At 69.1% G+C, this 56,588-nt stretch carries 50 protein-coding genes (1 of these 50 only partly in view); 13 read left to right on the top strand and 37 right to left on the bottom strand.

The features are described 5' to 3' along the window. Nucleotides 1-238, bottom strand: partial view of a GH12 family glycosyl hydrolase domain-containing protein gene (locus ABD255_RS36350; protein WP_344221328.1) — the 5' portion only. It extends 965 nt beyond the left edge of the window; the window shows 238 of its 1,203 coding nt (coding positions 1-238); its start codon is at nt 236-238; the stop codon falls past the left edge of the window. A 279-nt stretch (nt 239-517) separates the two neighbouring features. Between ABD255_RS36350 and ABD255_RS36345 the strand changes: the two genes are divergently transcribed. After that, on the top strand, nt 518-1,291 hold the full coding sequence (locus tag ABD255_RS36345; protein ID WP_344221327.1) for an META domain-containing protein: 774 nt from the start codon (nt 518-520) through the stop codon (nt 1,289-1,291). A gap of 3 nt (nt 1,292-1,294) precedes the next feature. Here ABD255_RS36345 and ABD255_RS36340 read toward each other — a convergent pair whose 3' ends face one another. Genes ABD255_RS36340 through ABD255_RS36320 form a run of 5 tightly spaced genes read right to left on the bottom strand, consistent with a single transcriptional unit; the run spans nt 1,295 to nt 8,532 of the window. Then, on the bottom strand, nt 1,295-4,336 hold the full coding sequence (locus ABD255_RS36340; RefSeq protein ID WP_344221326.1) for a sugar-binding protein: 3,042 nt from the start codon (nt 4,334-4,336) through the stop codon (nt 1,295-1,297). A gap of 36 nt (nt 4,337-4,372) precedes the next feature. Beyond that, entirely contained in the window at nt 4,373-5,173 is an 801-nt protein-coding gene (locus ABD255_RS36335; protein WP_344221325.1) for a carbohydrate ABC transporter permease, read from the bottom strand. Beyond that, complete coding sequence (locus ABD255_RS36330; protein ID WP_344221324.1) at nt 5,170-6,069, bottom strand: carbohydrate ABC transporter permease; 900 nt, start codon at nt 6,067-6,069, stop codon at nt 5,170-5,172. The genes ABD255_RS36335 and ABD255_RS36330 overlap by 4 nt, the downstream gene beginning before the upstream one ends. Next, the gene (locus tag ABD255_RS36325; RefSeq protein ID WP_344221322.1) at nt 6,044-7,402 is read right to left on the bottom strand and encodes an extracellular solute-binding protein; all 1,359 of its coding nucleotides are present in this window, start codon (nt 7,400-7,402) and stop codon (nt 6,044-6,046) included. Before ABD255_RS36325 ends, ABD255_RS36330 begins: the two co-directional genes overlap by 26 nt. Continuing rightward, the gene (locus ABD255_RS36320; RefSeq protein ID WP_344221321.1) at nt 7,399-8,532 is read right to left on the bottom strand and encodes a carbohydrate kinase family protein; all 1,134 of its coding nucleotides are present in this window, start codon (nt 8,530-8,532) and stop codon (nt 7,399-7,401) included. The genes ABD255_RS36325 and ABD255_RS36320 overlap by 4 nt, the downstream gene beginning before the upstream one ends. A gap of 103 nt (nt 8,533-8,635) precedes the next feature. Here ABD255_RS36320 and ABD255_RS36315 point away from each other — a divergent pair, with 103 nt between their 5' ends. The 4 genes from ABD255_RS36315 to ABD255_RS36300 all read left to right on the top strand — a co-directional run bounded on the left by ABD255_RS36315 (nt 8,636) and on the right by ABD255_RS36300 (nt 14,235). Next, nucleotides 8,636-9,403: a DeoR/GlpR family DNA-binding transcription regulator gene (locus ABD255_RS36315; protein WP_344221320.1), complete on the top strand. Its 768-nt coding sequence runs from the start codon at nt 8,636-8,638 to the stop codon at nt 9,401-9,403. Continuing rightward, nucleotides 9,400-10,737, top strand: a complete 1,338-nt coding sequence (locus ABD255_RS36310; protein WP_344221319.1) for a 6-phospho-beta-glucosidase — start codon at nt 9,400-9,402, stop codon at nt 10,735-10,737. The genes ABD255_RS36315 and ABD255_RS36310 overlap by 4 nt, the downstream gene beginning before the upstream one ends. 339 nt (nt 10,738-11,076) lie before the next feature. Continuing rightward, nucleotides 11,077-12,306, top strand: coding sequence for a DUF1963 domain-containing protein (locus tag ABD255_RS36305; protein ID WP_344221318.1), 1,230 nt, complete (start codon nt 11,077-11,079; stop codon nt 12,304-12,306). Nucleotides 12,307-12,639: 333 nt separating this feature from the next. Continuing rightward, nucleotides 12,640-14,235, top strand: a complete 1,596-nt coding sequence (locus ABD255_RS36300; protein ID WP_344221317.1) for a hypothetical protein — start codon at nt 12,640-12,642, stop codon at nt 14,233-14,235. Here the strand turns inward: ABD255_RS36300 and ABD255_RS36295 are convergent, their stop codons facing one another. After that, on the bottom strand, nt 14,236-15,693 hold the full coding sequence (locus tag ABD255_RS36295; protein ID WP_344221316.1) for an NAD(P)H-hydrate dehydratase: 1,458 nt from the start codon (nt 15,691-15,693) through the stop codon (nt 14,236-14,238). A gap of 1 nt (nt 15,694) precedes the next feature. Then, nucleotides 15,695-16,045 (bottom strand): holo-ACP synthase, encoded by a 351-nt coding sequence (locus tag ABD255_RS36290; RefSeq protein ID WP_344221315.1) that lies wholly within the window; start codon nt 16,043-16,045, stop codon nt 15,695-15,697. A 93-nt stretch (nt 16,046-16,138) separates the two neighbouring features. On the opposite strand from ABD255_RS36290, the gene coaA reads away from it, so the two are divergent. After that, nucleotides 16,139-17,092, top strand: a complete 954-nt coding sequence (coaA, locus tag ABD255_RS36285) for a type I pantothenate kinase (protein ID WP_344221314.1) — start codon at nt 16,139-16,141, stop codon at nt 17,090-17,092. Between the two features lie 65 nt (nt 17,093-17,157). On the opposite strand, the gene ABD255_RS36280 is transcribed toward coaA, so the two are convergent. The 7 genes from ABD255_RS36280 to ABD255_RS36250 form a co-directional block, all read right to left on the bottom strand. After that, entirely contained in the window at nt 17,158-18,111 is a 954-nt protein-coding gene (locus ABD255_RS36280; protein WP_344221313.1) for a hypothetical protein, read from the bottom strand. Nucleotides 18,112-18,171: 60 nt separating this feature from the next. After that, the gene (locus ABD255_RS36275) at nt 18,172-19,362 is read right to left on the bottom strand and encodes an MFS transporter (protein ID WP_344221312.1); all 1,191 of its coding nucleotides are present in this window, start codon (nt 19,360-19,362) and stop codon (nt 18,172-18,174) included. 68 nt (nt 19,363-19,430) lie between these two features. Continuing rightward, on the bottom strand, nt 19,431-20,714 hold the full coding sequence (locus ABD255_RS36270) for an aminotransferase-like domain-containing protein (RefSeq protein ID WP_344221311.1): 1,284 nt from the start codon (nt 20,712-20,714) through the stop codon (nt 19,431-19,433). After that, on the bottom strand, nt 20,714-21,784 hold the full coding sequence (locus ABD255_RS36265) for an alpha-hydroxy acid oxidase (RefSeq protein WP_344221310.1): 1,071 nt from the start codon (nt 21,782-21,784) through the stop codon (nt 20,714-20,716). The genes ABD255_RS36270 and ABD255_RS36265 overlap by 1 nt, the downstream gene beginning before the upstream one ends. Further along, nucleotides 21,777-22,673 carry an alpha/beta hydrolase gene (locus ABD255_RS36260; RefSeq protein WP_344221309.1) on the bottom strand — a complete coding sequence of 299 codons (897 nt, stop codon included), beginning with the start codon at nt 22,671-22,673 and terminating at the stop codon, nt 21,777-21,779. The genes ABD255_RS36265 and ABD255_RS36260 overlap by 8 nt, the downstream gene beginning before the upstream one ends. A gap of 37 nt (nt 22,674-22,710) precedes the next feature. Further along, nucleotides 22,711-23,919, bottom strand: coding sequence for a cytochrome P450 (locus ABD255_RS36255; protein ID WP_344221308.1), 1,209 nt, complete (start codon nt 23,917-23,919; stop codon nt 22,711-22,713). 18 nt (nt 23,920-23,937) lie between these two features. Continuing rightward, nucleotides 23,938-25,227, bottom strand: coding sequence for an SGNH/GDSL hydrolase family protein (locus tag ABD255_RS36250; RefSeq protein WP_344221307.1), 1,290 nt, complete (start codon nt 25,225-25,227; stop codon nt 23,938-23,940). A 190-nt stretch (nt 25,228-25,417) separates the two neighbouring features. On the opposite strand from ABD255_RS36250, the gene ABD255_RS36245 reads away from it, so the two are divergent. The 4 genes from ABD255_RS36245 to ABD255_RS36230 all read left to right on the top strand — a co-directional run bounded on the left by ABD255_RS36245 (nt 25,418) and on the right by ABD255_RS36230 (nt 30,119). Beyond that, nucleotides 25,418-26,995: a class I adenylate-forming enzyme family protein gene (locus tag ABD255_RS36245; protein ID WP_344221306.1), complete on the top strand. Its 1,578-nt coding sequence runs from the start codon at nt 25,418-25,420 to the stop codon at nt 26,993-26,995. Continuing rightward, entirely contained in the window at nt 26,992-28,245 is a 1,254-nt protein-coding gene (locus tag ABD255_RS36240; protein WP_344221305.1) for an MFS transporter, read from the top strand. Before ABD255_RS36245 ends, ABD255_RS36240 begins: the two co-directional genes overlap by 4 nt. 52 nt (nt 28,246-28,297) lie before the next feature. Continuing rightward, nucleotides 28,298-28,990 carry an SGNH/GDSL hydrolase family protein gene (locus ABD255_RS36235; RefSeq protein WP_344221304.1) on the top strand — a complete coding sequence of 231 codons (693 nt, stop codon included), beginning with the start codon at nt 28,298-28,300 and terminating at the stop codon, nt 28,988-28,990. A gap of 151 nt (nt 28,991-29,141) precedes the next feature. Beyond that, on the top strand, nt 29,142-30,119 hold the full coding sequence (locus tag ABD255_RS36230) for a methyltransferase (protein WP_344221303.1): 978 nt from the start codon (nt 29,142-29,144) through the stop codon (nt 30,117-30,119). Between the two features lie 61 nt (nt 30,120-30,180). Here ABD255_RS36230 and ABD255_RS36225 read toward each other — a convergent pair whose 3' ends face one another. From ABD255_RS36225 to ABD255_RS36160, 14 genes are read right to left on the bottom strand one after another with little or no spacing between them, the layout of a single operon-like run. Then, the gene (locus ABD255_RS36225) at nt 30,181-30,477 is read right to left on the bottom strand and encodes a hypothetical protein (protein ID WP_344221302.1); all 297 of its coding nucleotides are present in this window, start codon (nt 30,475-30,477) and stop codon (nt 30,181-30,183) included. 29 nt (nt 30,478-30,506) lie between these two features. Continuing rightward, nucleotides 30,507-31,553 carry a hypothetical protein gene (locus tag ABD255_RS36220; protein ID WP_344221301.1) on the bottom strand — a complete coding sequence of 349 codons (1,047 nt, stop codon included), beginning with the start codon at nt 31,551-31,553 and terminating at the stop codon, nt 30,507-30,509. A 1-nt stretch (nt 31,554) separates the two neighbouring features. Next, nucleotides 31,555-32,901 (bottom strand): hypothetical protein, encoded by a 1,347-nt coding sequence (locus tag ABD255_RS36215; protein WP_344221300.1) that lies wholly within the window; start codon nt 32,899-32,901, stop codon nt 31,555-31,557. Beyond that, entirely contained in the window at nt 32,898-33,875 is a 978-nt protein-coding gene (locus ABD255_RS36210) for an alpha-ketoacid dehydrogenase subunit beta (RefSeq protein WP_344221299.1), read from the bottom strand. Before ABD255_RS36210 ends, ABD255_RS36215 begins: the two co-directional genes overlap by 4 nt. Next, a complete protein-coding gene (locus tag ABD255_RS36205; RefSeq protein WP_344221298.1) occupies nt 33,875-34,822 on the bottom strand; it encodes a thiamine pyrophosphate-dependent dehydrogenase E1 component subunit alpha in 948 nt (315 codons plus the stop codon). The genes ABD255_RS36210 and ABD255_RS36205 overlap by 1 nt, the downstream gene beginning before the upstream one ends. Before the next feature lie 10 nt (nt 34,823-34,832). Beyond that, nucleotides 34,833-35,618, bottom strand: a complete 786-nt coding sequence (locus tag ABD255_RS36200) for a DUF3050 domain-containing protein (protein ID WP_344221297.1) — start codon at nt 35,616-35,618, stop codon at nt 34,833-34,835. A gap of 17 nt (nt 35,619-35,635) precedes the next feature. Further along, complete coding sequence (locus ABD255_RS36195; RefSeq protein ID WP_344221296.1) at nt 35,636-36,541, bottom strand: phytanoyl-CoA dioxygenase family protein; 906 nt, start codon at nt 36,539-36,541, stop codon at nt 35,636-35,638. After that, nucleotides 36,538-37,611: a 4-hydroxyphenylpyruvate dioxygenase gene (gene hppD / locus ABD255_RS36190; RefSeq protein WP_344221295.1), complete on the bottom strand. Its 1,074-nt coding sequence runs from the start codon at nt 37,609-37,611 to the stop codon at nt 36,538-36,540. The genes ABD255_RS36195 and hppD overlap by 4 nt, the downstream gene beginning before the upstream one ends. Continuing rightward, nucleotides 37,611-38,882, bottom strand: coding sequence for a beta-ketoacyl-[acyl-carrier-protein] synthase family protein (locus tag ABD255_RS36185; RefSeq protein ID WP_344221294.1), 1,272 nt, complete (start codon nt 38,880-38,882; stop codon nt 37,611-37,613). Before ABD255_RS36185 ends, hppD begins: the two co-directional genes overlap by 1 nt. Continuing rightward, nucleotides 38,879-40,558, bottom strand: coding sequence for a class I adenylate-forming enzyme family protein (locus tag ABD255_RS36180; protein WP_344221293.1), 1,680 nt, complete (start codon nt 40,556-40,558; stop codon nt 38,879-38,881). The genes ABD255_RS36185 and ABD255_RS36180 overlap by 4 nt, the downstream gene beginning before the upstream one ends. Beyond that, on the bottom strand, nt 40,555-41,076 hold the full coding sequence (locus ABD255_RS36175) for a beta-ketoacyl synthase chain length factor (protein WP_344221292.1): 522 nt from the start codon (nt 41,074-41,076) through the stop codon (nt 40,555-40,557). Before ABD255_RS36175 ends, ABD255_RS36180 begins: the two co-directional genes overlap by 4 nt. Next, entirely contained in the window at nt 41,073-42,107 is a 1,035-nt protein-coding gene (locus ABD255_RS36170) for a beta-ketoacyl synthase N-terminal-like domain-containing protein (protein WP_344221291.1), read from the bottom strand. The genes ABD255_RS36175 and ABD255_RS36170 overlap by 4 nt, the downstream gene beginning before the upstream one ends. Next, nucleotides 42,100-42,354, bottom strand: coding sequence for an acyl carrier protein (locus tag ABD255_RS36165; protein ID WP_344221290.1), 255 nt, complete (start codon nt 42,352-42,354; stop codon nt 42,100-42,102). Before ABD255_RS36165 ends, ABD255_RS36170 begins: the two co-directional genes overlap by 8 nt. Continuing rightward, the gene (locus ABD255_RS36160; protein WP_344221289.1) at nt 42,354-42,608 is read right to left on the bottom strand and encodes an acyl carrier protein; all 255 of its coding nucleotides are present in this window, start codon (nt 42,606-42,608) and stop codon (nt 42,354-42,356) included. The genes ABD255_RS36165 and ABD255_RS36160 overlap by 1 nt, the downstream gene beginning before the upstream one ends. 17 nt (nt 42,609-42,625) lie before the next feature. Here ABD255_RS36160 and ABD255_RS36155 point away from each other — a divergent pair, with 17 nt between their 5' ends. Continuing rightward, on the top strand, nt 42,626-43,291 hold the full coding sequence (locus tag ABD255_RS36155) for a 4'-phosphopantetheinyl transferase family protein (protein ID WP_344221288.1): 666 nt from the start codon (nt 42,626-42,628) through the stop codon (nt 43,289-43,291). On the opposite strand, the gene ABD255_RS36150 is transcribed toward ABD255_RS36155, so the two are convergent. From ABD255_RS36150 to ABD255_RS36115, 8 genes are all read right to left on the bottom strand, one after another. Continuing rightward, nucleotides 43,222-44,583, bottom strand: coding sequence for a class I adenylate-forming enzyme family protein (locus ABD255_RS36150; RefSeq protein WP_344221460.1), 1,362 nt, complete (start codon nt 44,581-44,583; stop codon nt 43,222-43,224). The two genes, ABD255_RS36155 and ABD255_RS36150, sit on opposite strands and share 70 nt — an antisense overlap. A 461-nt stretch (nt 44,584-45,044) precedes the next feature. Next, nucleotides 45,045-45,935 (bottom strand): N-acetylmuramic acid 6-phosphate etherase, encoded by an 891-nt coding sequence (gene murQ, locus ABD255_RS36145; RefSeq protein ID WP_344221287.1) that lies wholly within the window; start codon nt 45,933-45,935, stop codon nt 45,045-45,047. 35 nt (nt 45,936-45,970) lie between these two features. Beyond that, nucleotides 45,971-46,873 (bottom strand): MurR/RpiR family transcriptional regulator, encoded by a 903-nt coding sequence (locus tag ABD255_RS36140; protein WP_344221286.1) that lies wholly within the window; start codon nt 46,871-46,873, stop codon nt 45,971-45,973. 35 nt (nt 46,874-46,908) lie between these two features. Continuing rightward, nucleotides 46,909-48,636: a serine hydrolase domain-containing protein gene (locus ABD255_RS36135; RefSeq protein WP_344221285.1), complete on the bottom strand. Its 1,728-nt coding sequence runs from the start codon at nt 48,634-48,636 to the stop codon at nt 46,909-46,911. Next, nucleotides 48,633-49,919: an exo-beta-N-acetylmuramidase NamZ family protein gene (locus ABD255_RS36130; RefSeq protein ID WP_344221284.1), complete on the bottom strand. Its 1,287-nt coding sequence runs from the start codon at nt 49,917-49,919 to the stop codon at nt 48,633-48,635. Before ABD255_RS36130 ends, ABD255_RS36135 begins: the two co-directional genes overlap by 4 nt. 19 nt (nt 49,920-49,938) lie before the next feature. Beyond that, nucleotides 49,939-52,482: a glycoside hydrolase family 3 N-terminal domain-containing protein gene (locus ABD255_RS36125; RefSeq protein WP_344221283.1), complete on the bottom strand. Its 2,544-nt coding sequence runs from the start codon at nt 52,480-52,482 to the stop codon at nt 49,939-49,941. An 8-nt stretch (nt 52,483-52,490) separates the two neighbouring features. Then, the gene (locus ABD255_RS36120; protein WP_344221282.1) at nt 52,491-54,257 is read right to left on the bottom strand and encodes a glycoside hydrolase family 3 protein; all 1,767 of its coding nucleotides are present in this window, start codon (nt 54,255-54,257) and stop codon (nt 52,491-52,493) included. A 178-nt stretch (nt 54,258-54,435) separates the two neighbouring features. Beyond that, nucleotides 54,436-55,371, bottom strand: a complete 936-nt coding sequence (locus ABD255_RS36115) for a LysR family transcriptional regulator (RefSeq protein ID WP_344221281.1) — start codon at nt 55,369-55,371, stop codon at nt 54,436-54,438. 90 nt (nt 55,372-55,461) lie between these two features. Between ABD255_RS36115 and ABD255_RS36110 the strand changes: the two genes are divergently transcribed. Then, the gene (locus tag ABD255_RS36110) at nt 55,462-56,202 is read left to right on the top strand and encodes an SDR family NAD(P)-dependent oxidoreductase (protein WP_344221280.1); all 741 of its coding nucleotides are present in this window, start codon (nt 55,462-55,464) and stop codon (nt 56,200-56,202) included. Continuing rightward, nucleotides 56,202-56,570 (top strand): YybH family protein, encoded by a 369-nt coding sequence (locus ABD255_RS36105; RefSeq protein ID WP_344221279.1) that lies wholly within the window; start codon nt 56,202-56,204, stop codon nt 56,568-56,570. Before ABD255_RS36110 ends, ABD255_RS36105 begins: the two co-directional genes overlap by 1 nt. The last annotated feature ends 18 nt before the right edge of the window (nt 56,571-56,588 follow it).

The raw sequence follows: 56,588 nt of genomic DNA, 5'->3' as shown, positions 1-56,588 counted from the left end.
ACGGACCGGAGGCGATCGCGACGATGCTTGACGGCTTCACTCCGAAGCCGTGGGCCTGGGTACAGCCCGAGTTGCTGTCCAGCACGCAGGTCTCGACCCGCCCGGTGCTCGGGCGGTCAGGAACCGCGCTCGCCACGTCGGCGGTGCCGTCCTGCGCCGCGTTCACGGCGACAGGTAAGGCGATCACCGCGGAGATGGCCAGGAATACCGCGATGACGCGGCCCCGGGTAGTTCCCATGGAGCTTGGCATGCGTAATTTCCTCGTCTGGTAGACGGGTCACCATGCTCCCCCCAACGCTTGAAACTTGCTCACCCCAGCGCTCGAAAGTGGCCCTCAGTTGTCCTTCTGGGTCCCCAGTGAGGCCTGGACGGTGAGTCAGCAGCAGGTTGGGCTGGATCTCGTCGAGGCAGACCGATCGACGTTCGCCGATGGCCCTGTAGCTCGCGCAGGCCCAGACGTTACCCGGTCGTTACCAAAACGTGCAACGCGCTGGTGCCAACTGGCGTCCGTAGGGGTGTGAGAACGCGATTGCTGACAGTGCCGGCGGCCGGGTTGGCGTTGTTGCTGGGCGCGTGCGGGAGTGAGTCGGGCGCGGGCGAGTCGCTGGACGGGAAGTCGTTCCTGTCGGTCTCGGTGACCGAGGACGGCAAGGCCAGGCAGTTGGCGCCGAACACCCGGATCCAGCTGCAATTCATGGATGACGGACGGCTGACGGCGAATGCCGGCTGCAACTCGATGGGCGGCAAGGTCGCCACCAGCAGCGGGAAGCTCTCGGTCAAGGATCTGGCGATCACGGAGATGGGCTGCGACCCCCCGCGGCACACGCAGGACGACTGGTTCGCCAAGTTCCTGCAGGGCGAGCCGAGCTGGAAACTGGAGGCTGACAAGCTCACCGTCAGCCAAGGCGGTACTGCGCTCGTCCTCCAGGACCGGGAGACCGCCGATCCCGACAGGCCCCTCGACGGCACGAAGTGGTCCCTGGAGACGGTGATCTCCGGTGAGACCGCGTCGCACTCGACGGGTTCGGAGAAGGCGCACTTCACCATCGGCGGCGAACGCGTCACCGGCTCCACCGGGTGCAACGAATTCCAGGGCGTCGTCGCCCGGACCGGCGACAAACTCACCTTCGGCGAGCTGAGCACCACCCGCAAGGCCTGTACCGGCGACGCCGCCAAGCTGGAGCAGACGCTGCTCGGCGCGCTGAAGGGCGAGCTGACCTACACGATCGAGGCCGGCCGTCTGAAGCTCCGCGCTCCAGACGGCAACGGCCTCGACCTCACTGCCGGCTGACGACTACCCCTTCAGCCGTACGTCGAATGCTTGGACCTGGTCCTGCGAGTTCTCGAACGAGATCAGCAGACGCCCATCTGCCACCAACCGCGCGCGTTGGGCCGCCGTGAGTGGGATGGACAGGCGCCTGGTGTCCTCGGTGACCTGGGCGGTCGCCTGCTTGACGACGTGACCACTCATGTCAGGTGACCAGGCGGGGTAGCCGCCGTCCGTTACCGCGCAGGGCGTCAGGCCGTAGTCAGGCGCCGGGTCGGCTTCAGGCGAGCAACTGGTGGTGTAGACGGGGATCGCGCCGATCAGGCCGGTCCAGGCGAACAGGCGTGCTGTGCCTGCGCCGGCCGACGAGATGTCGAGGTCGATGGACGACCTGTTCAGCTCGACGTCACGGACCTTGAGCTGAGTGGTCGGCACCCGGCCCGAGATCGGTACGTCGTTGCGCGCCGACTGGGCGATCGTCTGCGGGGAGAGGGCTCCGTTCAGGTTGGGGTTGGAAACGTTCGGCGGTGCGGGAGTGGTCGGGCGATCCGCCGGCGGGGTGTAGCCGGTGAGGGACGCCTTGCCCCAGCGGTAGGGGTCTGACTGGACCGAGCCGAGCGCGGACCAGCCGAGCCTGGTGCTCATGTCGATGTGCCGGAGCGTCGTCGTCCCGGCAGCCGACGTGTCGTCGTTGTCGTACGGGGTGATGTTCAGACCGAGACGGGCGGGATCCACGGCGGCCGGAAGGTTGGCCAGCGGGATCTTCACCTCGAGGTCGTAGCCGCCACCGGTGTACGCGTGCGGCGTCGTGGTCTCGTTGCTTCCCACCCAGCTCGCGTTGGTCGCCACCTGGACGCCGGGAGCGTTGCCGATGCTGAGCGGCCCGGTCGAGTAGCCCTGGTGGTTGTCGGCGTCCCTGGACCAGCAAGGACCGTTCGCGCCGTTGCCGTTGCGGTTGGCCGGGTCGTTGGTGAACGGGAAGATGCCGAGCTTGAAGGTGTTCGCGGTGTCCTTCAGAACCTCTGAGGCGTTACCTCGCGGGTCGAGCAGGATCTCCACCGAGTCGGCCTGCCAGTGTCCGACGCATTCCTCGGGTGTCACCGCGTACGACTGGTAGTCGTCGCGGACGTGCACGAAGAAGTAGAGCGCGTCGTCGGACCAGCTGACCTTCGCAGTACTGCCGTCGCCGGTCGCGGAGACACCACAGTCGTCGACGCCCGTGCAACCGGCCGCACCCTGCCAGACCCGGCCGAGGTCGAGCGTCGGACCGGCGTACTCACCAGGTGACGCGGTACCGTCCACCACCGGAGTGGCGGTCGCCTTCGCGATCGTTGTCGAAGGCACCAACGACAACGTCAATGTCTCGCTCCCCGAACCGGCCGGCGCGCTGTACGTCGTCGTGATCGGGATCGACACGTTCTGCGTCGCGGGTAGGGCCGTGTCGGTATTCGTGACCTGGAAGGTCACGGTCGTCTCAGCCCCAGGAGCCAAGCCCGGATAGGGTTTCGACACCGCGTCGGCCGTGAAGTTGGCGGGCAGCGTCAGCCCCACCGTGCCGCTCTGCGGCTGACTCGACCAGTTGTGCACCACGACCGGCAGGGTCAGAGTCTTGCCCACGGCAAGGGACTGGATCGCTCCCGAGCGGCCGAGTCGAGTCGCCTGCGGGGCGGTGTCCGCGAGCCACTGGTCGTACTCCTGCCAGTTCCCCCAGCGCTGGAAGCGCCCTTCGGTCGGAGAGACGATCCGGACGACGTTGTCGGTGTAGCCGGACTTCGCGCCACTGGTGAAGAGCGCGGAGATCTTGAAGTTCTGGTTGACCGCGGCGGTGCTGCTCGGCGTGACGGTGAACGTCACCGTCGTCTCCTTCTGGTCGGAGACCTTGCCGACCTGCTGGGGCGCACTCACGGTCCAGCCCGGCGGAACGGTCAGTGCGGCCTGTCCGGCCGGCAGGGAGCCCTTGAGGTGCAGTGTCGCCTGGAAGGGCTCGCCGGCCACGTTGAGGAAGCGGGAGAAGGTCAGGTACTCCAGCGTGCCCTCGGGCAGACCACCCGGGTCGGCCTTGGTCGCGCCGAACAGGATCGCGTCGTCCAGCCCCGCCTTGGGGTTCGCAGTACCGTCGGGCAGGGTGTTCGGCTGGAACGGCACGAACGACTGGGTCATGCCGAACCGCGAACAGGCCGGCGCCGAATCGCCCTTGTACATCACGCGACTCTGCGTCGGATAGGCCGCACGGCCCTCGTCCGCGACCTGCTGCCAGATCTTCGCCGAACCCACCGGCTTGCCCTGCAGGTTCCCGGCCGGCCACTTGTACGGCGAGTCGTAGCCGGTCCACACACCGGCGACCGTGTCGAGGTTGGTGCCAGGGTTCGGGACGAATCCGGTCGTGCAGTTCGCGGCCGCGGTAGTGCCACCGGTTCCCGCGGTACTGCCGCCGGAGAAGACCTTCTTCACCTGCCAGGTGCTGAGCGCGTTCTTGCCCGACAACTGCTCGGGGAACTTCGTCGGGTCGGCCGCGGCGAGCACGCCTTCCCAGATCAGCCGCCCTGCCTGCTGGTGATTCCCGTGCCCGGCCTGCAGGGTCGGAGTGAAGCCGACGTAGATCTCCGGCTGGGTCGTGCGGATCACCCGGGTGACGCGCCGCAGCGTCTCCTCCTCGTCCCAGAAGTACTGCGTCAGCGGTGCGCTCTGGTTGTAGAAGAAGTCGACCCGGTCCAGGTTGAAGATGTCGACCGTGCCGGACCGGTAGTGCGCGACCCGGTCCTCGTTCTCCCGGCGCAGCCCCAGGTCCGGCCCGAGTTCGTTGCCGGCGGAGTTCCCGCCGCCTTCGCCGCGGGTGACCATGATGATGCCGCACTTGGTGCCGTAGCGCTGGTTCCAGACACCGCAGGGGCCGATGATGCTGGTGTCGTCGTCGGGGTGGGCCCACTCCCCCATCACGTCGATCTTGGTGTCGCGGTCGGCGACGTACCGGCCGGGTGGACTGCCGCCGGCCTGGGCCGGCGCGGTGATTCCGAGGGGGATCAGGACAGCGGCTGCCAGCAGGGCAACCATGGTGCGGTAACGCTTCATTGCTGTCTCCTTGCAGGTGACACAGCGGCGGATTCGTTATTCCCTGACAGCGCCCTCGAGCATCCCCGCGATGAAGTGGCGCTGCAGGAAGAGATAGAGAACGACGACGGGCGTCGCGACGATGACCGCACCCGCGGCGAGCAGGGTGAAGCCTTGGGTGTACTGCCCCTGGAAGAAGGCCAGGCCGAGGGGCGCGGTGCGGAGGTTCTCGTCGGTGACCATCACCAACGGGATCAGGAACTCGTTCCAGGTCCACATGAAGACCAGCACCGTCATCGTGACGATGGCGGGCCGGGCCAGCGGGACCAGGATCTGCCAGAGCAACCGCCGGGTGGACGCGCCGTCCAGCCGGGCCGCCTCGACCAGCGCCCGGCTCGAGGAGCGGAAGTAGGCCCGCATCCAGAACGTGCCGAAGGCAACGGATTGGGCGACCTGGGGCAGCGCGACGGCCCAGAAGGTGTCGGTCAGGCCGAGCGAGCGGAGGTCGAAGTACAGCGGTACGACGATCGCCTCGCTGGGCATCATGATGCCCAGCAGGAACAGGTAGAAGAGTGGACCCGAACCGCGGAACCGCATCACCCCGAAGGCGAAGCCGCTGAGGATCGACAGCAGCACGCTGACCAGTACGACGAACACCGACACCAGCAGGCTCATCCGCAGGTAGGTGCCGAAGTGGCCGATCTCCCAGGCGTCGGCGAAGTTGCCGAAGCCGGAGCTGTCGCCGGAGTCCGAGGGTGCGAACGCGGCCTGCAGGATGGTCAGGATCGGGGTGAGCGCGAACAGCGCGAAGACGACCAGGATCAGGTAGTTGGCGGACTTCTCGCCGCGGCCGATCATGAGGCGGTCTCCCGGTCGGCGATCCGGTTGATCAGCAGCGAGATGGCCAGGATGACGACCGTCAGGGTGACGCCGATCGCCGCCGCCGAGCCGACCCGCCCGAGCTCGAAGGCCCGGTGGTAGACCTCGTACGACGGAACGCTGGTCGAGTTGCCCGGGCCACCACCGGTGGTGACGTAGACCAGGTCGAACGTGCGCAGCGCGGCGATCACCGTCAGCGTCGAGGCCACCGCGATCTCGCCGCGGACGGAAGGCAACGTCACCGCGAAGAACTCCCGTACCGGCCCGGCACCGTCGAGCCGAGCGGCCTCGTAGAGCTCACCGCTGATCCGGCTCATCCCGGCCAGCAGCAGGACGGTGACGAGCCCGGTCTCGAACCACGTCCCGACGAACCCGACGGCCGGCAGCGCGAGCGTGTAGTCGCCGAGCCAACCGCGTTGCAGCGAGTCCAGCCCGAGCGCGCCGAGCAGGTCGTTGAGACTGCCGTCCGGTGCGTAGATCCGCCGCCACGCGACGGCCACGACGACCATCGCCACCACCTGCGGCAGGAACACGACCGTCCGGAAGAACGGCAGCCCGCGGACCTTGGCCCGGTTCAGGACCGAGGCCAGTACCAGGCCGACGCAGACCGGGATCACCGCGAAGAACACCATCAGGATCAGCGCGTGCCCGAAGGCGCCGCGCAGTCCCTCGTCGCTGATGATCTCGCGGTAGTTGCCGAGCCCGATCCAGCGGCCGAGCGTCAGCCCGTCCCAGTCGTAGAAGGACAACTGGACCGCGCGCAGCAACGGATAGAGCAGGAACGCCGCGTAGACGACGAAACCGGGGAGAAGGTACAGGTACGCGATCCGTCTGGGTTCACCCGGCGGGCTACCCGTTCTTCGCGGCGAACGCACCGTAATCCTTCTCCAGCCGGTCGACGAACTGGTCCGGCGTCGCCTTGCCGGCCAGCAGATCCTGCAGTGCGGCACCGATCGTGTCGTACATCGTCGGCGTCGCGTAGTCGAGGTACGGGACCAGCCCGTCCGCCTCGACGGTCTTGCCGAACGCGGTGAAGACGTCCTGCTGCAGCCCCGGCGTGACCTGCTGCGCGGCGGTGTCGGCCACCGGCAGGTTGCCCGTCTTGGCGAGTACGCCCATCGCGTCCTGGCTGGTGATGAAGTTGATGTACGCCGCGGCCGCCTCGGGGTTCTTGCTCTTGGCGGTGATCGCGAACGGCAGGCCGGTACCACCCGTGGCCAGCGGCTGCGCGTCGGCGCTCGAGCCCGGCGGCACCATGAAGCCGACGTCCTCGCCCATCGCCTTCTGCAGATCCGCCTGCAGCCAGGTGCCGGCGATCAGGTAGCTGCCCTTGCCCTTGGAGAAGTTCTGCCAGGCCGGGTCGTAGTCCTGCCCGTTGAAGCCCTCGTTGAAGTAGCCCTTGCCGACCCAGTCGGTCAGAGTCTGGGCCGCCTTGACGTTCTCCGGCGTCTTCCAGCTGGCGCCCTTCTGGCCGAAGGCGAGCTGCTTGATGGAGTCGGCGGGCGTAGTACGGCCTTGCACTGTGCCGAAGACGTGGATGGCCGGCCACTTCTCCAGGTTGCCCAGGACGAGCGGCGGCTCGCCCTTCGCCTTCAGAGCCGCCAGGGAGGCCTCGAACTCCTCCCAGGTCTTGGGCTGCTCGACGCCGGCTGCTGCCAGCTTCTTCTTGCTGTAGTAGATGCCGACGACCTCACCGACCTGCGGCAGCCCGTACAGGTTGCCCTGGCCGAACGTCTTGCCGTCCGCGCTGTACGACGAGTACTGCCGGACCGAGGCCGGGTAGCGCTTGTCCCACCCGTACGCCGCGGCGTACGGGCCGAGCGGCACCAACTGGTTCGCCTTGACGAACTCGCCCATGTCGGAGCGGCCGTTGTTCGCCTCGACCACATCGGGCGGCTCGTTGCCGCTCAGCGCCAGCCGCAGCGTGGTCTTGAGGTCGTCGAAGGACCGCGAGACCCGCTTGAGCTTGATGTTCGGGTATTTCGCCTGGAACGCCTTGTTCAGCTCTTCCATCTGGGCCTTCTGGCCGCCGCGCACCTCCTGGTCCCAGACCAGCAGGGTGACGTCGCCGAGCTTCGAGGCGTCGGTCTCCACGTCCGACGCCGTCGCCTGAGGTGGTGGCGCCGACGTGTCGGATCCCGGGGCGCAGGCGGCGAGGGCGAGGGCGACGGCTCCCGCGGTCAGCATCAGTCTTGGTGAGCGGCTCATGAAGTACTCCAGGAGGTGGGGGTGACATCCGCGTTGCGGGCGATGGTCGCCGCGGCCCGACGGACCGCGCCGACGGGGACGGAGGGGACGATCTCGTCGAGGAAGGCGTACCTGCGGCGCAGGGAGCGGGTGTAGCTGGACTGGTCGGTGGAGTCACGGAGATCGTGCCACCAGTCGGCGATGTCGCCCCAGCCGGGCGCGGCCAGCGAGCCGCCGAACTGCTGCACGGCCAGAGCCGAGCAGAGCGTGGAGAAGGCGAGCCGGTGCTCGAGGGTCCAGCCGGCCAGCGTGCCGACGACCAGACCCGCACCGAAGACGTCGCCGGCGCCGGTGGGGTCCAGCGCGGGGACTCGGAGCGCGGGGACCCGGGCCTCTTCGCCAGTGGTCGCGTCGATGGCGAGAGCACCTTCGGCTCCGTTGGTCACGACGGCCAGGGGCACGCGATCAGCCAACGCGTACAGGGCATCCTGCGCGCTGTCGGTGCGGGTGTAGGCCATCGCCTCGGCCGCGTTGGGCAGGAAGGCGTCGCAGTGCTCGAGTTGGTCGAGCACGGTGGTCGACCAGGCGCCGCTGCCGTCCCAGCCGACGTCCGCGAACACCTTCGCGTCGTCCTTGCGGGCCAGGTCGACCCAGGTCGCCCGGCTGGGGTCGCCGAGTGGCTCGATGTCACCCAGGTCCACGATCACCGCGCGGGTGCGGGGCGGCTGCCCGATCAGTTCGGTCGCCGACAGCGGCGAGGGATGCCCGTGGGTCACCATGCTGCGGTCGCCGTCGTGGGCCACCGAGACGGTCACCGGCGAGTGCCAGTTGTCGAACCGGCGGGACCGGCCCAGGTCCACGTGCTCCTGCTCGGACAGCGTCCGCCAGCAGAAGTCCCCGTAGTCGTCGTCGCCGAACGCGGCGGCGAGCGAGGTCCGCAGTCCGAGTCGGCTGGCCGCGATCGCCAGGTTGGCGGTGCCGCCGGGCGAGGAGCCCATCCCGTCGGCCCACACCTCGGTGCCGTCGCTCGGCCGGCTCGGTAGGCCGGTGAAGATGATGTCCAGGAACACCGTGCCCCAGAGGAAGACGTCGAACTCGGCCCCTCCAGGGCCGCGCTGACCGGCCAGTGGGTCGTACGTCGTGTCCGGCATTCCGCCATCTTGCTCCTGACATAGCGGGGCTGGCAAGCATGTTTGATCAAAAATCTGCAGATGCTGCGCACTACTGAGCGGTTATGACTGATATCTTCGAAGCGTGCGACACCAGCGGCAACTAGAGATCGTCCAGCGGTTGCGGACCGACGGCGCCACCTCGGTGGACGATCTGGCCCGGCTGCTGGGGGTCAGCGCCGCCACCATCCGTCGCGACCTGCAGCGGCTGGACGAGGCCGGCCAGATCACCCGGGTGCACGGCGGCGCGATCATCCCGTCGGACGACTCCGAGGACGCCGACCGCGAGCGCCCGTTCGCGGCCGTGGCCGCCGACGAGGCCCCCGACAAACGCTCGGTGGCGCGGCTGGCGGCGACCCTGGTGAACGACGGCGACGTCGTCCTGCTGGATGTCGGGACCACCACCCAACTGCTGGCCCGCGAGCTTCGCGGCCGCCGGGTCACGGTGATGACCACCAGCCTCGCCGTCCTCGACGTACTGCGGGACGATCCCGCGGTCGAGTTGATCCTGCTCGGCGGCTGGGTCCGGCGGGCCTACCACTCGCTGGTCGGCGTGCTCACCGAGGACGCGCTGCGCCAGGTGCACGCGGATCTCGCCTTCCTCGGGGCGAGCGGGGTGCGGCGCGATGGCGAAGTACTCGACACCACGCTGGTCGAAGTACCGGTGAAGCGGGCGATGGTCGAGGCCTCGGACCGCGCGGTCCTGCTGGCCGACAAGCACAAGTTCCCCGGCACCGGGAAGCTCAAGGTCTGCCATGTCGCGGACCTGAGCGTGGTCGTCACCAACGCCGGGGCGGACCCGGACACCTTGCAGATCTGCAGCGACAACGGCGTGGAGGTTCTGACCGCATGAAGCTGGCCATCCTGGGCGGCGGAGGATTCCGCGTCCCGCTCGTCTACGGCGCCCTGCTCGGCGACCAGAGCTCCCAGCGAGTCGACCGCGTCTGCCTGTACGACGTGGATCCCGGCCGGCTGACCGCGATCGGCGAAGTACTGCGCCAACTCGGCGCGGGCCACGAGGCCGCGCCGACAGTGGAGACCACGACGGACCTGGACATGGCGCTGGAAGGCGCCGACTTCATCTTCTCGGCGATCCGCGTGGGCGGGCTCGAGGGCCGTACCGCGGATGAACGGGTCGCTCTGGATCTCGGGCTGCTCGGTCAGGAGACGACGGGGCCGGGCGGGTTGGCCTACGGGCTGCGGACGCTGCCGACCGCAGTACGGGTGGCTGAGCGGGTGGCGGCGATTTGTCCTGAGGCCTGGGTCATCAACTTCACCAACCCGGCCGGGATGATCACCGAGGCGATGCAGCAGGTCCTGGGCGAGCGCGTGATCGGCATCTGCGACTCCCCCATCGGCCTCGGCCGGCGCGCCGCTCGCGCACTCGGCCACGACCCCGCCCGTACTTCGGTCGCCTACGTCGGGCTGAACCACCTCGGCTGGCTGAACGGCCTCGGGTACGACGGGCACGACGTACTGCCTGAGCTGATCTCCTCGGCGGAGTTGCTGAGCACGATCGAGGAGGGCCGGCTCTTCGGTGCCGAGTGGATCCAGGCGCTGGGGTGCCTGCCCAACGAGTACTTGTATTACTACTACTTCACCCGGGACGCGGTGGCGTCGATCAAGGGTGGCGCGGAGACCCGCGGCGAGTTCCTGCTGAACCAGCAACGCGCCTTCTATGAGTCCGTCGCCGCGGATCCTTCGACGGCCCTGGCGCAGTGGCGGCAGATCCGGGAAGAGCGCGATGCCACCTATATGAAGGAATCCCGGACCGCGTCGGAGTCCCGCGACGCGGCCGACGTCGAGGGCGGTGGGTACGAAGGTGTCGCGCTGGCGATCATGGCGGCGATCGCCCGCAACGAACGTGCGGGCATGATCCTCAACGTCCGCAACGGCTCCACTGTCCCCGGCCTGCCGGCTGACGCTGTCGTCGAGGTTCCCTGCACAGTAGATGCCGACGGCCCCCATCCCTTGGCCACCAGCCCACTGCCCGGCGAGCAACTGGGCCTACTCCAACAGGTCAAGGCAGTCGAGCAACTCACCATCCAGGCTGCGCGCGACCACTCTCCTACGGTGGCGCTGAAGGCCTTCGCCCTCCATCCGCTGGTGGATTCGGTGACGACGGCTCGTACGTTGCTGTCGAACTACCGTGTCAGGCATCCGGACCTCGCGCGGCTCCTGGGCTAGCTGGCTGAGCCGTAGCCGACTTCCCGCCCTGGCAGACCGTTTACTGGTACCTCAACCGTTGGGAGCAGTACACGGTCACCGAGCAGATCCTTCCGGTGGTGAACAGCCGCGGATCACCGAAGGCCGTAACCCGCAGCCCAGAGCAGAACTGATCGACTCTCCCAGCATCGACTCCTCCGGTCACGCGGTTCGAGGCGCCATCATCGACGCATTCGCGCGTGGTGTCGACGCGGGCGAGCTAGCTTCTTGGTCTCGCCTGTGACGGCCGACGTCCGCTCGTGCCGCATTCCGCTCATAGCCGACGTGCGCGCATTTCGCCGAGGAGGTTAGGTTGCGGTCATGGTGAACCGTGTGGACCCGAATAGTCCGGTCGACAGGTACGACGAGCTGATGGCGCGGCGTGCGGCGGTGGAGCAGGAGGTGCGCGGGCGGCTCACACGTCACAGCGAGGAGGTGCTCAGGCAATTGCCGCTTGCGGGCGGGTCGACACAAGCCGTGGGCGGCCGCACGGACGGCATTCGCCTGATTGCGAATGGCTCGTTGCACGCGACGTTGACGTTGCGAGACGTCCACGGCGTGACGTCGACCGTGACCCTTCGTGCCGATCCGGGCGGACAGGTCGAGGAGTACACCGCAGAAGAACATGAGTCAGAGGTCGTGGCGCCGATCCACACGCGCGACGAGTTCGACGAGCGCCTCAGCATCGTGACCACGCTCGCGCGAGAACACCTGCCTGCCGGCGCCGCGGAGGATTTCCTTGCCATGCTGCGCCCGGCACTTCGGCTGGTTCATGCGGGCGAGAATGAGCCGGCTGTGGCGCAGCTTGGCGGGCTGCCCACGCTGCCTGTCAATTCCTGGCCGGTGTGGGAAGGACATGGCCCGCTCGGCCACGTGCTGAGTTTCGATTGCGCACCGGTCGCGGCGATGCTGCCCGAGCTGGGGCTGCCAAACGACGGCCGGTTGGCCTTCTTCTACTTCGATGACAGGTACGACGATGGCGAGAGCACGGTCGGATCCTGGGACCCGGCGAGCCACCCCGGGTTTCGGGTGCTTCATCTCCACCCGGAACTGAGCACCCGAGCCAACATCACCGACACCGCGACTCCGGTGCCGCCCGGTCTTGCCCCGTTTCCGGTAGTCCCTCTCGCGGCGGTGCGAACGGTGACCTGGCCGTCGCATGAGACGGCGATGGCACAGGCTGTCTGGAACAGGCATGGGCTGACGGGTCCAAGGCCCGGCGTTCCGGCGCCATCGGTGGGCGCTCTGTACGAAGGTCTGTGGAAACTGCCAGGCGGCGGTTACGACACCCACCAGATCGGAGGCCATCCCTGCCCCCAGCAAAGTCCAGTCGAGATGGACGTCGAACAATTGCGGTGCGGGCTCGACGGCGAACCGTTCGACTGGAACGACCCCAGCGTCCGGTCGGCCGCGTCCGACTGGCAACTGTTGCTTCAGGTGGCCTCGGATGACGACGCCGACATGATGTGGGGCGATGTGGGTCAGCTGTACTACCTCGTCCAGAACGCTGAACAGCCACAAGACGCTCTGTTCACCTGGCAGTGTGGGTGAAACCGTCGCGACAGGCGTCGATCGGCACCCGCCCACTGCATAGGCCCGGGTCCGATGTGCCAGCGCACGAGGGTGGAAACTCGGCGTACTCGGGTTGGGCCTCAGGTGGGACTCTTCCTCCTTGACGCGGGCTGTTGCTCCATTCTGCGACAGCTGCCGGGGCCCACGGGGACAAGCGCAGAGTGCAGGAGCACCAATGGCTCGTCGCGGCTTCATCGGACTTGCATATCCGGTTCCTGACTCAGGCGCGTGTGATGTTTCCTCTTGTGGATAAGGGCTTTCAGGCACGCCTGACATTTGCGCCACCTACTGCACTCGAGTAGATTCGAACACATGTTCGCTAGCGATGTTTCCAGCCTTGACGCGACCGCGACCCTCAACGCGGCCGCCGAAGCCCACGCGCGGCGAACCCAGGCTGAGATCGACCTGATCGAAGTATTCCTGCATTTCGCCGACCTGCATCCCGACCCCGCCACCATCCCCGGCCACGAGTCCCTGCCTGGCGGTGAACGCGGCTGGGTCAACGGTGGTCCGGGCTGCCCAGGGGTCGCGGAGTTCGCCCTCGCGGAGCTGGGAGCCGTGATCGGACGCTCGGCCGGCTCGGCCGCCTGCTTCATGGGCCAGTCCCTCGCCCTGCGCCATCGCCTGCCCAGGATCTGGGCCAAGGTCAAGTCCGGGTACGGCGAGCCCTGGAAGGCCCGCACCATCGCCACTGCCTGCCTCGCCCTGTCGGTCGAGGCGGCCGCGATCGTCGACCGACGCGTCGCCGGCATCATCGACACCGTCACTCCGGTGCGGCTGGACAAGATCGTGAAAGCGGCCGTCCAGCAAGCAGATCCCGAGGCTGCCCGCGCCACCGCCGAAGCGAGGGCCAAGGAACGTGGCGTCTGGGCCGGCCAGGTCGACGAGCACGGCAGCACTGTCCTCACCCTGCGCGCGGCAACCGGCGACGTCATCCGCTTCAAGACGACGATCCGCCAGCTCGCCGACGCCCTGGCCGAGCTGGGCGACACCGGCACTCTGCAACAACGCAAGGCCCGGGCGGTCGGCATCATCTCCGACCCCGCCCTCACTCACCACCTCCTGAGCGTCGCCCACCACCTCACCCCGGCGGCATCACGTCCCAGCGATCCCGAGAACGATTCCCCGCCCGCATCGCCCGCGCCGCATGAACGGACCGCCCCTACCGATCCCGGCGATCCCACCGAACCCGCTGATTCCGCCGAACCGGCCGAACGCACCGATCCCGGCGATCGCACCGAACCAGCTGACACCTCCGACCCGGCGGAACGCACCGAACCCACCGAACCCGCCGATCTAGCCGATCCGCGAACGGACGCTGCCGCACGCCGTAACCTCGCCGCGAAGCTGGCGACGCTCAAGCGGGACGCCTACAGCCAGGGCATCGGCGCGACGGGACGCCGTCCCGCGCAGCCGACCCTCTACGTCCACATCACCGACGAGACTCTCCTGGCCGGCGGCGGAGTCGCGCGGGTCGAGCGCTTCGGCCCCGTCTTCGCCGCCCTGCTGGAAGAGCTCCTCGGCCACGACCGGATCAACGTCACGCCCGTCATCGACCTCAACGACAAGCTCAGCGTCGACGCGTACGAGATCCCCCGCCGCGTCCGCGAACGCATCAAGCTCACCCACCCGGTCGAGCAGTTTCCCTACGGCTGCGCCGAGACCACTGACAGCACTGACCTCGACCACCTCAAGCCCTACGACTTCGCCGACTCCGGCCCACCAAGGCAAACCAGCACCACCAACCTGGCCCCGCTCCGGCGCTACAGCCATCGGGTCAAGACCCACGGGGGCTGGGCCGTCCGCCGGCTCGACGACGGCACTCTCGAGTGGACCACCCGCCACGGGTTCAGGTTCCTCGTCGACCACACCGGCACCCACCGCCTCAGGGACGACCCAGGCGGATGACTACTCGCCGGCGGGGTCGGGCTCGGCCAGCAGTCCGCGGGTGGCGTCGGGGAGCTTGGCGGCGACCTGCATCGCTGTGAGCGGTCCGCCGGCCGAGGCGAGATTGGCGGCGGCCGCGTGGAGATAGGCGCCGACGCTGGCCGCGTCGAGGGGGTTCAGACCGGCGGCGAGGAGGGAACCGCACAGGCCCGCCAGTACGTCGCCGGCGCCCGCAGTGGCGAGCCAGGCGGTGGCGTTGGTGTTGACCCGGACCTCGCCGCTCGGTGCGGCGATCACGGTCGTCGACCCCTTCAGCAGCACCGTGACGTCGAAGCGCTCCGCGGTCAGCCGGGCATGCTTCAACCGCTGTGCCTCGACCACCGCGCGATCCACCTCCAGCAGGCGGGCGAGTTCACCCGCATGCGGCGTGATCAGGACGCTGTCGTGGTCTCCTGAATCGTCGAGCGCTTTGATGCCGTCGGCATCGAGCAGGACGGGTTCCTCCTCGTCGAGCAGTTCGCGGACCTTCGCGAGATCGAGGTCGTCGCCGAGGCCGGAGCCGACTGCCCAGGCCTGGACTCGGCCTTCACCTGCGACGATCTCCGGGTGGGCGGCGCGGACTGCTTCGGCGACGGAGTCCGGGCCGACATAGCGAACCATGCCGATCGGGCCGGCCAACGCGCCGGACGTCGCGATCACGGCAGCGCCGGGGTACTGGGCCGAGCCGGCCATCAGGCCGAGGACACCGCGGGAGTACTTGTCGGATTCGCCGCGGGGGACGGGGTAGAGGGCGCGGACGTCGGCGGACTGGATGGACTCGATGGCGGCGTGCGGCAGGTCGAGCCCGATGTCGACGAGGTGGACCGGGCCGCAGGCCGTCGCGGCGGGATCGACGAGGTGGCAGATCTTGTGAGTGCCGAAGGTGACGGTGAGTGCCGCGCTGACGTGCTCTTCAGGAGTTTCGCCGCTGTCGACGTCGACCCCGGAAGGCACGTCAACAGCAACAATCGGCACCCGATGCTCCCCAGCCACCCGCACCGCTGCAGCCGCCTCAGCCCGCAGCCCCGGCCGCCCACCGATCCCGACAATGCCGTCAACAACAACATCAGCCCGCGCGATCTCGCCGGCGACGCCGGAGGCGAGCCCCGCGGCGTCAGTGGCGGCGCCGCTCCCCGCCACGCGGCCGCCTGCGGCGAGGAGGGCGGCCAAGGCGGCCTGGTGGTAGTGCTCGGAGAGCAGGACGGCGGTGACCTGGGCGCCTCGGCGGGCTAGTTTCTCGCCGGCGTACAAGGCGTCGCCGCCGTTGTCGCCGGAGCCGATCAGCAGGACCACGCGGGCGCCGTACGTGTGACCCAAGAAGTTGCTGATGGCAACAGCAAGACCGGTGGCGGCGCGTTGCATCAGGGTGCCCTCGGGGAGCCGCGCCATCAGGTCGGCTTCGGCCGTGCGGACCTGGTCGACGGTGTGGGCCCGGCGCATCTCAACCCTCCAGGACGACGACCGCCGACGCGATGCCGGCGTCGTGACTCAGCGACAGATGCATGCTCTGTACCCCGAGCTGAGCGGCCTGCGCGGCGACCGTGCCGGTGATCTCCAGCCAGGGCCGGCCGGAGTCGTCGGTCCACACCTCCGCGTCGTGCCACTGCATCCCGGCCGGAGCACCGAGCGCCTTGGCGAGCGCCTCCTTGGCGGCGAAGCGGGCCGCGAGCGAGGCCGGCGGCTTCCTCGCCTCGGCCTCGGTGAAGACGCGATCGCGGAGCCCGGGGGTCCGTTCGAGCGTTTTCATGAACCGCTCGACATCCACCACATCGATGCCCACCCCGACGATCATGGCTTAGTTGATGTGACAACTGCCACACCCGCAGTCTCGTTGCCGCACATGCCGGTCAGCGTAGCCCGGGGATCTGTGGGAAGAATGGGCCCCATGCTGCAGCCGTCGCGGGAGGTGACCCCGTACACCGAGCTGGACCGTGCCGCCTGGGCCCAGTTGGCCGAGACGACCGAGTCACCGTTGACGGCCGACGAGATCGAGCGGCTGCGCGGCCTCGGCGACGAGATCGACATCGACGAGGTGCGCGAGGTCTATCTGCCGCTGTCGCGGATCCTGTCACTCTACGTAAGGCACGCCCGCGCGCTGCACTCCGACACCGAGACGTTCCTGGGCAAGCCGGCCGCGACCCGGACGCCGTTCGTGATCGGCATCGGCGGGTCCGTTGCCGTCGGCAAGTCCACCACCGCCCGGTTGCTGCGCGAACTGCTGGCCCGCTGGCCCGAGCACCCGCGCGTCGCCCTGGTCACCACCGACGGGTTCCTCTGGCCGAACGCCGAGCTCGAGCGCCGTGGGCTGATGCAGCGCAAGGGATTCCCCGAGTCGTACGACCGCAAGTCGTTGCTGCGGTTCGTGGTCGAGGTGAAGTCCGGGATGGACAACGTCGAGGCGCCGGTCTACTCGCACCTGCACTACGACCGGATGCAGGGGGTCCGGACCACCGTCGAGCAGCCCGACATCCTGCTGCTCGAAGGCCTGAACGTGCTCCAGCCGGCGCCCCGGCACGCCGACGGCAAGAGCGGTCTGGCGGTGAGCGACTTCTTCGACTTCTCGGTGTACGTCGACGCCGCCGCCGCCGACATCCGGTCCTGGTACGTGCACCGCTTCCTCAAGCTGTGGGAGACGGCCTTCCGCAACCCGGAGTCGTACTTCGTCCGCTACGGCGAGCTCAGCCGCGGCGAGGCGATCGCCAAGGCCGAGTCGCTCTGGGACGGCATCAACGGCCCGAACCTGCGGGAGAACATCCTGCCCACCCGCTCGCGGGCCACCCTGGTCCTGCGCAAGGGTGCCGACCACACCGTCCGCTGGGTCAGGCTCCGCAAACTCTGACCGCCCCGAGAACAACCGGGGACGCCGCGATCGCGACGTCCCCGGTCAACTGACTACTGCTTTGGCTACTCGCCGACCAACTGGTCGTAGTGCGTCGTGAACGACACGTGGTTGACCCCGTTGAAGACGACCCCCGGGACCCTGCCGTACGACGACATCGCGGTCGCGGTCCCGTTCATCTTGCTGAAGGCGTACTGGTAGCCGGTGTCGGTGTCGTGGTCGACCCCGACGACCAGCGAGCCGCCGCGAGTACCACAGCCCTGGACGGCCAGGGACTCGTACGCCGCGAAGCCGGAGCTGCGGATCAGCTTGACGACCGGCTTGGCCGTCGCGGTGACCGGGATCCGGATGGTGTAGAGCGCGCCGGCGTTCGTGGTCATCAGCAGCGTGTCGTACGTCGCCGTCTCGCTGATCACGGTCATCGTCTTGAAGCCGCGGAAGCCGGCGAACGAGCCGAGCGACCGGAAGCCGCCGCCGCTCTGCGCGTAGCGGTACAGGTTGCCGTTGGTGTTCAGGCCGTACAGGTAGGAGTGCCGCGGCTGAGCGACGCTGTAGTTCGAGGTGGCGATGGACTTGAAGCTCGTCCAGCCGGACCCGATCCTGGCGAAGGTGGGCCGCGTCGTGCCATTGTCGTACACGTACGTCGTGTGCCGGTACAGGTTCCCGCCCTGCAGGAGCAGGCCGTAGAAGTAGTACTGCGTGCCGGCGGCGTTCGCCGCCAGGTACCAGCTCGCGTTGGTCCGGGTGCCGACGAAGTTGAACGGCTCGTACACCACTGCCGACGGCGGCCGGCCGGCGGTGATGTCCGCGTCCTGCACGGTGCCCGCGGCGGTCGGCCAGCCGACCCAGCTGATGCAGGCGGCCGCCGTGGCCTTCACCGACGGGTTCGAGCCGGCGATCTTGGCCGCATAGTTCGGCTTCGGGTCGGCCTGACCGGCGGCTACGGCCGGATTGGACGCGGCCGTGGCGGCGAGCATGCCGACGCCGGCCACCGCGAGCGCGAGGCGCTGCAGTTTCATCAAGGAGTCCCCCTCCAGGGCAAAGAAAATCTGTCTCGGTCACCCCGAGATCGACGGTGACTATAACCCGACTTTCAGGTCACCGGCGTGTCGTTTCAGCGTCGGCACGATGGCGACGGCGACAATGCCGGCGGTCAGGCCGAAGGCCAGCGGGTAGCCGGTCCCGGCGACCACGAAGCCGAAGACGATGGCGCCGACGCCCCAGCCGCCGTCGTACGCGAGGTTCCAGAGCGCGCTGACCTGGCCGTAGCGGGACTTCGGCGCCCGGTCGTACATGGTCGCCAGCGTCAGGTTCTGCGCGGCGCCGAAGCCGATCCCGAAGAGGGCGGCGCCGACGATCACCGCCGCCGCGCTGCCGATGAAGACGAGTGATCCGGCGCCGATCGCCGCCAGCAGCATCGCGGGAGCCAGCAGCCGCACCGGTCCGAAGCGGTCGCCCAGCCGGCCGGCGACCCAGCGGGCGGCCGGAGCGGTGACAGCCTGGATCAGCAGCGCGACGGCGACCACCCCATGGCTGTGAGAGGCCAACGGCAGGAACGTCACGCTGATACCGGCCGCCACCGTGACGGCGGCGAAGACGAAGGTCGGCATCAGCAGCCCGCTCCCCCGCAGTCCGCCCAGCACCTTCACGTGCTGCTTCTCCCCGACCTCTGTACTGCGCCGCGGCATCCCCGGCAGCGCGGCAAGACCGGCCAGCGAGGCGACCGCCGCGAGCACGAACAGCGCGTCGAACCCGACCACGCCGGTGAGGTAGACGCCGAGCGGGAGGCCGATCGCGGCGGGCAGACCGACCACCACTCCGTACACGCCGAGGCCTTCGCCGCGGCGATGCGCCGGAGTGAGTTCCGCGACCAGCGCGACCGCACCGACGACCAGGATCGCCAGGCCGGCGCCGCGGATCACGCACACCGCCAGCACCAGCGGCAGAGACGAGGTGCCCACCAGCGCTAGCGAGGGCGCTCCGAGCAGGACCAGTCCCAGCCCAAGCGTGGCGCGGTAGCCGTACCGCGCCAGCATCGCCGGGACCAGCAGTTCCATCGCGACGGCCGAGAGCATCATCGCGCCGGTCGACAGGCCCGCGCCGATGCCGCCGGACCCGCTGGCCGCGAGGTAGAGCGGGACGACGGAGGTGAGCAGGTACATGCTCAGCCCGGAGCCGAACACCATCACCAGCAGGCGCGCGAACTGCGGCGTCACCAGCCGGTCGGTCGGAGTGGCGATGGTCGGGATCTCGCACGCGATGTCAGTCATGACTTCACCGTAGAAACGAACCGGTCTTCCCTACAGATCCAGTTGCGACCCCGTCGAGAGGACCAGTTTCACAGCTGGTCGTCGATCAGCGCGGCCAACCGGTCCAGCCCGGCGTCGATCTGCTCGAGGGTGACGGCACTGCAGGAGAGCCGCAGCGAATGGACCGGCCCGTCCCCGTCGTAGAAGTGGCCCATCGGGGTCCAGAGCACGCCGTACTCCTGGGCGGACTTCTCCAGCAACGCGTCGTCGACGGCGAACGGCACGGTGACGACCACGAAGAACCCGCCGCTGGGCACCGTCCAGGTCAACGTCCCATCGGGGAAGCGGGCCGCGAGCCCGTCGGTGATGGCGCGCAGGTTGGCCGCGTAGATCGCGCGTTCCCGGTGGTTCGCCGAGACCAGGCTGCAGCCGTTCGCCAGCAACTTGCCGCCGATCACGGCCTGCGCCACGGCCGAGGTGTTCACCGTGACCATGCTCTTGATCTTCGACAGTTCGTCGGCGAGCAGCCCGATCGTGCCGTCCGGAGCCGCCACGGTCTGATCCGCCACCACGTACCCGACCCGCGCCCCCGGCAGCGCCGTCTTGGCGAACGAGCCGAGGTAGACCACCCGTCGCTCGGTGTCCAGCGCCTTCAGCGTCGGCACCCGGTCGACCCCCTCGGCGGGGAACAGCCCGTACGGATTGTCTTCGAGCAGGAGCAGATCCTCCTGGGCGGCGATCTCGAGCAGGCGGTGCCGGGTCTCGAGGTCCAGGCTGAGCCCGGTGGGATTGGCGAAGTCAGGCATCACGTAGCAGGCGCGCGGACGCAGCCCTTCCGCCCGGGCCTTCTTCACCACAGCGACCAGGTCGTCGAGATCCACCCCATCGTTGCCACCGGCAACAGCGAGCACAGGGAGGTCGACCAGTCGGGCGGCGCCGATGATCCCGACGTACGCGGGCGACACGGTGAGCAGTACGTCGGACGGCCCGGCGCGGAGCGCGCGCAGTACGAGGAGCATCGCCTCTTGGCAGCCCACTGTCACCACGAGCGCCTCGGGGTCGACCGTGATGCCCTCGTCGATCTCCAGGTTGCGTGCGACCAGGTGGTGCACGATGCCCTTGGTCCGCCCGTACTGGAAGATCGCCCGCCGGACGCCGGCTTCGTCGTACCCGAGTTCCTCGCGCAGGTAGCGACTGAAGGTGTCGAGGTAGGAGTGCAGGTCGTCGAGAGCGTAGAACTCCTCGTATGGGCGGCCGGCGGCGAGCGAGATCGCGTCGGGGTAGTGGTTCGCCACCTCGTTGAGGAAGTTCATCGAGGTGAGCGCCCGGTCGGTGAGCGAGCCGTGCAGGTCGGCGACGTCCAGGTCTGCCATCAGGCCCTCCCGGTGGTGAGCCAGCCGGCGGCGGCGAGATCGGCGCACCCGGCGAGCATCATCGCGTCGGCCAGTTCCCCGCGCAGCAGTTCCAGCGCTTCGCCACACGCGTCGACCGCCAAGGCCCACAGCAACGGCCGCCCGACCAGTACTGCGGACGCCCCGAGCGCGAGTGCTCGCAGGACGTCGGTGCCGCTGCGGATCCCGCTGTCCAGCAGCACCAGACAATCGTTGTCCACGGCATCGACCACTCCCGCGAGGGCGTCCACCGAGCTCATCGCCCCGTCCAACTGGCGACCTCCATGATTCGACACGACGATGCCGGTGGCACCTAACTGGACGGCTCGGGTGGCGTCCCGCGGATCGAGAATGCCCTTCAGGATCAAGGGAAGCCCTGTCCTGGTCCGCAACCACTCCAGATCCTGCCAGGACACTGCGGGCTCGAAGGCGGACGCGGTATGAGCGGCGACGGCCGACAACCCCGGCACCCCCACGTGAGCCTCCGTCACCGGGTCCACGAGGTTGGCCGCCACCACGTCGTCCGGCAGCGCGAACGAGTTCCGCACATCTCGCAGCCGGCGGCCCATCACCGGCACGTCGACCGTGACCACGATCGCCGAACAGCCGGCCTCCTCGGCTCGGCCGACCAGCGACTCCACCACGCCACGATCCCGCAACCAGTACAGCTGGAACCAGCACTGACCTCCGATGCCGGCGATCTTCTCCAGCGGGTAGCTGCTGAGAGTGCTGATCGCATAAGGCACGCCCGCCTCAGCGGCGGCCCGGGCCAGCAACAGTTCGCCCTCAGGATGCAGCAAACGCTGATAGGCCATCGGTGCGACCACAACCGGCATGGAAGCCCCACCGACGACACCGGCGGGAACTCTCCAACCTGTGTCGGCGGCTGCTACCCCGGCCAGTACTCGCGGAGCGAGGGTGACAGCGTCCAACGCGGTCCGGTTCCGGCGAAGGGTGGTTTCCGACCCGCTGCCGCCGGCGACGAAGTCGTACGTCTCCGCGGGCAGTACGGCGGCCGCGAGCGACTCGTAGTCGTTCAGGGTTTCAGCCATGGAAGGTCCGGCGGAGCCAGGTCGCGGCCTCGGCAATCGCCCTGCGGCCGCCGTCCAGGACGCCCGACATGGCGAAGAAGCCGTGAACCATGCCGTCGTAGCGGCTCAGCTCGGTGGGTACTCCGGCCGCGTGCAACTTCTCGGCGTAGAACTCGCCCTCGTCGCGAAGCGGGTCGAACTCGGCGGTGATGACCAGGGCGGGCGGCAGGTCGGCGTGAGAGGAGGCCAGGAGGGGTGAGGCGAGTGGATTCTCGCCGTCCTCGGGAGTGGTGAGGTAGTGGTTCCAGTACCAACTGACCGACGTGCGGTTGAAGAGGAACGGGTCATCGCCGGCGCGCATCGAGGCGGTGTCCGAGCCGTACAGCGTGTTCGGATAGACGAGCAACTGACCGGCCAGAGCCGGGCCGGAATCCCTGGCCAGCAAGGTGGTCGCGGCTGCGAGGTTGCCGCCCGCGCTGTCTCCACCGACGACCAGGCGCGACGGGTCGGCCCGCAGATCATCCGCGTGCGCGGCAATCCACTGCGTCGCCGCGTGGCAGTCGTGAACGGCGGTGGGGAAGGGGTGCTCCGGAGCGAGCCGGTATCCGACGGTGATCACCTGGCACGGTACGGCGTTGGCCAGTTGGCGGCAGATGCCGTCGGCGGTGTCGATGCTGCCGAGCGTCCACCCGCCGCCGAAGAAGTAGACCAACGTCGGCAGCGGACCGTCACCGGCAGGTCGGTAGACGCGGAGCGGCAGCCCGGCCTCCGTGACGAGATCCTCGACCTGATGGACGGGCTCGACGTCACCGCCGGCGGCTTGGACGGACGCGAGGTCGGCCGCGCGCGCCTCCGCCAACGTCTGCGTGTAGAGCTGCGGCACGTCGTCGGCCGCGCGCTTCGCACGCATCTCCACAACCTGCGGATCCAGGGGCATGTCCCACCTCTCAGGTCAGTGTCACGGGCATGCTGGCGAAACCGCGCAGAGCCAGGCCGGCACTTTGCACGGGCGGTCCCGCCAGCGCGAGATCGGGGAACCGCTGGAACAGCCGGGGCAGGGCAAGCCGGCCCTCGGCCCGCGCCAGCACCGCGCCGACGCAGAAGTAAGGACCTGCGCCGAAAGTGAGGTGCCGCTTGTCGGGCCGCTCCACGTCGAACACGTCAGGCGCGGGGAACCGGGCAGGATCCCGGTTCGCCGCTCCCAGGAGAAGGAGCACGAGCCCACCGGCCGGAACCACCACACCACCGACGGGCAGATCCTCCGACGCCGTCCGAACCAGGAGCTGGACGGTCCCGTCGTACCGGAGTACCTCTTCGACGCAGGCTTCAGCCACGTCTGGGTCCGCGGCGAGCGACTTCACCACCGAGGGCCGCTCCAGCAGCGGCGGCAGTGCGTTGCCGAGCAGGTTGATCGTGGTGACGAAGCTGGCGTTGAACAGCACCAGCAGATTGCCGACCAGCTCCTCGTCGGTCAACCGCTCCTCGCCGGAGTCGATCAGCTGGACCAGCCCGCTGATCAGATCGTTGCCAGGGGCAACGCGGCGGTCGGCGATCAGCCGGTGGTAGTAGGCCGACATCTCGGCGGCGGCTTCGTTGGCAGCGGCAACTTTCTCCGGTGCGCCGCCGCCGAAGTCCAGGTAGTCCTCCACCCGCTGGACCCGGCTCCGGAACCAGTCCAGGTCCGTCGCCGGGATCCCCAGCAGGGCACTCATCACCCCGGCCGGCAGCAGATAACCGAACTCGGCGAGGAAATCGACCGGCCCGTCCTCCCCCAGGACGGCCAGCCGGTCCAGCAGTTCGTCGGTCAGCGCCGCGATCCGAGGCTCCAGCTCGGCCACCCGGCGCGGCGTGAACGCCGTGTGGAACGCCCGCCGCATCCGGGCGTGATCGGGCTCGGTCCGGAACATCATCGAGTTGCCCAGCGCCGTCGTGATCGGGTCGGCGTCGGCGGCGGGCGCCGGGCCGCCCTTGACGAAGCGCGGATCGCGGAGGATCTGGTCGACCTCCGCGTACCCGTTCGCCACCGCCGCGTACGCCGGGCCGGCGGGCGTCAGGTTGACCGGCCCGAGCTCGTGCAGCTTCTCGTACAACGGGTAAGGCTCCCGCCGTCCTTCGTCGGTCTGCAGCAAGGCCAGGATCTCGTCAGCCGTCATCATGTCGCCCGCCTCCGTCTGTCACCGCACGAGCTGCAAGGGGATCGCGTTCGCCATCGCCTGGTAGCCGGCGTCGTTGAAGTGGATGTGGTCACCGCCGTCGTACTCCGCCCGCAGCTTCTCGGGCGCGGCAGGATCCCGGACGGCCTGGTCGAAGTCGATCACGCCGTCGAACTCGTGCTGGCCGCGCAGCCAGGTGTTCACCGCGACCCGGGCCGCCTCCTTCTCCGGCGTCCAGCCGCCGGGCGCCGCGAAGCCGCCGTACGGCGTGATGGTCGCGCCGACGCTGCGGATCCCGTGCTCGTGCAACTGGCTGTTGATCTGCCGGAGCGCCGCGATCAGCTGGTCGGCGGTGGCACCGTTCATCCAGAGGTCGTTCACGCCCAGGTGGGTGATCACCACCCGCGGGTCGGTCTGGCCGAAGACGTCCTCGTTCAGCCGGGCCAGCGCGTTCAGGCCGAGCTGCTCGACGCCGGGACCACCGAGGATCGGCTCGGCACCGTCACGCAGCAGCCGGTTGCCGGCCAGTCCGACGTTCAGCACCGCGGGCGTGTCACGCCGGCGGTCGGCGACCAGCCGCTCGGCCAGCTGGTCCGGCCAGCGGTTGTTGCCGTTCAGGGTGCTCAGCGAGCCGTCGGCGATGGAGTCGCCGAGGACGACGATCGCGCCGTCGGACCGGTCGGTCTGCACGTCCACGCCGGCCAGGAAGGTCCAGCAGCAGGCCCGGGTCGTCACGTACGGCGTGCCGTCGGTGGCGTCGGTCAGGTCTCCAGGTCCGAAGAAGTTCTCCTGGTTGGACGACGCGTGCCAACTGGTCGGGCCGGTCGCGGTCGGGTAGAAGACGCTGATCACCAGCGTGCTCAGATCGGCGACCCTCAGGTCGACCGGGTCGCTGAGCAGTTCGGCCCCCTTGTTCATCACCGCGGTCGCCGAGCCGTTGAAGGTCAGCGTGCGCTTCGAGGCCGGGTCGAGGTCGGACTGGACCGGCGTCGCGGTGTTGGCCTTCGCGACGGTCGCGGCGCCGATCTGGACCGGCCGGTCGCCGTAGATGTTGGAGAACCGGATCCGGACCTTGTCGCCCCCCACGGACGGCCGGACCACGTAGCGGGCGCTCTGGTTGGTGAGGCCGGTGGCGGTGAAGCCGGTGGCCTCCGGCCGGGTCACCCCGGTGGACCAACTGCCGACCCATTCGGACCGGTCGCCGTGCCGCTGCGTGGTCTGGGCCTGCGAGCCGGTGAAGACCAGGGCCGAGCCCGCGAGCGAGACGGCGGCGGCGAGCGCGGCCGATCTGACGGAACTGGAAATGCGCATGGAACAACCCCCCAATGGGTTGACGCGGGCCGGATCAGAAATACCGGCCCGAGTGGCGGTGACGGAAACCTAGTTCGCCGTTCCGGCAGCCGTCAACGGGAGCTTTGAATTACCCGCTTGAATTTCCCGAAAGCTGGCCGCGGCGGAATTCTCGAAGTACAGTCGCCCCGGATCGGAAGGGTGGGGCACCATGTCGGTCGATATCGCGCTGGGCAGAAACTTGGAGCAGTCCGGCTCCTACGTCGTCGCCGCATTGCGTTTGTTCGCCGGGTACGGCGACGCCGAGGCGATCGTGGCCGGTGACCGCCGGGTCACCTTCGCCGGACTACGGACCCAGGTGCTCGAACTGGCCGCGACCCTGCAGGACCGCGGCATCGGCCCGGGCACCGGCGTGCTGGTGCTCGCCGGGAACACGATCGAGTTGCCCGCGCTCCAGTTGGCGCTGCACCTGGTCGGGGCCCGGACGATGTGGATCGCGCCGATCGCGGGCCGCCGGGAGATCGAGGCGTTCGCGCGACTGTCGGAGGCGGATGTCTTCGTCTACGACGCGACCACCAAGGCCGTGCTCGGGGAACGCCTGGCCGTGAGCCTCGGAGTACCGGTTCACTGCCTCGGGGACGGGGGTCTCGGCCGCAACCTGCTGACGCCGAGCGGCACCGAGTTCCAGCCGGAGATCGGTGACGTGGCTCCGGCCACCTGCCTGCAGACGAGCGGGACCACCGGGGAGCCGAAACTGGTTCACCACCGGCAGGCGTTCTACGAGCAGATCCTGACGCTGGCCGCCGACTACCTGGCCGCCGGCCTGCCCGTACTGCGGCACCTGTCGCACTCGCCGATGGCGTTCGCGAGCGGCCAGATCACCAGCTTCTTCAACCTGTTCATGGGCGGTGTGCTGTTCCTCGAGGACCAGTGGGACGCGGGTCGCGCGCTGGCGACGATCCAGCGCGAGCGGATCAACTCGACGTACGTCTCGCCGCCACTGCTCTACCAACTGCTGGACCACCCGGACCTGCCGACGACCGACGTGAGCAGCCTGTTCATGCTCAACGTCGGCGCCGGTCCGGCCGCGCCGTCCCGGCTCCGCCAGGCGATCGAGCGGTTCGGCCCGGTACTGCGGATCGTGTACGGCCTCAGCGAGGTCATCGTGGTGACGGCCCAGCCCGGGCTGACCGAGGACCCGGACCATCCCGAGCGCCTGCGCTCCTCCGGTACGCCGTACGGCGATGTGCGGGTGGAGATCCGCGACGCCGACGGCAGCCGCCTGAACCCGGGCGACACGGGTGAGATCTACGCGACCAGCAGGCTCCGCTTCGCCGGGTACTGGGGACGCCCGGACCTGACCGACCGGGCGATCGTCGACGGCTGGGTCCGCACCGGCGACCTGGGCTACCTCGACACCGACGGCTACCTGTACGTCGTGGACCGCGTGCAGGACACGATCGTCACCGGCGCGAGCAACTGGAACGTCTACTGCCGCCCGATCGAGGACCTGCTGCAGGCCCATCCGGGCGTCCGCGCGGCCGCCGTCATCGGCGTACCGGACGAGGCGTTCGGCGAGGTCCCGCACGCCTACGTCGTCCCGTACGACGGCGCCGTGGTGACCGCGCGCGAGCTGCAGCACCTGGTCCGCGGCGAGTTCAACGAAATGTGGACACCGCGCGGGATCGAGTTCCTCGACGACCTGCCGCTGACCTCCGCCCACAAGGTCGACAAGGTCGCCCTGCGGGCCCGGTACGCGGCCGGCAGCGGGCCTGGCGAACTGACATGAGACCGACGCCGCGGGTCGCGCTCGTCACGCTGTTCACGGCCGACATCCTCTCCGCGCTCGGCACCCGGGTGTCCGCCGTGGCGATCCCCTGGCTGGTGCTGATGAGCACCGGCAGCGCGGCCAAGATGGGCCTGATCGCCGCCGCCGAGATGCTCCCGTACGCCATCACCGGGGTGCTCGCCGCGCCCCTGGCGGACCGGTTCGGCCTGCGCCGTACGTCGATCGTCACCGACGCCGGCAGCGCGGTGGCGATGGTCGCGGTGATCATGAGCCCGGGGTCCTCGTTCGTCCAGTTGGCCGTGCTGGTGGCCATCGGGGGTGCGCTGCGTGGGATCGGCGACCGGGTGAAGCACGTGATGCTGCGCCCGCTGGCCGAGCAGTGCGGCGTCCAGATGCTCCGGATCACCTCGCTCTACGAAGGCCTGAGCCGGGCCGCCACGCTCGTCGGCGCCCCGCTCGGCGGCCTGCTGATCGCCGCCCTGGGAACCAACGGCGCCCTCTGGGCCGACGCCGCCTCGTTCGCCGTCTGCGCCGCCCTCGTCGCCGCCCTGGTCCGCCTCCCACCGGAGGAACCGGCCCCAGTCGTCCGCCAGCCGGAGCCCTACTGGACGGCGCTGCGCGGGGGGTTCGCCTTCCTGCGCCGTGACCACGTGCTGATCGGCATGATGATGATGACGTTCGCGATCAACGTCTTCAGCCAGGCCAGCGGTGCCGTCTTCACCCCGCTGTGGGTCGACGAGGTGACCGGCTCGCCCGTGGTGCTGGGCCTGCTGTTCGGCGGCTTCGCGGGCGGCGCGCTGCTCGGAAACCTGATCTTCACCGTGTACGCGGACCGGATCCCGCCGTACCGCGCGTTCGTCATCGGCGCCCTGATCGGCGGGGCTCCCCGGCTGCTGACGATGGGGTTGTCCGACCAGGTCTGGCTGGTCGTCTCGGTCAGCTTCCTCTGCGGCATCGCCAACGCCTCGCTGAACCCGGTCATCGGCGTCACCCTGTACGAGCGGGTGCCGCCGGCGCTGCAGACCCGGGTGTTCGGGGCGATCGGCGCGATCACCTTCGCCGGCATCCCGGTCGGCAGCCTGCTCGGCGGCTGGAGCGTGGCGCTGGTCGGCCTGCGCCCGGCGCTGCTGCTGGCCGGCGGGCTCTTCCTCGTCGCCACCCTGATCCCCGTGATCCAGATGTACCGCCGTCCCCTGTCCATCCCGCAGTACGGCGCGACGGGTCGCCCCAAGACGGAGGAAGCAGCGTGACCGAGTTGAATTGCGCGCCGCCTCCACTCCTCAGTCCAGGCCGGGAGGCCCCATGACCGAAGACGACGACCCCTACTGCCTGCGGCCCGGCGAGGGCGCGAAGTCGCTGGCCGGGCACCCCTGGCGGCGCCTCGTGGTGCTCGGCGACAGCGTGGCCGAGGGCCTGTGCGAGCCGCTCGACGGCTACAGCGACCTGCAGTGGGCCGACCGGCTCGCCGCCGAACTCAGGTCCGAGGCGCCCGGGCTGGAGTACCTGAACCTCGGGGTCAGCGGCCTCCGGGCGCACGAGATCCACGCCACCCAACTCGCCCCCGCGCTCGCGTTCCGCCCGGATCTGGCGCTGGTGATCGGCGGCGGCAACGACGCCTTCAGCGCGCGGTACGACGCCGACCGGGTCGACCGGGAGCTCATCGCGATGATCACCGCGCTCCAGGCGGCGGGCGCCGAGGTGATGACGCTGGGCATGTTCGACGTGTCGGCCAGCCCGGCGATCCAGGAGTGGCTCCGGCCCGGCTTGAGGCAGCGGATGCGGCTGCTGTCGGAGCGGACCCGGGCGCTGGCCGAGCTGCACGGCACGATCCACGTGCACCTGACCACGCACCCGCTGTCGACCGATCCCGGCCTCTACAGCAGCGACGGACGGCACGGGAACGCCCGCAGCGACGCAATCGCCACCGCCGAAACCGTGCGCCGGCTGGCAATGTACTTGAATGCCGTCGGTCAATTACCGGAAAAAGGCAAATGAATACTCTCGTCGGGACGCAGTCAATTCGTCGGGAACGAATTGCGAGCGGGCGATTTCGGCGAGTCACCCGAATAACTGTCCGGTGGTCCGGTGAAAGCCGTCAAGGAACACCGGTGACTGCCAGGACCAATTCCTTGATCGGAGCCTGCTGATGACGAAGCCGCTGGAGCTGATGGAGTTCTGGGCGATGACCGACCTGGTCACCCCGATGGCGCTGCGGACCGCGGCCACGCTGCGGATCGCCGACCACCTGGCCGACGGCCCCCGGGAGCTGAAGGAGTTGGCCGCGGTGACCGGTTGCGACGCCGACGCGCTCGGCCGGGTACTGCGCTACCTGGCCTCTCGAGGCGTCTTCGTGGCGGCGGACGGCGAGCGCTTCGAGCTCGGCGAGACCGCTCGCTGGCTGCTCGACGACGATCCGAGCGCGGCCCGCCGCTGGCTGGACCAGGACGGCTACGGCGCCACCATGGACCGGGCCCACCTGGACCTGCTCGGCATCGTCCGGCGCGGTGGACCCGTCCAGGCCGCCAACAAGGTCAGCCTCGACGAGGCCGCGGCGGCGTCGTACGACCAGTTGATGGAGGCGAACACCCGGAACGAGGCGCCGCTGCTGGTCCGGGCGATCGACTGGAGCCGGTTCGGCCACATCGTCGACCTCGGCGGCGGCACCGGCGTGCAACTGGCGGCGATCCTGGCCGCCACCCCGACGGCCCGCGGCACCCTGGTCGACCTGCCCGGCAGTGTCGAGGTGGCAACGCGCCGGTTCGCCGGCGAGGGCCTCGCCGACCGCTGCGACGTCCTGGCCGGCAACATCTTCGAGCTCGACCTGCCGGAGGCGGACGCCATCCTGCTCCGGATGCTGGTGCACTCGTTCGAGGACGACCAGGCCGTCGACGCCCTGACCCGCTGCCGGCGGGCGCTGCGTCCGGGCGGTTCCGTCCTGGTGGCCGAGGCGGCCGACACCCACCTGCCCGGCTTCACCACGATGGACCTGATCATGCTCGTCCTCGGTCACGGCCGGGAGCGCACGCTGGCCCAGTACGACGAACTGGCCGCCGCGGCAGGCCTCACCCGCATCGCGATCCACACACCCCCGACCGGTCCCCGAGCCCTCGAGTACACCGCCTGAGCTCATCTCGTCGAAGACCGTCCGCCAGCCGGCGTCACCGGCCCAGTCGTAGTCGGTCATCTCAGTCGGACACCAGCAGCGGACCGGTCACGTGGATGGCCCGCTTGAGGTTCAGCACCTCGCCCTGCTCGTGGCAGCCAACACGGAGGAAGCACCCGTACGACTGGCGTCCGAACGTGTACGGACCGACGGAGTACGGCACCTCGGCCTGCAGGTGGTCGCCGGTCTCGATGTGGATGAAGTCCATCGTCAGCCGGTCCGGCCGGACGTAGTCCTGCAGCAGGTAGGTACCGCGGCGGAACGCCTCCTCGAGCCCTTCGCGCCACGCACCCGGCTCGCACTCGTGGCCGACCAGCACCCCAGCGCCGCCGTACTCGTCAGCGGGTTTCAGTACGAGCCCGGCCTGGTGCTCGATCGCGTGGTCGACCAGGTCGACCGTGACGAGCCGGCTCCAGGGGACGTGCCGACGGACCAGCGCCTGGTCATCGGGGGCCAGGAGTTCCAGAGCCAGGTCAGCACGATCTTGTTCGCGAGCAGCCAACTGGCCGACGAGGTGAAGAGCTTGGACCTGCCAGACTCGACGGCGGCCTTCAGCGCTGCCTGGCCGGGGTTCTGCGGCATGTCGGTGCAGACGAACAACCGGAAGACCGCGTCCACCGGGCGGCCCTGGTTGCGCAGACCACCGTCCTCGTCGGCTTCGAGCCAGTGCACCGGCGCCACGTCGCCGTCGATGCCGAGGGCGGCGCCGCGTTCGACGTACGGGTCCAGCGAGCGGATGATCGCCGCGACGTTGTCGCTGCCGGGGTAGTCGCCCTCGGTGCGCAGTACGGTCGTGAGGCGGTCGCCCGGCTGGAGGCCGAGGGTGTCGATGATGGCGTGGTACCGGCCCTCGACCGGGGACGGTGGCGCCTGGACGGTCACCTGTCGATCCGGGCCGGCAGCCAGGGTCTCGAGGCCGTGATCGCGAAGGCTGGTCAGGAAGCGGGTGGAGACCCGTTCGGTGTCCCAGACGCAGCCGGCCTCGCTGCCGATGTTGAACTCGACGAACTTCGGCACGCCGTCGCTGATCAGGATGTCCGGCCGGCCCGACTGGATCAGGTGCTCGCCGAGCACCTCGTCGTCGTCGAGGTACTCGATCAGGCCGTCCGGAGTACCGAGCAGCTTGCGCAGTTCACCGGCCGTCGAGGCCCGCCGCAGCGCCGTCTCCAGGAGCAGTCGCAGCAGCCGGTCCATCACCGCCGCCAACTCGTCGTACGTGCCGCGGTGGATCATCACCGGCCGCAGCGGGCGCCAGGACTTGTTGAAGGTCAGCACACCGTCGAAGACCTTCTTCCAGTCCTCCGCCCCGGCCGCCAGCACCTCGTCCTTGGTTGCCTGCGGCAACTCGTTCCAGTGGTCGAAGGAAGTCCCTCGCCAGTCGAAGTCCAGGTCCATCTCAGTTCTCCCCCACGTTCACGAGCAGCAGGCCGCCGGTCAGCGCGCCTTGGGTCAGGTTCACCACGCCACCGGCTCCCGGCGGTGAGAAGCGGGTGAAGACACCGGCTGGGATCCGGTCGAACAGATAGGTGGAGACGCAGTACGAGACGTCGGCCTCGACCACCTCACCGGTCTCCGGCTTCAGGAACTGCATGGTCAGTGGATCGGCCTCGATCAGTTCCTGGAGGATGTGCGGGCCCTCCGCCCCGTCGATCGCCGCGGCCCAATCCGCCGCCGGGGTGAGCGGGCCGATGAAGACACCGTGGCCGCCGTAGTCGTCGGTCGGCTTGAAGACCAGCCGCTCCCGCTCCTCGATCGCCCGCTGCCGCAGCTCTGGCCCGTAGACCCAGGTCCGCGGGATGTGCGCCCGGACGATCTCGGCATCCTCGGCCGGCAACAGATCCAGGTCGTCCCAGAGCCACGCGAAAATCGTCTTGTTGCTCAGCAACCAGACCGCCGTCGGCAGGTACATCCGGAACGTGCCCGCCTGGTTGGCCTCCCGGACCGCCCGCATCCCGGGGCTGTCGTTGACGAACGGCGGGACGAACATCCGCCAGACGGCGTCGAGGGTGCTCTCCCCCGCCTTCAACCGGCCATCGGCGTCCTGCTCGATCCACTCGACCGGATAGACGATCAGGTCGACGCCCAGCTCGCGGCCCCGGTCGGCGAACGGCTTGAGCCGGTTGATCAGGTAGTTCGGCCGGTCCGCGCCGGGATAGCCGCCACCGGCGGTGAACAGCATCGCGGTCACCTTGCCGGGCCCGACGTCCGCCCGGATCGCGTCGAAGCGGGCATCGATCGCGGACGGCGGCGCGGCCGCGCCCATCGCGGTGAGCATCGGCTCGTCGCGGTAGACCTCCATCCACCGCTTGATCACCCCGTCGGCGTCCAGTACTCCGCCCAGCGCGCTCTCGACGTTGCACTCCACCATCCGCGGCACCCCGCGTTCGAGCAGCAGGTCCGAGCGGATCGCGTTGATCAGCCGGCCGGTCAACGGCTCGCTGTCGTCGAGCAACTGGATCCGGTCGTCCGGCACCCCGAGGATCCTGCGCAGCTCGCCCGCGGTCCGGGCCCGGCGACGACACGCGTCCAGTACGAGTTGCGACACCCGCCGAGTGACGCGGTTCAGCTCGTCGTAGCCGGCGTGCGTGCCGACCGGCGAGCGCAGCGGGATCCAGTTCTGGTTCTGCAAGGCCACGTCGTCGTAGACCTGCTGCCAGTACTTGTGGCCATAGGCAAGCAGTCGATCGCGCACCTCGGCCGGCAGTACCGGCCACAGCTCCGCGGCAGATGGTCGTTGCGTCACTTCCGCTCCCCCTCCAGTACTCCGCGAATCGCCGCGACCAGCTGATCCCGCCCGGGCTGTACCGCGCGATCCAGCGCCAGCGCGAACGGCAGCACCGCCCCATCAGGTCGGGTGACCCGCCGCGGCGGCGCCGCCAGGTCGAACCGCTCAGCCGCCACCGCCAGTACTTCGGCCCCGAACCCGCTGGTCCGGTTCGAGTCGTCGATCACCACCAGTCGCCTGGTTCTGGCGACCGAGGCGGCCAGCCCGGCCACGTCGAACGGGTAGACCGTGCGCGGATCGAACACCTCGACCGAAGCCTCCGCCGCCAGCTCGTCGGCCACCGCCAGCGCGTCCTGCACAAGGTGGCCCAGAGCAACGACCGTGACGTCGGAACCGGCCCGGGCAATTCGGCCGACACCCAAGGGCACCGGCCGCAATGTCGCGAAGTCGACATCTTCCCGGAACCCGAGCGCCCCGGCCGGCGCGAACACCACGACCGGATCGTCGTCCCGGATCGCCGACAGCAGCAGTCCGTACGCGTCCGCCGGCGTCGCCGGCACCACCGTCTTCACCCCGACGTGGGCGAACAGGCTGTACGGGTGGTCCGAGTGCTGCCCCGCCCACCCGGTCCGCGACCCCGACCCCGGTACGACGTACGTGACCGGCACCTTGCACTGGCCGCCGGACATCAGCGCGAACTTGTGCGCCTGGTTCGCGATCTGCTCGAAGACCAGGAACAGCAGCGACGGGATCTGGAACTCGATCACCGGCCGGAGTCCGGCCAGCGCCGCGCCGGTGGCGAAGTTGGTGAACGCCTGCTCGGACAACGGCGTGTCCAGCACCCGGTCCGGGCCGAACCGGGAGAACAGCCCAGCGGTCAAGTTCGAGGCGGCCACCCGGATGTCCTCGCCGAGCACGAACACCCGGCCGTCGGCCTCCAGTTCGTCGCCGAGCGCCCGGTTCAACGCCTTCAGGTACGACAGTTTCGGCATCAGCGCGCCACCTCCGACGCGTACAGGTACTCGAGAGCGGCGGCCGGGTCGGGATGGGCGCTGCCCAGCGCGATCCCGGCCGCCGCGTCGAGCAGGGCCTCGACCTCGGCATCGACGGCTGCCCGATCGTCGGCAGCCAGCCGTGCGCCCTGGATCTCCACTGGGTCCCGCGACCGCCCAGTGGCGAGCTCCTCGGTCGAGCGATAGGTGAGCCGGGTCCGGTGCTCGAAGGTGTGGTGCGCGTCGAACCGGTAGGTCAGGCACTCCAGGAAGGTCGGTCCCTTGCCGGCCCGGGCCCGCTCCACCGCGGCAGTGGTTGCCGCAAGCACCTTCTCCGGATCCTGCCCGTCGATGGTGAAGGCCGGGATGCCGAACGCCCTGGCCCGGCCGGTGATGCTGCCCGCGACCGCCGAGTCCACCGGCATCGTGGTGGCGTAGCCGTTGTTCTCGCAGACGAACAACACCGGTACCCGCCACAGCGCGGCCAGGTTGAAGGCCTCCAGCAACATCCCCTCGTTGACCGCGCCGTCACCGAAGAAGCTGACCGCGACGGTCGACCGGCCGAGCCGGCGGTGCGCCCAGGCCGCGCCGGTGGCGATCGACCCGGCCGCTCCGACGATGGCGTTGGCGCCCAGGATGCCCAGGCTGAAGTCGGCCGCGTGCATCGAGCCACCGCGGCCCTTGTTCAGTCCGTACTCCCGGCCCATCAGTTCGGCGAACATCCGGGCCGGGTTCACCCCCTTGGCCAGTACGTGACCGTGGCCCCGGTGCGTACTGGTGATCAGGTCGTCGGTCCGCAGCGCGGCACAGACTCCGGCGGCCACGGCCTCCTGGCCGACGTACGGGTGGATGCCGCCGACGATCTCGCCGGACCGGACGAACTCGATCGCACGCTCCTCGAAGCGGCGGATCAGCCGCACGGTCCGGTAGAGATCGACGGTCTTCATGGTGGTGGCCTCAGCCCTTCACGGCGGCGAGGATGGAGTCCCAGAGCCGGGCCCGGGCCGCCAGGGCGGTGTTGATGGTGTCGGCGCACGCGTCCCACTTGGCGGTGTCGTCGCCGCACAGGTCGGTGACCATCTGCATCGCCATCGGGGTGTGCTGCTCGCCGTCCACCTCGATGTGGCGCTCGAGGTAGTCGACGAAGGTGTTGAGCTTGTTGGACCGCTCGTTCACCGCGACCACCTGGGTGAACATGTCCGGGATCAGGTCCTCGCGCCCGAAGGCGAAGGCGGCCGCCTGGCAGTGCACCGGCTGGTTCTCGATGATGTCCCAGGTGGTGCCGGCGAAGTCGATGGAGGCCTGCGGTACGCCGGCTTCCTTCAGCGACTCGACCACGGTGCCGCCGCCGCGGAGCAGGTCGACCAGCTTCTCGATCGCGGTGGTGTCCGCGCCGGCCTCCGTCATGCCGTTCACGTACAGCTCGAAGTGGCTGATGAAGCCCTCGCCCAGTTCGTCGCTCTCCTCGACCATCACGATGTCGTTGATGAGCCGGCGGCTGCTGGTGTGCGCGGTCGGGATCCACGGCACGGTGACGCAGGTGAGCTCGCACTGTAGCGACTTCAGCAGCGACATGAAGTCCCAGACGGCGAAGACGTGGTGCTCCATGAAGGTGACCAACGACTCATGCGTGTCCAGGTTCGCGTACAGCGGGTGCTGGACGACCTTGTCGCGGGCGTCGCCGACGGCCTTCTCCAACTGCTCGATGCCCGGGTGGGTCTGACCCCAGTCGTAACGTGACATGACGTTGTTCTCCTTGGTTAGCGGTCGGCCCAGAGGGTGGGGCAGAAGTCCGGGTCGGCGTAGTCGGGCAGGCCGTCCGGGGTCCGGCGGACCACGGCGTCGTGGTTGTACGCCGCCAGCGTTCCGTCGGACAGGGGGAACTGCCGGTAGGAGTTGCCCCCGTCCTGCAGGTGCAGCGAGATCGCCCGGCGCGGGCGGTCGCTGACGTTGGCACCGCTGCCGTGGTACGTCCGGCAGTGGTGGAAGTTCATGTGGCCGCGCGGGATCGTGATCGGCAGCTTGACCACCTCGACGCCGTTGAACTCGGCGTTCTCGACGAGCATCTGGTCGAGCTGCGACCTGTCCCGCTCGGCGAAGTGCCGGACCACGGTGTCGTCCGACCCGATCTCCTGCCACCGGTGACTGCCGTCGACCATGGTGATCGTGCCCATCTCGGGCGGGCAGTCGTGGAACGGGATGAACGCGGTCAGCATCCGGTCCGACGACGAGGACGACCAGTAGTGCTTGTCGAAGTGCCAGGGCACGATGTTCGACGGTTCGCCCTTGATCGGCGGCTTGTAGATCAAGGTGGACTGGAAAATCCGGATCTCGTCGACCTGCGCGAGCCGGGCCGCGACCGCGCCGATCAACGGCTTGCGCAGGATCTTGGCCAGCCCGTCGTGCTCGTAGTGCACGTAGTCGTTGTGCCGCTGCACGTCGCCCTTCGACGGATCCCAGTAGGCGAGCTTGGGCGGCCTTGCCGGGAGGTTCCGGTCCCGCTCGCCGGCGTAGTACCGCTCGCTGGCGTTGACCAGTTCGTCGGTCTCGTCGTCGGTGAGCAGCTTCTTCGACAGGTACCAGCCGTGCTCGGCGTAGAAGGCGACGTCCTGGTCGGACGGCAGCAACTCGATCTCTTCTTCGGACAACTTGAACTCGAGCGTCATACCTCGACTCCCTGCAGCTCGCGCTCCTTGGCCTCGTAGAGCGCCTTGATGTTGCCGCTGCCGAACGTCATCGCGCCGCGCCGCTCGATGATCTCCAGGAACAGCGTCCGCCGGACATGCATCGACTCGGTGAAGATCTGCAGCAACTGACCCCAGTGGTCCCGGTCGACCAGGATGCCGAGCTCCTCCAGCTCCTCGATCGGTGTCTCCACCTCACCGACCCGCTCGGGCAGCGCCTGGTAGTACGCCGACGGCGAGGCGAGGAAGTTGACGCCGCGGCCGGCCAGCGTGCTGACCGCCTCGACGATGTCGCTGGTGCGCAAGGCGATGTGCTGTACTCCGGCGCCCGCGTGCCAGGTGAGGAAGTCGTTGATCTGGCCCGGCCGGCGGTTCGGGTCCGGCTCGATCAGCGTGAAGGTGACGTGCTTCGACGGACTCTGCACCACCGTCGACTCCATCCCCTGCCCGGCCACCTCGATGTACTCGTCGAAGATCGGCAGGAACCCGAAGACGTTCTCGTAGAACTCGACCGTCGGCTTCAGCCGGCCCGAGGGCACGCAGATCGCCAGGTGGTCGATCTCGCTGAACAGTTTCTCGTCCGGGCCACCCGCGGGCTCGGTGATCTGGAACGCGCCCGGCAGGAACTCCCGCCGCGGTCCGTGCCGCTCGACCAGCCGGTGGACGACGTCGCCGAAGCCGGCCACCTCCGCGACCACCACGGTGGTCTCCTGCTCGTCGGTGTAGGTCGCCGGTTCCGCGACCGACACCGCGCCGCGACCGAGCAACTCGGTGTAGGCGACGGCCGCGTTGTCCACTTCCAGACCCACCACGGCGACGCCGTCACCGTGCCGCTGGACATACTCGGCGGCGGGGTGGTCAGCGGCCAGCCCGGAGGTCAGCACGATCTGTACTGCGCTCTCCCGCAACAGCAGCGACCGCTGGTCGGCCAGCCCCGTCTCGGGCCCCCCTTGGCCGTGCACCTGAAGGCCGAAGGCGTGTCCCAGGTAGAACGCCGCCTGCTTTGCGTCGCCCACGTACAGCTCCACGTGGTCGATCCCGTAGATCTCCATCACAGTCCTTTCACCGAGTCTTCCCCCCGCCTCGCGCTGGTGCTTGGCGGTCCGAACAGCAGGCTGACGTTCTGGCCACCGAACCCGAACGAGTTCGACAGCGCGTATTCGAGGCGCACCTCGCGAGGCACCTTCCGGACGTGGTCCAACGGGCAGGCCGGGTCCGGATCGTCGAGGTTGTACGTCGGCGGCAGCAGGCCCTTGGCCACCGCCAGCGCGGTCGCGGCGGCCTCCACCACGCCGGACGTGCCGAGCATGTGCCCGGTCAGGGCTTTGGTGGAGCTGACGGCCGGTGCGACGGCTCCTTGGAAGGCAAGGCCGATCGCTACCGACTCCGCGACGTCGCCGAGCTTGGTGCTCGTGCCGTGCGCGTTGACGTAGCCGACCTGCGCCGGCGACACGTTGCCGCTGGCAAAGGCCTGCCGCATGCAGGCGGCGGCGCCCGTACCGTCCGGACGTGGCGCGGTCGGGTGGTGCGCGTCCGCGTTCACGCCGTATCCCGCGACGTCGGCGTACCCGCGGGCGCCTCGGGCGCTGGCGTGCTCGGCGCTCTCCAGGACGAGGAGTGCGGCGCCCTCCGACAGCACGAACCCGTTGCGGCGCAGGTCGAACGGCCTGCTCGCCTCGGTCGGGTCGTCCCAGCTCCGGGCCAGCGCCCGCGCGTTCGCGAAGGTCTCGGCGAACGTCGGGAACAGCGGGGCCTCGCTGGCGCCGCAGATCACTACGTCCAGCTCACCGGTCCGGATCAGCCGTACGGCGTCCGCGATCGCCTGCGCGCCGGATGCGCACGCAGTACCGACGGAGGAGCTGTAGCCGCGTAAGCCGAATCGGATTGCGATCCGGGCGGCGGGCATGTTGGGCAGGATTCCGGTCAGCAGGTAGGGGCTGACGGCTGCCCGCCCTCGCTCGGCCCTGGACAGCACCTGCTGCTCGAGCGTCGCCATCCCGCCGACACCTCCGATGATCACGCCGATCCGGTCGGGGTCGACGTTCTCGCCGATCACCAGTCCGGCGTCGGCCAGCGCGTCCTCGGCGGTCAACTGCGCGAGGATCACCGTGCGATCCATTACCTTCCCGTCCGGACCGCCGGCGATCGTGCCGGCGTCGATGGGCGGCAAGAACCCACCCAACTCCACCGATCCCGCCACCGGGTGCCCCTCCGGCGGCCTGGAGATCCCAGACCTGCCGTGCAGCAAGGCGTCGAACACGTCCTCCACCCCACGCCCCACGGGCGTGAGCAACCCCATCCCAGTAATAGTTGCCGCACTCATCGACCGGCCCTCGCTTCGATCGATTCCCCGCCGCCGGCTCCACCGGTTGACTGCGTAGCGGACACGAGAGCCCCGCTGGATGCTTCGCCACCGCTCGCGCGCTCCGCGCGGAGCGCGACCTTTCGGACCTTGCCGGTCACCGTCACCGGGACGTCGTCTTGGCCGACCACGCTCATCCGGCGGATCGTGGCGGCGACTTCCTCGCCCACCGCCTCGCGGACCCGAGCGTCGCGGTCGGCCGCCGGGTCAGCGGTCGACGAGAGCTCCAGGAGAATGTCGGTGACGAAGCGGCCGTCGTCCTGGACGATGATCACTGTGCAGTCGAGGACCTCGGGCAGGGCGGCGAGGATGCGTTCCTCCGACATCGACGTGTAGAGCTGCGGGCCGTCGAAGCCGGCGACGGCGTCGGGGACTCGGTCGAGATGGAAGTAGTGGCCGGTCTCGTCTCGGTAGACCAGATCACCAGTCAGGAACCACCCGTTGAGGCGGAACTTGTAGGTGTTGACGGAGTCGTTCCAGTAGCCGGGCGAGACGCTCGGCGACTTGAAGCCGAGCAGGCCGACCTTGCCGGGCGGCAGTTCCGAACCGTTCGAGTCGAGCACGGTCGCCTCGGCGAACTGGTACGGCTTGCCGATGCAGCGGCCGTAGTGTTCGCTGTCGATCGTGTGGGTGACGTGGAACCCGTTGTGCCCCATCTCGCTCGACCCGAGCCCGTCGATGAAGTGCGAGCCGCGGACCGTAGTACGGCCTTGTTTGGTGACGGTTTCGCGAGTGCCGACCGAGACCAGCTTGCGGATGTGCGGCTCGTGGGCGCAGTCGCCGGTGTTGAACCACATCCGGACGGAGTCCAGGTCGTGCTTGCTCAGATCCTCGCGCGCCAGGCCCGCCCACGTGACCGCGAAGCCGTAGACACCGTGCGGTTTCCAGCTCTCGATCTTCCGGAGCACGGTCGGTGCGTCCTGGCTCGACAGCAGCAGCATCTCGGCGCGGTTGCCGAGCACCTGGTTGACCATCAGGATCGTCGCGGTGTGCGGGATCGGCAGCGCGTTGAGAATCCTGTTGGTGCCCTGCGCCTGCGGCATCGTGAGCAGGTGCTTCAGCGCGGCGTACAGGGTGGTGTGCGAATGCAGGACCGCCTTCGGCACGCCAGTCGTACCCGATGTGTGGGTGATGACGACCGGGTCGTCCTGGTGATGCCGGTAGTGCTCGGGAGCCTTGGCGGGATCGCCGCTGCCCAACTCCTTCGGCTCGCCGAGAATCGGCGCCTCCTGCAGCAGCGGACGGTGCGCGGCATCAGCCAGTACTCCGGTAACGCGCAGCCGGCGGATGTACTCGTCCGCGATGGCCGGCGCCATCTTGCCGTTCATCAGGGCGGGAATCGCCCCGACGCGGGTCAGCGCGAGGTAGCTCAGCACGATGTCGGCGGCCTCGGTGGCCCAGATCGCGACCACGTCCCGCCGGCCGATGCCCCGGTCGCGCAACCACGACGTGCGCGCCTGGACCCGATCGTCGAGCTCCCCCAAGGTCAGGGGATGTTCGGCCGGGAAGTGGTCGACCGCCGTGTCGAACGTCAACCCCGGACCGGTCAGGTCGGCGCCGTGCGCGATCACGGAGGCCAGTACGTTTCCGGCACCGATGGACGGGTCTGCGGCCAGTTGGGCCCTCAGACTTCTCATGTTCGATCTCCCCCACTCACCAACAGGGCCGAGGCGGTGTCGCCGCCGGCCGCTTGCTCAACCAGCACGACGAGGACCTGGTCCGCGTCGCCGTCCGCGATCAGCAGCGCGGCCTGCTCCAGCCCAACCCGTCTCGCCTCAGTGGTGGGACTGAAGCAGACGACCGGACCCCGCAGTCCCCACCGAGCCGCGACGTAGCCGGCCACGCTGTTCGGGACCGACTGGAAGAAGTAGAGCGGCCCGACCCGCTTGCCATCGGCAACCGCTTGACGCACGTGCTCCGCACTGGCCCGGTCCCCGCTCCGGCTGACCAGCACGACCGCGATCCGCCGGTCCACGGGCGGTTCGCCGTACAGGGGCCGCAGGCAACGATCGGCGACGACCGCCACCAGCGGGCTGAACGATGACGCCACGAAACCGGGGAGTGACGGAGGACCTGCCGCCGCGTCGTCACCCGACTGCGGCCAGTGACTGACAGTGACCACACGGGGTTCGGGAATTCCGAGCAGTTGGTTCATCCAGCACGCACCAGCAGAGCCGTGTTGGCGCCGCCGAACGCGGCGTTCAAGCTCAGCCCGTACTGCGCTGTGACGGGCCGGGGCGCGTCCAGGATCAGCTCCAGGTCGCAGTCCGGATCGGGTGTGGTGAACCCGGCGTTGACCGGGAGCTTGCCCTCACGCAGCGCCTGCACCGTCATCACCAGTTCCAGCAGGCCGGACGCCACCAGCGCGTGACCGTGCACCGCCTTCGTCGAACTGACGGGCACCGGGCCGGCGAAGACCGTGCGGATGGCAGCCGCCTCGGAGGCATCGCTGAAGCTGGTCCCGGTGGCGTTGGCGTTGATGTAGCCGACTACTTCGGGCGGGAGATCTGCCTTGCGCAGTGCGGCTTCCATCGCCGCGGCCAGGCCGTGGCCGTCGGGAGCGGGCTGGCACGGGTGGTACGCATCGCCGGCACGCCCCCAGCCGGCGATCTCGGCCAGACCCTCTCCGCGTTGGAGCACGACCGCGGCCACGCCGTCGCCGAGCAGAAGACCCCTGCGGTCCCCGCTGAACGGACGGACCACTCCGTCGTCGGCCAGCGCTCTGCCCGCGTCGAACAACGCGAACTGGTCAGGCTCGACCAGGTAGCCGGCTGCCACCACGATCCGCTCCGCGTAGCCCTGACGGATCAGGGCGGCGGCGTCGGCGACCGCAGTACTGGCTGAGACGCAGGCGCTGGTGTAGATCCGCGAAGCCCTCGACACCAGACCGCGAACGCCCGCGCGGCCGTGAACCGCAAGGAACAAAGGGGTCGTGGCTCGTTGGGCCGGTGTCAGGCCGGCCTCCGCGCAGGCGCCGGTGATCGCGTTCAGAAGTTCCTCTTCCAGCGACACCACGTCGGCGGCCGTGGCCGCGCGATGGACCCGGCGGTTGCCGGTGTCGAACCGCTGCACCTCGGTGAAGGCCGCCGCGCCCGGCAAGGCCGCGGCCAGCTGCGCCTCGGCGCCACGGCCGAGGGCGCTCACAACCTGCAGTCCGGTGATGGAGACCCGCGTGACGTCAGACATGGCTCTTCAGCGCTTCCGCGATGACGGCCACGGCGGCGTCGATGGTCCGGATCCGGTCCAGCTGGTCGTCGTCGAGCTCGACCGCGTACCGCTGCTCGACCTGGTGCACGAGCCAGGCGAGCTCCATCGAGTCGATCCGTTCCCGGACCTCACCGGCGGGGCGATCACCCAGCGCGGACAGCCAGTCCACGATCTCGGCTCTCCCGGGCGGCGGGAGTGAGGAGGAGGGTGTGACAGCAGCGGTCATCAGACTCCTTGGGCTACCCGGCCGGCCACCGCGGTGGTGAACTCGCCGACCGTCATCAGGGCCAGCTCCTCGGACTCGTCGTCGGAGAACTTCACCCCGAACCGGTCCTCGACCCGGACCGACAGGTCGGCCAGCGCCAGCGACTCCAGGTCCACCCCGGCCGGCCCGAGCGTGGTCTCGTCGTCGACCCCCTCGACGTCGTAGTTCATGTCCTGCAACTGCGCGAGGACGAACTCGCGAACCTCTTCCCTCATCGGGATACCTTCTTTCTGTGAGTCAGCGTCCGGGCACCGATCTGGCACCCGCGCACGTCTGGATCGCGCCGGCCGGCACCGATCAGCGCTCGGCGGCACACGCTGCCTTGCTCTCCCTCGCCGAGGAACTCTTTGCGGGCGCGGGCGCGGGCGGAGGCGCCGCGCGATCCCCCGGCGAGCGGCCGGTGCTGCGGCACGACGAGGCCGGTCGGCCGCACGTCGACGGGTTGTGGGTGAGCATCAGCCACGGGCAGAACCTTGTGGCGGTCGCCGCCTGCGCGACCGGTCCGATCGGCATCGACCTCGAGGAACGCCGACCCTTCGAGGTCAGCGGCCTCGCCAACCGCTGGTTCGACCCCGCCGAACTCGCCTGGATGGCCGAACAACCGGATGAAGTCGAAGCGTTCCTGCACCTCTGGACAGCAAAGGAAGCTGTAGGCAAGGCGCTCGGCCACGGCCTCCGCAACTCCGGTCTGCGCCGCCTGATGCCTCTGACCGCCGGACCTGTGCCCTCCGAGCCTCAACTGGCTCTGACGTGGCTTCCGGTTGAGGTCGATGCGGTGGTGGCGATTGCGGTGCCGACAGGAACAAGCGTGGTCGAGGTGTGTGAGCATCAGGGCGCTGCCTTGCGCAGGACCGTGACATCGCGGACGAGTTTCCCGGTGGTTGTCCGAGGCAACTGATCGACCAGCCGCACGCTCCGCGGCCGCTTGTACGACGCCAGCAGGTGCGCCAGGTCGGCCTCGATCCGGGCGACCTCGCGGGGCTGGTTCAGCTGCAGGTACGCCGTGATCGCGCCGTCGTACACGACGACCGCGGCCTCGACACCGCGCAGCGTGCCGAGCGTGTACTCGACCTCCGTCAGGTCCACCTTCAGCCCGCCGACAGACACCTGCGAGTCCAGCCGGCCCCTGATGCTGACCAGCCCGGTCTCGGGGTCGACCACGCCCGCGTCCTTGGTCCGCAACCACCCGTCGGCCCACCGGTTGGGATCGGACAGCCCGAGGTACGGCGACTCCGGCCGCCGGACGTACAGCTCACCGTCGACCGCCCGTACTTCGATGCCCGGCGCCGGCTGGATCGCGGGGCGGTGCCGGCCGAACAGGTCGGTGCCGATCACCCCGACCTCGGTCATCCCGTACATGTTCCCGAGCGGCACCTGGAACTTGTCCTCGAAGGCGCTGGAGATCGCGGCCGGCACCAGTTCCCCGCCGGTCGTCATCCGTTTGAACTGCGGGAGCTTCGGCGGCTCGTTGACCGAAGCCAGCAGCCCGATGTGGAAGGGGACGCCGAGCACGGTGGCCGGGCTCTTCTGGCTGGCGATCGCCTGGATGATCGCGTCCCCGGTCAGCCGGGCCGGCGGAACCAGTTCGACGCCCGCGTGCAGGCCGTACATCAGACCGCCGACCAGACCGAGCACGTGCACCATCGACGGCAGCAGGATGACCCGCTCGCCGCGCTGGGGAACGCCCTCGATCCGGGTGTAGCGCAGTACTTCCTCGACCAGGTCCTCGGCGGTCCGGCCGATCACCTTCGAGGGGCCGGTCGAGCCGGAACTGAGTTGGATGACGGCGTGCGCGGTGCCGGCCGGGTGCCCCGAGTAACTGGCGACGGCGGTGTCGACGTCGACGAAGGTGCGCAGGCCCGGCGCGACCGTCCGCTCGGGTGACACGACGACCTGCGGAACCAGCCGCTCGATCGCCCGGCGTACCTCGTAGTCGGTCAGCCGGTGATCCAGCAGGATCGCCTGCCCACCGAGACGCCAAACGGCCAGCAAATGGGTGATGAACGCCATTGACGGCGGTAACCGCAATGCGGCGCCACCACCTGGGCGTAAACCCGATTCCGCCAGTTCGGATTGCCTGTCCCGAACCAGCCGGCGCAGCATTCCACGATCAATTGGAGTAGGGAGTCTGAAACAGACGTCACTCGCCTCACCGGCCAGCAGAACGTCGTCGACCCACTGGGCACCCATAGTGGTTCCGGGCACCACGACAGTACCGTCCATGGTCATCCGAGCTCCGAAGTTCGCCTTGAACACAAAGGATTCAGAGCACCAGCACCCCCACCAAGGCCTGGCGATGACGAGACGATACGACACGATCCGACACTCCCGCTATGGACCCAAAGTGATGGGTCCACTACCGTTCGCGACGTGGTGCGGATCGCTTTTCTTTAGCCCCCGAATCAGCGATGCTGCTCGGTTTCGAAACCTTCCGAAGTCAAACACTCACTCAGCAGTGTAACCAGGTCTATATATGCCACCGGTTAGCTTTTACGTTCAATTCCCGGGCCGCGAAGGGTTCCCCGCGCAAAATTCAAGTCAGTGTTTTCCGGGCTGAACCAGAACAACTCCGGAAGAATTTTTCTCGGATTCCCGGGGCAGCATGACGAAGCCCCGCCCGGCGATGCCGGGCGGGGCTGGGCAGAGACTGTCTACGCAGGGGCGCTGAGCAGGCCCAGGGCGACGGCTACGCGGCCGCCGGCCTGTTCCAGAGCCTCACGGGCCTGCGGGATCGGAGAACCCGTCAGAAGGTGCACCAGGGCCGGTTTGAGCTCACCGTCGGCCTCGGCCAGGGCGGCGGCGCACGAGTCGTCGTCCGCCCCGGTCGCCTCGGCCAGGATGCGCAGCATCCGGCCGCGGAGTTTGTTGTTCGTGGCGACCATGTCGACCATCAGGTTCGACCAGGTCCGGCCGAGCTTGATCATCAGGGTGGTCGAGAAGCTGTTCAGGATCATCTTCTGCGCCGTGCCGGCCTTCAACCGGGTGGATCCGGCGATCACCTCGGGCCCGGTGTCGGCGGCGATCAGGATGTCGGCCAGCGGAGCCAGTGGAGCGGACGGGTTCGACGTCACCAGCGCGGTGGTCGCACCGACCGCCCGCGCGGCCCGCAGCGCGCCCGCGACGTACGGCGTACTCCCGGAGGCGGCGAGTCCGATCACGAGGTCGCGGCCGGTCACGGTGGCCGCGTCGGCGGCACCGCCCTCCTCGGAGTCCTCGACGTTCTCGACCGCGCGGAGCAACGCCTCCATGCCGCCGGCGTGGTGCGCGACGACGAGGTCGTCCGGCGCGTGGAAGGTCGGCAGCAACTCGGCCGCGTCCAGCACCGCCAGGCGCCCCGACGTACCGGCGCCGAAGTAGTGCACCCGGCCCCCGCTCCGGACGGCCTCGACAGCGGCGTCGACCGCCCGGGACAGTTCGGGGATCACCGCGGCGACCGCGCCCGCGACGCGCGCGTCCTCCGCGTTGACCATTCGGAGGATCTCGGTGGTGCCCACCGCATCGATCGCGAGCGTCCTGGGGTTGCGCTGCTCCGTGGGTGTCATCACAGAGACGATGTTAGTTTTCTACTGAAGGTTTTTCAATTCTGTTGATCATTGACAGAACTCTTCAGCCGGTGCCCGCGGACGGCGGTGGCGGTCTCCTCCAGCGCCTTGCGGGCGTCCGGCAGCACCGACTGTGCGACGCCGATGAACAGGCAGTCGATCACCGTCAGTTGAGCGATCCGGCTGGACATCGCGCCGGAACGATAAGTCGTCTCGCGAGCGGCCGTGGTGAGGACGAAATCCGCGGTCCGGGCCAGTGGGGACCGGGGAAAGTTCGTCACCGCGACCGTGGTCGCGCCGTGCCTGGCGGCCTCCTCGATGGCCTCCACCACCTCGACCGTGGTCCCGGTGTGCGAGATGCCGATGGCGACGTCGCCCTCGCCGAGCAGGGCGGCACTGGTCAGCATCACGTGCACGTCCGACCAGGCGAAGGCCACCCGGCGGATCCGGTGCAGCTTCTGCTGGAGGTCGAGCGCCACGAAGGCGCTCGCGGCGGCGCCGTACAGGTCGACCCGGGGCGCCTTGGCGACCGCGGCGACCACCTTGCTCAGCGCCTCCACGTCGAGCTGCTGAGCGGTCTCACGGACCGCCCGTTCGTCCGCGAACGCGACCTTGCCGACGACATCGGCCAGGGAGTCCCCCGGCTCGATGTCGCCGCCGACCTCGGGTCGCACGTTCTCTTGCGCCGACTGGGCCGCCAACTGCAGGCGGAGCTGCGGATAGCCCGGGACGCCGATCTGCTTGCAGAACCGGATGACCGTGGTCTCCGAGGTGGACGCCACCTCGGCCAGTTCGGAGATCGTCATCGCCGCCACTCCGCCCGGGTCCGCCAGGACGGCGTTCGCCACCCGCTGCTCGGCCGGGGCCAGCGCGGGCATCACCGCGCGGACCCGGACCAGCAGCGGCCCCGTGGGTTGTGGAGAGGTAACTGAAGTCATGACGCCACCGTACGGCGATTAGGCACGGAGCGGGGTCACCGACGCGAAAGTCTCCAACCAGTGGCGACAAATGATTCAGGCGTTCGTTCACCGTCGAAAAGCATCTCGTCTCCCGAGGTGATCTTCACGCCGTCCACATAGACGCCCCGGCCCTGGTACAGCGGATCCGACGCGTAGCGCCAGCGCAACGTCTGGTCACCGGCTCCGAGCTCGGCCCAGACCTGGTGCCAGTGCCGGTCCCCGGACCCGCTGATCGCGCCGTCAGCCTCGACCACCGGCCCGCGATCCTGGACGGTGAAGGGCACCGGGGTCCAGGTGGTCCCGTCGGCCGAGCTCTCCAGGTACAGCAGGTCCGATTCCTCGGTGTCCACGAACAGGTCGAACGACAGCCTCGCCCCTTCAGCCGGCACGGCGACCTTCGCCGCGAGCGTCGCGGTACTGGCGTCGGTGGTCCCGGAGAACCACGCGTCCTTGCCGTGCCGCGGCCCGACCCCCAGAGCCAGCGCCAACCCCTGTACTACGGCCCGCCGGGCCGGGTTGTTGCTGCCCCAGTTGCGGCTCGGGTGGACCCGGTTGGTGAGCAGGATCGCGAACGAGCGCGAGTCGAAGTCGATCACCAGCGAGGTGCCGGTGTAGCCGGTGTGCCCGGCCGTCCGCGGACCCGACAGGCCGCCCATGTACCAGCGCTGGTTCAGCTCGAAACCGAGCCCGTGGTCGTTGCCCGGGAACGCCTGGTTGAAGTTCGTGATCATCGCGGTGACGGAGCTCTCCTTCAGGATCCGGGCATGCCGGTAGCTCCCACCGTTCAGGAAGGCCTGCGCCAGCGCGGCCATGTCGTCGGCCGTCGAGAAGATGCCCGCGTGCCCGGCGACGCCGTCCAGCGACCAGGCGTTCTCGTCGTGCACCGAACCCCAGACCATCCCGCGCGGCGGGGCCGTCTGGTACTCCGTGGCGGCGATCCGCGGCTTCTTCTTCTCGTCCGGGTTGTAGCCGGTGTCGCGCATCTGCAGCGGCTTGGTGATGCCGTCCGCGACCAACTTGTCCAGCGACTTTCCCGCCACCCGCGCCGCGACCTCACCCAGGGAGATGAGGTTCAGATCGCTGTACAGGTACTTCGTGCCGGCCGCGCTGGTCGGCTTCGCCGTCAGCGCCATCTGCATCCGCGACGCGGGATCCGGCTGCGCGCTCCACAACGGCAGCCACGCGGGCAGCCCGGTGGTGTGGGTCAGCGCCTGCCGGACCGTGATCGCCTCCTTGCCGTTGGCGGCGAACTCCGGCACGTACGTCGCGATCGGTGTGTCCAGGCCGACCTTGCCCTTCTCCACCTGCTGCATCACCACGATCGAGGTGAACAGCTTCGACACCGAGGCCATGTCGAAGATGGTGTCGGTGCGCATCGGGATCTGCTGGTCGGCGGGCAGTTCGGTGCCGGTGCCGTCGGCATACTTCAGCGCCTGCCCGGTCGCTGTCCTGGTGACCACCTTGCCGTCGTGACCGAGCAGCGTCACCGCACCGGCGTACAGGGGTTTGACGGTGCCGTTCGGCCTGGTCCAGGCGTCGACCTGGGCCAGCGCGGCGTCGATCGGAGCCGGGTCGAGACCGGCCTTGGCGGGGGTCGAGTCGCGCAGCAACGTCGACTTCGGCGCGTAGCCGTCGTACGGGCGGTCGAAGCGTCCGGAGGACTTGTTGCTCTCAGCAACTGCAGGGGTAGACATGGTGAGGACCAGGGTAGCGATCGCGGTGACCGCCAGCGCACGCCTCATCGGCGGCCACCCTTGTACAGCAGGTACTGCGCCCGGCGGGCGGTCCAGGCGGCGGTCTCCGGCTGCCACGCCGCGACGATCTCCTCCGCCGAGGCACCGGCGGCGAACATCGTCCGGAACCGGTCCGACCCGGTCAGCAGGTCGATCCAGCGGCCGGGTGGGTTCTCGGCGCGCCAGGCGAACTGCGGGTACAGCCGCTTGGCCTCGACCATCATGTGGGTGGCGGCCAGGATCGGCTCGACCCGGTGCGGGTCGGTGATGTGCACCTGGACGCCGCCGCAGAGCAGGTTGGCGTTCTTGCTGATGAACGGGGTGAAGTACGCCTCCCGGAACTCGATCCCGGGAACGTCCTTCGTCCGCAGCGCCTCGGCCCAGCGGTAGTCGATGTACGGCGCGCCGATCAACTCGAACGGCCGGGTGGTACCGCGGCCCTCGGACATGTTGGTCGCCTCGAACAGGCAGGTGCCCGGATAGAGCAGGGCGGTGTCCGGGGTCGGCATGTTCGGGCTCGGCATCACCCAGGGCAGGCCGGTGTCGGCGAACAACTGGTCCCGCCGCCAGCCCTGGACCTCGATCACCCGCAGGTCCTGGACGACCGGACCGCCGGTGTCGAGGGCGAGGTACTCGGCGTTGAAGAGCCGGGCCAGTTCGCCCACGGTCATGCCGTGCTGCTGGATGATCTCCTCCTTGCCCACGCCGGAGGTGTAGCCCGGCTTGAGCATCGGGCCGCGGGCGTATCCGCCGATCGGGTTGGGCCGGTCCAGGACGACGAACCTGGCGCCCGTCTTCGCCGCCGCGACCATCGCCTCGTACATCGACCAGATGTAGGTGTAGAACCGCGCGCCGACGTCCTGGATGTCGAAGACCACCGTCTCCACGCCCGACTTCGTGTAGAGCGTCTGCAGCTTGGCGGCGTTCGCGCCGTAGGCGTCGTAGACCATGATCCCGGTCCGCGGGTCGACGTGGTCGCCCTCGGAGCCACCGGCCTGCGCGCTGCCGCGGAAGCCGTGCTCCGGGCCGAACACCGCGACCACGTTGACCTTGCCGGACGCGTGCATGGTGTCGACGATGTGGCTCTTGTCGTTCAGGATGCCGGTCGGGTTGCTGAACACCCCGACCTTCTGGCCGGCCAGCGCCGTCCAGCCGGAGTTCGCCAGCGCCTGCGCGCCGGTGACCACCTTGCGGCCGTGCTGGGCGGGCTCGGCCGCGCCGGCCGCCTGGACGTCGATCAGCGGGGCGGCGGCGAGGGCGCCGGCACCCGCCAGCAGACTGCGTCGCTTCATCGGGATCTCCTTCGGGGACTCACGGACGGAAGTACAGGTCGGCGACCACGGGGCGATGGTCACTTGCCGCGTTCTCTGGGGGAACTGCTGCGTGCTGGACACGGAAGCCCGCGCCCACGGTGACGTAGTCGATCCGCTTCACCGGGTCGGCCGCCGGGTACGTCGAGGGGCCGCCGGTGGTCGCCGCGGCGACCTGCCAGCTGTCGTCGAGGCGGCGCCACAGCTTGGCGAGCTCGGGTGCCTCGGGCTCGGCGTTGAAGTCACCGACCAGGATCTGCAGGTCCTTCCTGCGGTCCCGCGCCAGGATCTTCACCGTGTCGTCCACCTGGGCCGCGCGGACGGACGGGTCCGCGCGGTAGTCGAGGTGGGTGACGTAGACGTGCACCCGGCGCCCCCGTACGTCGAGCTCGGCCTCGAGGAATCCGGGCGCCGGCGCCGGTACGGGGTTCGGGTCCTGGGTGGAGAGCCTGGTGATCGGATGGTTCTCCGTTCTGACCAAGGGGAATCTCGACAGAACGGCGACCCCGTACTGCCGGCGGGGTTGTCCCGCGACCAGTGGATCGAGGTCGTAGATCGGCGCGAATCCCGCGTGCAGGCCGAGCTTGCTCGCCAACTCCGCGAGGGTGTCGCGCCATTCACTGCGGGCGGCCCAGTGCACGTCCACCTCTTGCAGGCCGACCACGTCCGCGTCCAGCGCCTTGATCGCCTGGGCCGTGCGGTCCAGGTCGAACACGTTGTCCGTACCGGCTCCGGTATGGATGTTGTACGACGCCACCGTCAGCCGGGTCTCCTTCACGGAGAAGGTGAGTCCGTGGCCGAAGGCGTACAGGTCCTGGGTGGGATCCGCCTTGGTCGGGATGGCCACCGGGAGCTTGCCGGTGGGTGCGAGTTCGCCGTACAGGACCTTGGCGAGCGCTTCCATCGAGACGGCCGCGTAGCCGTAGGTGGCCAGCGTGGTTCGCGCCGCCGGGAAGTACGCGACGTCGTACGGGTCGCGGACGGCGACGACGATCACGGGGCGGCCGGTGGCCAGCAGGGCGTTGACGAGCTTCTGCTGCTTGCCCAGCTTGTCCGTGACGAGGGTGTCCCACGCCTTCATCGTCAGTACGATCGTCAGGTCGGCCTGCGCCGACGCCGCCACTGCGTCGTCGATCTTGGCGTCGGTCGGCGTCGCGCCGGTGTCCTTGACCGTGGCGGTCGCGCCGCGCTTGTTGAGCGAGGCGGCCAGGACCGCCGGGGTGTAGCCGGCGACCAGGATCTTGCGCGGCGCCGGCGAGAGCGGGAGCATCCCGGCCTCGTTGCTGAGCAGCGTGGTGCTGTGGTCGGCGATGTTCTGCGCGGCGGCGTGGTTGGCGGCCGTGCCGACGACCTGGGGGACGCGCGCGACGTCGACGTACGGGCGGTCGACGACGCCTGTCTTGAGCTTCAGCGTGAGGATGCGGGCAACGCTCTCGTCGATGCGCTGCTCGCTGATCCGGCCGCCTCTGACGGCGGCGAGGACCGAGTTGTAGGCGAGATCGAAGTCGACCGGCATCAGCAACTGGTCGACGCCGGCTTCCAACGCGCGCAGCGGGATCTCGGCGTCGCCGTACTTGTCGCGAACGCCCTTCATGCCGAGCGAGTCGGTGACGACGACGCCGTCGAAACCGAGTTGCTCGCGCAGGATGCCGGTCAGGATCGGCCGGCTCAACGTCGCCGGATCCCCGGACGGATCGAGCGCCGGGACGACGATGTGCGCCGTCATGATCGAGTCGATGCCGGCCCGGATCGCCGCCTCGAACGGCGGCCGGTCGATCGTGTTCCACTGCTCGCGGGTGTGGCTGATCACCGGGATGCCGGTGTGGCTGTCGGTCGCGGTGTCACCGTGGCCGGGGAAGTGCTTCGCCGTGGAGACGATCCGGCCGTCGCGCTGGTAACCCTTGACCTGGGCGGCCGTCAGTTCCGCGACCAACTGGGGATCGCTGGAGAACGAGCGGACGCCGATGACCGGGTTGAGCGGATTCACGTTCACGTCGGCGACCGGGGCGAAGTCGGTGCTGACCCCGACCGCCTTCAGTTCCCGTCCGCCGATGCCGCCGGCGGTGCGCGCCATCGTCGCCGACCTGGTCGCGCCGAGCGCCATCGCGCCCGGGAACTGGGTGGCCGGCGGACCGACCCGGAACACGACGCCGTACTCCTGGTCGGTGCTGATCTGGAGCGCGATCCCCTGGTTCTCCAGGGCCGCGGCCTGCAGCGCGTTGGAGAGTCTGGCGATCTGCTGCGGGTCCTTGACCGAGTCGGTCCAGGCGAAGTAGATCACCCCGCCGAGGTGGTACTTGCGGACCACCTCGGCCGGTGTCGGTACGCCGTACAGGTTGGTGTTGCGTTGGTCGGCGGTGTCCGCGGTCGGGCCGTAGACATAGCTGACGAAGAGCTGGCCGACCTTCTGCTCGAGCGACATCCGCTCGAGGGTCTGGCGGACCCAGCGACTGGTCTCGGCCTGGGCCGGCCCGGCAGTCGCCACCGTGGTACCGGCGACTGCCGCTGCGGCCAATCCGAGCGTCTGGCGTCTGGTGAACTCCATCGGCGGGGTCACCAGCTCAGGCCGTGACCAAACGGGTAGAGCGGCGTGGCGGGTTGACCGGCGACCGGGATGTCGACCGGAAGCTTGCCGGCCGGCTTGATCTCGCCATACAGGACCTTCGCCAGCGACTCCATCGAGACACCCTGGTAGCCGTAGGTGGCCAGGTACGTCGGCGCCGCGTCGAAGTACGCGATGTCGTAGGGGTCGCGGACGGCGACGACGATGACCGTCTTGCCGGTGGCGAGCAGGTCCTTGACGAGCTTCTGCTGCTTGCCCAGCTTGTCGGTGACCCTGGTGTCCCAGGCCTTCTGGGTCAGGACCACCGTGACGTCGTTGAGCTGCGCCTTCGCGACCGCGTCGGCGATCGCCGCGTCGGTCGGAGCCGCACCGGTCTGCGCGACCGTCGTGGTGGCGCCGCGCTTGGTGAGGCCGGCCCCGAGCGAGGCCGTGGTGGCGACGCCCCAACCGGTGACCAGGACCTTCCGCGGGGTGTTGGCGAGCGGGAGGGTCTGGTTGTTGTTCTTGACCAGGGTGATCGACTTGTCGACGATCGTCTGCGCGGTGGCCAGGCTGGCCGGCGTACCGACGGTGGTGGGGATCTTCGCCGGGTCGACGAACGGCTGGAAGAGCACGCCGTTCTTGAGCTTCAGCAGCAGGATGCGCAGCAGGCTCTCGTTGATCTGGCGCTCGCTGATCCGGCCCGACTTCACCGCGTCCACGACGGCCTTGAACTGCACGTCCGGGGCGGGCGGCAGCAGCAGTTGGTCGGCGCCGGCCTCGATCGCGCGGACCGCCACCTCGGCGTCGCCGTACTTCTGCCGGACCGCCGCCATCTCGAGCGCGTCGGTGATGATCAGGCCCTTGAAGCCGAGCTGCTCGCGCAGTACGCCGGTCAGGATCGGCTTGCTCAGCGTCGCCGGGTCACCGGACGGGTCGAGCGACGGAACCACGATGTGCGCGGTCATGATCGAGTCGATGCCGGCCTTGATCGCGGCCTTGAACGGCGGCGCGTCGATCGTGTTCCACTCCTCCAGGGTGTGGTTGATCGTCGGCAGCGCGGTGTGGCTGTCGTCGCGGGTGTCACCGTGGCCGGGGAAGTGCTTCGCGGTCGCCATGATGCCGGCGTCGCGCTGGTACCCCTGGACCTGGGCGACCGTCATGTCCGAGACCAGCTGCGGGTCGGACGAGAAGGAGCGGACGCCGATCACCGGGTTGAGCGCGTTCACGTTGACGTCGGCGACCGGCGCGTAGTCCTGCCGGATCCCCATCGCCTTCAGCTCGCGGCCGGTGATGCCGGCGGCGGTCCGGGCGTCCGCGGTGTCGCGGGAGGCGCCGTGGGCCATGTTGCCGCCGAACTGGGTGGCCGGCGGTCCGATCCGGACCACGACTCCCTGCTCCTGGTCGGTGGCGATCGTCAGCGGGATCCGCATCCCGGTGTTGGTGGCCGCGGTCTGCAACTGGTTGGAGTACGTCGCCAGCTGGGTCGGGTTGGTGACGTTGTCGCGGGCGTTGAAGTAGATCCAGCCGCCCGGCTTGTACTTCGCGATCACCTCGGCCGGCGTCGCCACGCCGTACAGGGCGGTGTTGCGGGCGTCGGGCTTCGCGGCGTCCGGCCCGTAGGCGAACAGCACGAACATCTGCCCGATCTTCTCCTCCAGCGACATCCCGTGCAGGGCCCTCATGGCCTGCTGCAGGTTCGTCACCCCCGGGTCGGGCGGTGGAGCACTGACAGCAGCCGCCGGCGCGAGCGAGGCCACCAGGGCAGTGGCGCTCACAGTGGCAAGGCTGGCAACGGCAAAGCGGCGCAAGGCGGACATATCCGACCCCTCAGGTAATTGAATTACAACTGTGCCCCCGCACGCGAAAGTTACCCACGCACTCTCACCGGGTCAAGAGGAAACCCGAACCCTCATCCAACACGCGCCGCACACCCCCGACAACCAACCGCACCGTTCAATCGCTTGAACTCCAGGACTGGGCGCGGAACGGGTCGCCGGCCGGCAACCAGGTCGTGCCGGGATCAAGGGTCAGCGGCTCGACGTCGTGGGTCAGCGCCTCGATGGTGGCCCGGACGGCCGTACGGGCCTCGTCCCGCCGTGAGACCAGCGCCCAGGTCCAGTACGGCGCCGGATCCACGACCGGTCGTTCGACCAGATCAGGTGGCAAGGGCGTCGGCGTACGTTTCGGCGAGTTGATCACTGGGCGGCGGAGCCGGCGGACGTGCTCGAAGAGGGCGGGGCCAGTGATACCGCCGTCGTCGATTCGCACGATCTGGGCTCCGGTGTCCTGGGCGAACTCCTCGGCGTACTTGTTCCACGAGGACCAGGTGGTGAGGTCGCTGTCCACCAGAAGCAGGCAGTCCTTCGCCCGGACGGGTGCGGTGCCGGGGCCCGCGGCGACCGCGAGCAGCCGGTCCGTGCCGATCCACCGCGCCTCGAGATCGTGCGCGGCCAGGTCACCGGTCTCGATCCAGCAGATCGCCAGATCGACGCTGCCCTCGGCGACCCGGGTCGCCTGGGTGTGCGACGGCATCACCCAGGGATCGACGAGCAGTTGCGCGACCCCGGACGAGCGGCTGATCAGGTCCGCGGGGTACCAGCTGACGTAGCCGAGCCGGACAGGCTCGGTCGCCGACAGACCGGCCGCGGATCGGCGCAGCTCGTCGGCCTGCCGCAACAGGTCCCGGATGCCCGGCAGCAGTGCCTGGCCCGAGGCCGTCAGCGTGACCGACCGGCGGTCGCGATCGAACAGCCGGACGCCGAGGTCGCGTTCCAGCGCCTTGATCTGCTGGGACAGGGACGGCCCGGCGATGAGCAGCCGGGCCGCCGCGCGACCGAAGTTCAGTTCCTCGGCCACCGCGACGAAGTAGCGCAACTGCCGCAGCTCCATGCGCCGATGGTAGGCCGTCGGAGGCTGGGCCTCTCAGCAGAGAGCATCTCGGTCGTTCTGAATGTCTGCCGGGCGAGCAACCCTCAAAGCATGACCACCTCAACAGAAAGCAGGCAGACAGCAATGAACACCCAGAAGGTCGTCGTGATCACGGGCGCGTCCCAGGGCATCGGCGCCGGTCTGGTGACCGCCTACCGCAAGCTCGGCTACGCGGTCGTCGCGAACTCCCGGTCCATCGCCCCGTCCGACGACCCGCTGGTGCTCACCGTGCCCGGCGACATCGCCGCCCCCGGCGTCGGCACCCGCATCATCGAGGCCGGTCTGGCCGAGTTCGGCCGCATCGACACCCTGATCAACAACGCCGGCGTCTTCGTCGCCAAGCCGTTCACCGACTACACCGACGCCGACTTCGACCTGGTCACCGGAGTGAACCTGCGCGGGTTCTTCGAGGTTTCGCAGCAGGCCGTGGCGGCGATGCTCACCACCGGCGGCGGGCACATCCTCAGCGTCTCGACCAGCCTGGTCGACCACCCCAACACCAACGTGCCGTCCGCGCTGGCGTCACTCACCAAGGGCGGCCTGAACGCCGTCACCAAGTCCCTGGCGATCGAGTACGCCGCCCGCAACGTCCGGGTCAATGCGGTTGCCCTGGGCATCATCCGGACGCCGATGCACCCGGAGGAGACCCACGACTTCCTGGCCGGCCTGCACCCGGTCGGCCGGATCGGCGATGTCGACGACGTCGTCGACGCGGTCACCTACCTGGAGAACGCGCCGTTCGTCACCGGCGAGATCCTGCACGTCGACGGCGGCCAGAGCGCCGGTCACTGATGACCCCCAGCGCTGAAACCGAGATCCTGCGGACCGTCGCCGACCAGTGGAAGGCCGCTGTCGACGCCCACGACCCGAAGCTGGTGGCGTCGTACTTCACCGCCGACGCGATCTTCCAGGGCCTCCACCCGCACAGTGTCGGTCCCGAGGGAGTCGCCGAGTACTACGCCGCCCAGCCGCTGGGCCTGACGGCGAAGTACGAGGTCCTGGAGTCCAAGCGCCTCGCCGACGACCTGATCCTCGGCTACCTCACCGTCGACTTCGGCTTCGTCGATCGGCCCACGCTGACCGTCTACCTCAGCCTGGTCATCCGCCAGACGCCCGAAGGCTGGCTCATCACGCACTACCAGGTCTCCCGCCTCGCCTGACCACGCAGAAGCCCCCGC

It is taken from the genome of Kribbella sancticallisti (assembly GCF_039530625.1).
GTDB classification, from domain to species: domain Bacteria; phylum Actinomycetota; class Actinomycetes; order Propionibacteriales; family Kribbellaceae; genus Kribbella; species Kribbella sancticallisti.
The sequence above is the reverse complement of the archived record's forward strand: the minus strand, read 5'-3'. Positions and strand labels throughout refer to the sequence as shown.

What these genes read in the sequence shown, in the direction of transcription:
- ABD255_RS36340 (WP_344221326.1), bottom strand. Translation starts at nt 4,336, where the DNA reads ATGAAGCGTTACCGCACCATGGTTGCCCTGCTGGCAGCCGCTGTCCTG.
- ABD255_RS36335 (WP_344221325.1), bottom strand. Translation starts at nt 5,173, where the DNA reads ATGATCGGCCGCGGCGAGAAGTCCGCCAACTACCTGATCCTGGTCGTC.
- ABD255_RS36325 (WP_344221322.1), bottom strand. Translation starts at nt 7,402, where the DNA reads ATGAGCCGCTCACCAAGACTGATGCTGACCGCGGGAGCCGTCGCCCTC.
- ABD255_RS36320 (WP_344221321.1), bottom strand. Translation starts at nt 8,532, where the DNA reads ATGCCGGACACGACGTACGACCCACTGGCCGGTCAGCGCGGCCCTGGA.
- ABD255_RS36310 (WP_344221319.1), top strand. Translation starts at nt 9,400, where the DNA reads ATGAAGCTGGCCATCCTGGGCGGCGGAGGATTCCGCGTCCCGCTCGTC.
- ABD255_RS36305 (WP_344221318.1), top strand. Translation starts at nt 11,077, where the DNA reads ATGGTGAACCGTGTGGACCCGAATAGTCCGGTCGACAGGTACGACGAG.
- ABD255_RS36300 (WP_344221317.1), top strand. Translation starts at nt 12,640, where the DNA reads ATGTTCGCTAGCGATGTTTCCAGCCTTGACGCGACCGCGACCCTCAAC.
- ABD255_RS36295 (WP_344221316.1), bottom strand. Translation starts at nt 15,693, where the DNA reads ATGCGCCGGGCCCACACCGTCGACCAGGTCCGCACGGCCGAAGCCGAC.
- ABD255_RS36290 (WP_344221315.1), bottom strand. Translation starts at nt 16,045, where the DNA reads ATGATCGTCGGGGTGGGCATCGATGTGGTGGATGTCGAGCGGTTCATG.
- coaA (WP_344221314.1), top strand. Translation starts at nt 16,139, where the DNA reads ATGCTGCAGCCGTCGCGGGAGGTGACCCCGTACACCGAGCTGGACCGT.
- ABD255_RS36280 (WP_344221313.1), bottom strand. Translation starts at nt 18,111, where the DNA reads ATGAAACTGCAGCGCCTCGCGCTCGCGGTGGCCGGCGTCGGCATGCTC.
- ABD255_RS36275 (WP_344221312.1), bottom strand. Translation starts at nt 19,362, where the DNA reads ATGACTGACATCGCGTGCGAGATCCCGACCATCGCCACTCCGACCGAC.
- ABD255_RS36270 (WP_344221311.1), bottom strand. Translation starts at nt 20,714, where the DNA reads ATGGCAGACCTGGACGTCGCCGACCTGCACGGCTCGCTCACCGACCGG.
- ABD255_RS36265 (WP_344221310.1), bottom strand. Translation starts at nt 21,784, where the DNA reads ATGGCTGAAACCCTGAACGACTACGAGTCGCTCGCGGCCGCCGTACTG.
- ABD255_RS36260 (WP_344221309.1), bottom strand. Translation starts at nt 22,673, where the DNA reads ATGCGTGCGAAGCGCGCGGCCGACGACGTGCCGCAGCTCTACACGCAG.
- ABD255_RS36255 (WP_344221308.1), bottom strand. Translation starts at nt 23,919, where the DNA reads ATGATGACGGCTGACGAGATCCTGGCCTTGCTGCAGACCGACGAAGGA.
- ABD255_RS36250 (WP_344221307.1), bottom strand. Translation starts at nt 25,227, where the DNA reads ATGCGCATTTCCAGTTCCGTCAGATCGGCCGCGCTCGCCGCCGCCGTC.
- ABD255_RS36245 (WP_344221306.1), top strand. Translation starts at nt 25,418, where the DNA reads ATGTCGGTCGATATCGCGCTGGGCAGAAACTTGGAGCAGTCCGGCTCC.
- ABD255_RS36240 (WP_344221305.1), top strand. Translation starts at nt 26,992, where the DNA reads ATGAGACCGACGCCGCGGGTCGCGCTCGTCACGCTGTTCACGGCCGAC.
- ABD255_RS36235 (WP_344221304.1), top strand. Translation starts at nt 28,298, where the DNA reads ATGACCGAAGACGACGACCCCTACTGCCTGCGGCCCGGCGAGGGCGCG.
- ABD255_RS36230 (WP_344221303.1), top strand. Translation starts at nt 29,142, where the DNA reads ATGACGAAGCCGCTGGAGCTGATGGAGTTCTGGGCGATGACCGACCTG.
- ABD255_RS36220 (WP_344221301.1), bottom strand. Translation starts at nt 31,553, where the DNA reads ATGGACCTGGACTTCGACTGGCGAGGGACTTCCTTCGACCACTGGAAC.
- ABD255_RS36210 (WP_344221299.1), bottom strand. Translation starts at nt 33,875, where the DNA reads ATGCCGAAACTGTCGTACCTGAAGGCGTTGAACCGGGCGCTCGGCGAC.
- ABD255_RS36205 (WP_344221298.1), bottom strand. Translation starts at nt 34,822, where the DNA reads ATGAAGACCGTCGATCTCTACCGGACCGTGCGGCTGATCCGCCGCTTC.
- ABD255_RS36200 (WP_344221297.1), bottom strand. Translation starts at nt 35,618, where the DNA reads ATGTCACGTTACGACTGGGGTCAGACCCACCCGGGCATCGAGCAGTTG.
- ABD255_RS36195 (WP_344221296.1), bottom strand. Translation starts at nt 36,541, where the DNA reads ATGACGCTCGAGTTCAAGTTGTCCGAAGAAGAGATCGAGTTGCTGCCG.
- hppD (WP_344221295.1), bottom strand. Translation starts at nt 37,611, where the DNA reads ATGGAGATCTACGGGATCGACCACGTGGAGCTGTACGTGGGCGACGCA.
- ABD255_RS36185 (WP_344221294.1), bottom strand. Translation starts at nt 38,882, where the DNA reads ATGAGTGCGGCAACTATTACTGGGATGGGGTTGCTCACGCCCGTGGGG.
- ABD255_RS36180 (WP_344221293.1), bottom strand. Translation starts at nt 40,558, where the DNA reads ATGAGAAGTCTGAGGGCCCAACTGGCCGCAGACCCGTCCATCGGTGCC.
- ABD255_RS36175 (WP_344221292.1), bottom strand. Translation starts at nt 41,076, where the DNA reads ATGAACCAACTGCTCGGAATTCCCGAACCCCGTGTGGTCACTGTCAGT.
- ABD255_RS36170 (WP_344221291.1), bottom strand. Translation starts at nt 42,107, where the DNA reads ATGTCTGACGTCACGCGGGTCTCCATCACCGGACTGCAGGTTGTGAGC.
- ABD255_RS36165 (WP_344221290.1), bottom strand. Translation starts at nt 42,354, where the DNA reads ATGACCGCTGCTGTCACACCCTCCTCCTCACTCCCGCCGCCCGGGAGA.
- ABD255_RS36160 (WP_344221289.1), bottom strand. Translation starts at nt 42,608, where the DNA reads ATGAGGGAAGAGGTTCGCGAGTTCGTCCTCGCGCAGTTGCAGGACATG.
- ABD255_RS36150 (WP_344221460.1), bottom strand. Translation starts at nt 44,583, where the DNA reads ATGGGTGCCCAGTGGGTCGACGACGTTCTGCTGGCCGGTGAGGCGAGT.
- murQ (WP_344221287.1), bottom strand. Translation starts at nt 45,935, where the DNA reads ATGACACCCACGGAGCAGCGCAACCCCAGGACGCTCGCGATCGATGCG.
- ABD255_RS36140 (WP_344221286.1), bottom strand. Translation starts at nt 46,873, where the DNA reads ATGACTTCAGTTACCTCTCCACAACCCACGGGGCCGCTGCTGGTCCGG.
- ABD255_RS36135 (WP_344221285.1), bottom strand. Translation starts at nt 48,636, where the DNA reads ATGAGGCGTGCGCTGGCGGTCACCGCGATCGCTACCCTGGTCCTCACC.
- ABD255_RS36130 (WP_344221284.1), bottom strand. Translation starts at nt 49,919, where the DNA reads ATGAAGCGACGCAGTCTGCTGGCGGGTGCCGGCGCCCTCGCCGCCGCC.
- ABD255_RS36125 (WP_344221283.1), bottom strand. Translation starts at nt 52,482, where the DNA reads ATGGAGTTCACCAGACGCCAGACGCTCGGATTGGCCGCAGCGGCAGTC.
- ABD255_RS36115 (WP_344221281.1), bottom strand. Translation starts at nt 55,371, where the DNA reads ATGGAGCTGCGGCAGTTGCGCTACTTCGTCGCGGTGGCCGAGGAACTG.
- ABD255_RS36110 (WP_344221280.1), top strand. Translation starts at nt 55,462, where the DNA reads ATGACCACCTCAACAGAAAGCAGGCAGACAGCAATGAACACCCAGAAG.
- ABD255_RS36105 (WP_344221279.1), top strand. Translation starts at nt 56,202, where the DNA reads ATGACCCCCAGCGCTGAAACCGAGATCCTGCGGACCGTCGCCGACCAG.